Annotated in this window: 46 protein-coding genes, 3 tRNA genes and 2 pseudogenes (1 of these 51 running past the window's edge); 36 read left to right on the forward strand and 15 right to left on the reverse strand. The window is 65.9% G+C overall.

From position 1 onward, the window contains the following. Positions 1-268 precede the first annotated feature (268 nt). The 3 genes from ASF58_RS25690 (at position 269) to ASF58_RS08660 (ending at position 2963) form a co-directional block, all read left to right on the forward strand. Complete coding sequence (locus ASF58_RS25690; RefSeq protein ID WP_156375598.1) at positions 269-541, forward strand: hypothetical protein; 273 nt, start codon at positions 269-271, stop codon at positions 539-541. Between the two features lie 378 nt (positions 542-919). Further along, complete coding sequence (locus ASF58_RS24835; protein WP_082512939.1) at positions 920-1714, forward strand: sulfotransferase; 795 nt, start codon at positions 920-922, stop codon at positions 1712-1714. Between the two features lie 202 nt (positions 1715-1916). After that, positions 1917-2963 carry a hypothetical protein gene (locus ASF58_RS08660; RefSeq protein ID WP_156375599.1) on the forward strand — a complete coding sequence of 349 codons (1047 nt, stop codon included), beginning with the start codon at positions 1917-1919 and terminating at the stop codon, positions 2961-2963. 671 nt (positions 2964-3634) lie between these two features. Here the strand turns inward: ASF58_RS08660 and ASF58_RS24840 are convergent. Then, positions 3635-6811 carry a glycosyltransferase gene (locus ASF58_RS24840; RefSeq protein WP_082512947.1) on the reverse strand — a complete coding sequence of 1059 codons (3177 nt, stop codon included), beginning with the start codon at positions 6809-6811 and terminating at the stop codon, positions 3635-3637. A gap of 1598 nt (positions 6812-8409) precedes the next feature. Between ASF58_RS24840 and ASF58_RS08665 the strand changes: the two genes are divergently transcribed. Further along, positions 8410-9204, forward strand: a complete 795-nt coding sequence (locus ASF58_RS08665) for an ABC transporter permease (protein WP_055950446.1) — start codon at positions 8410-8412, stop codon at positions 9202-9204. 619 nt (positions 9205-9823) lie between these two features. Here ASF58_RS08665 and ASF58_RS08670 read toward each other — a convergent pair. After that, positions 9824-10600 carry a calcium-binding protein gene (locus tag ASF58_RS08670; protein ID WP_055950448.1) on the reverse strand — a complete coding sequence of 259 codons (777 nt, stop codon included), beginning with the start codon at positions 10598-10600 and terminating at the stop codon, positions 9824-9826. A gap of 906 nt (positions 10601-11506) precedes the next feature. After that, positions 11507-13132, reverse strand: a complete 1626-nt coding sequence (locus ASF58_RS08675) for a hybrid sensor histidine kinase/response regulator (protein WP_055950451.1) — start codon at positions 13130-13132, stop codon at positions 11507-11509. Between the two features lie 399 nt (positions 13133-13531). On the opposite strand from ASF58_RS08675, the gene ASF58_RS08680 reads away from it, so the two are divergent. The 5 genes and pseudogenes from ASF58_RS08680 (at position 13532) to ASF58_RS08695 (ending at position 16322) form a co-directional block, all read left to right on the forward strand. After that, positions 13532-13861 carry a CsbD family protein gene (locus ASF58_RS08680; RefSeq protein WP_055950453.1) on the forward strand — a complete coding sequence of 110 codons (330 nt, stop codon included), beginning with the start codon at positions 13532-13534 and terminating at the stop codon, positions 13859-13861. Between the two features lie 48 nt (positions 13862-13909). Then, positions 13910-14878: pseudogene (locus tag ASF58_RS27010) on the forward strand (hypothetical protein); the annotation flags it as partial. A gap of 220 nt (positions 14879-15098) precedes the next feature. Then, a partial coding sequence (locus ASF58_RS08690; protein ID WP_156375608.1) for a CsbD family protein occupies positions 15099-15493 on the forward strand: 395 nt, incomplete at its 3' end. 1 nt (position 15494) lies between these two features. Further along, positions 15495-15615: pseudogene (locus ASF58_RS27015) on the forward strand (CsbD family protein); the annotation flags it as partial. A gap of 218 nt (positions 15616-15833) precedes the next feature. Next, positions 15834-16322 carry a YidB family protein gene (locus tag ASF58_RS08695; protein ID WP_055950457.1) on the forward strand — a complete coding sequence of 163 codons (489 nt, stop codon included), beginning with the start codon at positions 15834-15836 and terminating at the stop codon, positions 16320-16322. 97 nt (positions 16323-16419) lie between these two features. Here ASF58_RS08695 and ASF58_RS08700 read toward each other — a convergent pair whose 3' ends face one another. From ASF58_RS08700 to ASF58_RS08705, 3 genes are all read right to left on the reverse strand, one after another. Then, the gene (locus tag ASF58_RS08700; protein WP_348271575.1) at positions 16420-19326 is read right to left on the reverse strand and encodes a PAS domain-containing protein; all 2907 of its coding nucleotides are present in this window, start codon (positions 19324-19326) and stop codon (positions 16420-16422) included. Then, a complete protein-coding gene (locus tag ASF58_RS25700; protein ID WP_156375600.1) occupies positions 19304-19597 on the reverse strand; it encodes a hypothetical protein in 294 nt (97 codons plus the stop codon). The genes ASF58_RS08700 and ASF58_RS25700 overlap by 23 nt, the downstream gene beginning before the upstream one ends. 71 nt (positions 19598-19668) lie before the next feature. Next, positions 19669-20577 (reverse strand): LysR family transcriptional regulator, encoded by a 909-nt coding sequence (locus ASF58_RS08705; protein ID WP_055950459.1) that lies wholly within the window; start codon positions 20575-20577, stop codon positions 19669-19671. An 89-nt stretch (positions 20578-20666) separates the two neighbouring features. Between ASF58_RS08705 and ASF58_RS08710 the strand changes: the two genes are divergently transcribed. Beyond that, positions 20667-21110 carry a PACE efflux transporter gene (locus ASF58_RS08710; RefSeq protein WP_055950462.1) on the forward strand — a complete coding sequence of 148 codons (444 nt, stop codon included), beginning with the start codon at positions 20667-20669 and terminating at the stop codon, positions 21108-21110. A gap of 190 nt (positions 21111-21300) precedes the next feature. Here ASF58_RS08710 and ASF58_RS08715 read toward each other — a convergent pair whose 3' ends face one another. After that, positions 21301-21702, reverse strand: a complete 402-nt coding sequence (locus tag ASF58_RS08715) for a PRC-barrel domain-containing protein (protein ID WP_055950465.1) — start codon at positions 21700-21702, stop codon at positions 21301-21303. A 729-nt stretch (positions 21703-22431) separates the two neighbouring features. Between ASF58_RS08715 and katG the strand changes: the two genes are divergently transcribed. Together katG and ASF58_RS08725 are read left to right on the forward strand one after the other, a co-directional pair. After that, on the forward strand, positions 22432-24735 hold the full coding sequence (katG, locus tag ASF58_RS08720; protein ID WP_200930189.1) for a catalase/peroxidase HPI: 2304 nt from the start codon (positions 22432-22434) through the stop codon (positions 24733-24735). A 572-nt stretch (positions 24736-25307) separates the two neighbouring features. Then, on the forward strand, positions 25308-25586 hold the full coding sequence (locus ASF58_RS08725; protein ID WP_055950468.1) for a hypothetical protein: 279 nt from the start codon (positions 25308-25310) through the stop codon (positions 25584-25586). A 355-nt stretch (positions 25587-25941) separates the two neighbouring features. Here ASF58_RS08725 and ASF58_RS08730 read toward each other — a convergent pair. Further along, a tRNA-Ile gene (locus ASF58_RS08730) sits at positions 25942-26017 on the reverse strand. 366 nt (positions 26018-26383) lie between these two features. On the opposite strand from ASF58_RS08730, the gene ASF58_RS08735 reads away from it, so the two are divergent. The 4 genes from ASF58_RS08735 to ASF58_RS08750 all read left to right on the forward strand — a co-directional run bounded on the left by ASF58_RS08735 (position 26384) and on the right by ASF58_RS08750 (position 30537). Next, the gene (locus ASF58_RS08735; protein ID WP_055950471.1) at positions 26384-27475 is read left to right on the forward strand and encodes an alkene reductase; all 1092 of its coding nucleotides are present in this window, start codon (positions 26384-26386) and stop codon (positions 27473-27475) included. Positions 27476-27653: 178 nt separating this feature from the next. Then, positions 27654-29552, forward strand: a complete 1899-nt coding sequence (locus tag ASF58_RS08740; protein WP_055950474.1) for a PAS domain S-box protein — start codon at positions 27654-27656, stop codon at positions 29550-29552. Next, positions 29549-30271 carry an HAD-IA family hydrolase gene (locus ASF58_RS08745; protein ID WP_244477237.1) on the forward strand — a complete coding sequence of 241 codons (723 nt, stop codon included), beginning with the start codon at positions 29549-29551 and terminating at the stop codon, positions 30269-30271. Before ASF58_RS08740 ends, ASF58_RS08745 begins: the two co-directional genes overlap by 4 nt. Positions 30272-30312: 41 nt before the next feature. Beyond that, positions 30313-30537, forward strand: coding sequence for a hypothetical protein (locus ASF58_RS08750; RefSeq protein WP_055950477.1), 225 nt, complete (start codon positions 30313-30315; stop codon positions 30535-30537). A gap of 5 nt (positions 30538-30542) precedes the next feature. Here the strand turns inward: ASF58_RS08750 and ASF58_RS08755 are convergent, their stop codons facing one another. Next, positions 30543-32996 carry a PAS domain-containing protein gene (locus ASF58_RS08755; protein WP_055950480.1) on the reverse strand — a complete coding sequence of 818 codons (2454 nt, stop codon included), beginning with the start codon at positions 32994-32996 and terminating at the stop codon, positions 30543-30545. 120 nt (positions 32997-33116) lie between these two features. Then, on the reverse strand, positions 33117-33614 hold the full coding sequence (locus tag ASF58_RS08760; RefSeq protein ID WP_055950483.1) for an outer membrane protein assembly factor BamE: 498 nt from the start codon (positions 33612-33614) through the stop codon (positions 33117-33119). 222 nt (positions 33615-33836) lie between these two features. Between ASF58_RS08760 and ASF58_RS08765 the strand changes: the two genes are divergently transcribed. The 10 genes from ASF58_RS08765 to ASF58_RS08810 all read left to right on the forward strand — a co-directional run bounded on the left by ASF58_RS08765 (position 33837) and on the right by ASF58_RS08810 (position 43988). Continuing rightward, entirely contained in the window at positions 33837-34436 is a 600-nt protein-coding gene (locus ASF58_RS08765; protein ID WP_156375609.1) for a ubiquinol-cytochrome C chaperone family protein, read from the forward strand. Next, complete coding sequence (locus ASF58_RS08770) at positions 34433-34957, forward strand: DUF177 domain-containing protein (RefSeq protein WP_055950489.1); 525 nt, start codon at positions 34433-34435, stop codon at positions 34955-34957. The genes ASF58_RS08765 and ASF58_RS08770 overlap by 4 nt, the downstream gene beginning before the upstream one ends. Before the next feature lie 189 nt (positions 34958-35146). Beyond that, positions 35147-36181, forward strand: a complete 1035-nt coding sequence (gene plsX, locus ASF58_RS08775) for a phosphate acyltransferase PlsX (protein ID WP_055950491.1) — start codon at positions 35147-35149, stop codon at positions 36179-36181. A 37-nt stretch (positions 36182-36218) separates the two neighbouring features. Beyond that, positions 36219-37232: a beta-ketoacyl-ACP synthase III gene (locus ASF58_RS08780; RefSeq protein WP_055950661.1), complete on the forward strand. Its 1014-nt coding sequence runs from the start codon at positions 36219-36221 to the stop codon at positions 37230-37232. Between the two features lie 116 nt (positions 37233-37348). Beyond that, positions 37349-37669: an integration host factor subunit alpha gene (locus tag ASF58_RS08785; protein ID WP_055950496.1), complete on the forward strand. Its 321-nt coding sequence runs from the start codon at positions 37349-37351 to the stop codon at positions 37667-37669. Positions 37670-37676: 7 nt separating this feature from the next. Further along, positions 37677-38207, forward strand: a complete 531-nt coding sequence (locus ASF58_RS08790) for a MerR family transcriptional regulator (RefSeq protein WP_082512940.1) — start codon at positions 37677-37679, stop codon at positions 38205-38207. 133 nt (positions 38208-38340) lie between these two features. Further along, positions 38341-38787, forward strand: coding sequence for a hypothetical protein (locus ASF58_RS08795; protein WP_055950499.1), 447 nt, complete (start codon positions 38341-38343; stop codon positions 38785-38787). Positions 38788-38984: 197 nt separating this feature from the next. Beyond that, entirely contained in the window at positions 38985-40931 is a 1947-nt protein-coding gene (locus ASF58_RS08800; RefSeq protein WP_055950502.1) for a PrkA family serine protein kinase, read from the forward strand. A 106-nt stretch (positions 40932-41037) separates the two neighbouring features. Further along, a complete protein-coding gene (locus ASF58_RS08805; RefSeq protein WP_055950505.1) occupies positions 41038-42339 on the forward strand; it encodes a YeaH/YhbH family protein in 1302 nt (433 codons plus the stop codon). Positions 42340-42416: 77 nt separating this feature from the next. Then, complete coding sequence (locus tag ASF58_RS08810) at positions 42417-43988, forward strand: SpoVR family protein (protein WP_055950508.1); 1572 nt, start codon at positions 42417-42419, stop codon at positions 43986-43988. 212 nt (positions 43989-44200) lie between these two features. Here the strand turns inward: ASF58_RS08810 and ASF58_RS08815 are convergent, their stop codons facing one another. Both ASF58_RS08815 and ASF58_RS08820 read right to left on the reverse strand, forming a co-directional pair. Further along, complete coding sequence (locus tag ASF58_RS08815) at positions 44201-44512, reverse strand: ETC complex I subunit (RefSeq protein ID WP_055950667.1); 312 nt, start codon at positions 44510-44512, stop codon at positions 44201-44203. Between the two features lie 37 nt (positions 44513-44549). Further along, a tRNA-Pro gene (locus ASF58_RS08820) sits at positions 44550-44626 on the reverse strand. A 307-nt stretch (positions 44627-44933) separates the two neighbouring features. Here ASF58_RS08820 and ASF58_RS25705 point away from each other — a divergent pair. Beyond that, on the forward strand, positions 44934-45083 hold the full coding sequence (locus ASF58_RS25705; RefSeq protein ID WP_156375601.1) for a hypothetical protein: 150 nt from the start codon (positions 44934-44936) through the stop codon (positions 45081-45083). A gap of 148 nt (positions 45084-45231) precedes the next feature. Continuing rightward, complete coding sequence (locus ASF58_RS08825) at positions 45232-45531, forward strand: hypothetical protein (protein ID WP_156375602.1); 300 nt, start codon at positions 45232-45234, stop codon at positions 45529-45531. A gap of 351 nt (positions 45532-45882) precedes the next feature. On the opposite strand, the gene ASF58_RS08830 is transcribed toward ASF58_RS08825, so the two are convergent. Further along, a complete protein-coding gene (locus ASF58_RS08830) occupies positions 45883-46074 on the reverse strand; it encodes a hypothetical protein (RefSeq protein WP_055950513.1) in 192 nt (63 codons plus the stop codon). Positions 46075-46114: 40 nt separating this feature from the next. Continuing rightward, positions 46115-46348 (reverse strand): hypothetical protein, encoded by a 234-nt coding sequence (locus tag ASF58_RS08835; RefSeq protein WP_055950516.1) that lies wholly within the window; start codon positions 46346-46348, stop codon positions 46115-46117. A 183-nt stretch (positions 46349-46531) separates the two neighbouring features. On the opposite strand from ASF58_RS08835, the gene ASF58_RS08840 reads away from it, so the two are divergent. Continuing rightward, positions 46532-47236 carry a glutathione binding-like protein gene (locus tag ASF58_RS08840; RefSeq protein WP_055950519.1) on the forward strand — a complete coding sequence of 235 codons (705 nt, stop codon included), beginning with the start codon at positions 46532-46534 and terminating at the stop codon, positions 47234-47236. Between the two features lie 94 nt (positions 47237-47330). Here ASF58_RS08840 and ASF58_RS08845 read toward each other — a convergent pair whose 3' ends face one another. Continuing rightward, complete coding sequence (locus ASF58_RS08845; protein WP_055950520.1) at positions 47331-48200, reverse strand: MBL fold metallo-hydrolase; 870 nt, start codon at positions 48198-48200, stop codon at positions 47331-47333. A gap of 118 nt (positions 48201-48318) precedes the next feature. Between ASF58_RS08845 and ASF58_RS08850 the strand changes: the two genes are divergently transcribed. From ASF58_RS08850 to ASF58_RS08880, 7 genes are all read left to right on the forward strand, one after another. Next, on the forward strand, positions 48319-49623 hold the full coding sequence (locus tag ASF58_RS08850; protein ID WP_055950523.1) for a glycosyltransferase family 1 protein: 1305 nt from the start codon (positions 48319-48321) through the stop codon (positions 49621-49623). Positions 49624-49684: 61 nt separating this feature from the next. Continuing rightward, positions 49685-50008 carry a rhodanese-like domain-containing protein gene (locus tag ASF58_RS08855; RefSeq protein ID WP_055950524.1) on the forward strand — a complete coding sequence of 108 codons (324 nt, stop codon included), beginning with the start codon at positions 49685-49687 and terminating at the stop codon, positions 50006-50008. Positions 50009-50094: 86 nt separating this feature from the next. After that, positions 50095-51246 carry an efflux RND transporter periplasmic adaptor subunit gene (locus ASF58_RS08860; RefSeq protein ID WP_156375603.1) on the forward strand — a complete coding sequence of 384 codons (1152 nt, stop codon included), beginning with the start codon at positions 50095-50097 and terminating at the stop codon, positions 51244-51246. 162 nt (positions 51247-51408) lie between these two features. Further along, positions 51409-54621 (forward strand): multidrug efflux RND transporter permease subunit, encoded by a 3213-nt coding sequence (locus ASF58_RS08865; RefSeq protein WP_055950531.1) that lies wholly within the window; start codon positions 51409-51411, stop codon positions 54619-54621. A gap of 102 nt (positions 54622-54723) precedes the next feature. After that, positions 54724-54801: transfer RNA gene (locus ASF58_RS08870), tRNA-Pro, on the forward strand. A gap of 598 nt (positions 54802-55399) precedes the next feature. Then, on the forward strand, positions 55400-56683 hold the full coding sequence (locus ASF58_RS08875; RefSeq protein WP_082512941.1) for an efflux RND transporter periplasmic adaptor subunit: 1284 nt from the start codon (positions 55400-55402) through the stop codon (positions 56681-56683). 57 nt (positions 56684-56740) lie between these two features. Next, positions 56741-57671, forward strand: partial view of a CusA/CzcA family heavy metal efflux RND transporter gene (locus tag ASF58_RS08880; RefSeq protein ID WP_055950533.1) — the 5' end (the start) only. The gene runs 2231 nt beyond the window's last position; only the first 931 of its 3162 coding nucleotides appear in the window; the start codon lies at positions 56741-56743; its stop codon lies beyond the right edge, outside the window.

The following is a 57671-nucleotide window of genomic DNA, read 5'->3' on the forward strand; positions in this document are numbered from 1 at the left end:
GCGACCCTCGCCTCGGCCCAAGCCTTCCTCTACGCCGCTGCCGTCATGATCCTCGTTCGACGGCTAGGACGCGCCTCATGACTTATCGGACGGACTCTCAGGGGACGAGGCCGACGCAGAGAAGCCACTCCACGGAACAAGGTGTTCGTTTGCAAGACTATGACTATATCGGCATTCGGCGTGATGTCATGTGGTTCGCGGTGATGTCAGACTGGAAGAGCAATAGCGATCAAGAACGCCCTCTGGCTCAGCCGGGAAAGAGGTGAGGATGAAACTGACCCAATTCGGCGCGGCAAGCGTCTTGGCTTCCCTGGCTCTGCTCCCTCTGCCGGCGAGCGCTTACTGCGCATGCGCTTGCGTCAACGGACTGGCACAGAACGTCTGCACGAATTCGTTCGACGTCGAGGTTTATTGCGTCAAGTTTTGCCCCACCAGTGCGCTCCCCCCAGGGGCGCCGCAGCGAAACCCTGACCTTGAAAGCTTCGCCTCGGAGGCGGGCAAAACGAACCCGCAGGACAAGCTGTCCATTGGTGGCAGGTGACCAATCGGCAGGTCCCGTTTCATAAGACCGCGACGGACGATGACCACCCGCGCATCGTCCCGATGACGAGCGGCAGTGCCCCGTGGATCGCGCCGAGTGACCGCGACTGAGACCGGCTGTAAGATCTGCCCCGGGGAGAGTCCCGCCCCCGGCCCGATCCCGCGCGAAGCGATCCACCTTGGTATCGGGACTATGACGTTGGACCGCCGACAAGGACATGCCTGTCCGAGACGTGTATCCGAACCAAGAATGGGCGCCGACGGCATGTCGACGTCCGTAGGTTCGCCCGCTGAAATGATGAAGCCGCGTGCCATGACGACGGACGATGAACGTGATAGCCTAAACCCTAGCGTTCGTTGAAAACAATGAAGTAAAATTATGGAAATCAAATCTCTAGATGATCTTATATTTGTTGGTGGCGCTCCGAGAACAGGCACAACGATCCTACAGGCGCTTATTTGCACAAGTCCGAGCACGAACGATTACATAGCAGAGTGCAGCTATCTGACCAGCATGCTTCTACCCTACATGCAGGGGCTCGATACGTGGGATATCCATACGAAACATTATTTTCGAAGTCGCGCTGATTTGTTGTCGTATCATTCCGGCATCATCTCAGGCGTTGTGGATCGGATCCACGATAGATTGGGTAGACCGCCGAGGTTAATTCTTAAAGATCCTATTATGACGAAGCATTTTCATTACGTCGCTCAGATGCTGCCTCGAGCGCGGTTCGTCGTGATATTCAGAGACCCCCGCGATGCCATTCTTTCGCGCCTCAACGTCGCTCGCCGGCTTCAGAATGGCTCAAAGCTATCTCAATCCGATATCGAGAGCGCCTGCCATGAGTACAACAGTAGTTATAGCAGCATTATCGAAAACATAGACATATTGTTTCATCGGATGATGGTTGTTGATTATGATGCCGTAGTGAGTGGAAAAAACCTGACCCAGCTTGAGGCATTTGTAGGTTCCGAAATCGACCCAGCGAAGGTTTGGCAAAGCAACCAAACGCAGATCGAGGACTACAGCTCAAACCCCTGGTCAACGGACTTATATGGCGCGGCTCTCAGCCCCCTTTCCATCAATCGACATGAAAGTGAACTTGATCCTGAGGCGGCGGCTTTCATAGTCGAGCAGTGCGGCTGGGTAAGAAAAGCGTTTGATTTCTAGCATGTGGAGCATTCAGAGAACCTATTCGGGACTAAGAGCAAAGGCCGCGCGTTTCGACGAACACGCGGCGAGCAACGTTTTTATACCGACTCCGGCAGTTAGGCTCTCTGAGATACTTTCCGGGCGCGGAACCGGGGTGGAAAATCTGACTCGCTGTATCGCTAGATCCGCTTCTCTACGGCACCAAATGGGGGACGGCCTGATGCGCGCCTTACGTTCATTGCTTGTGGCAGGAGTTGCTCTCGGCTCCCTTGCTGATGCTGAGCAGCTTTTGAGTCCAGGTCGGGTCGACGATACGGAACGCGTGATCGTGCCTGGCGGACCGACGCTTGGCCGCTACGAAGCCGGGAAGTACATCGCCACGCCCGACGCCATTCAGATCCGCGGGAGCGGATCGACCGGCGATGCATCCGGCCTGATGGCTTCCCCCAACGCAGCGGCGGCGCCTGGCAGCCTTGCGAAGACCCTGGCGGAGCCGACTTTCCCCGGCCCGGTCACTGTGCAGGATGCGCTGACCGCGCCCGGCGGTGGGTCCGGCGCCTTCTGGACCAAGGTCGATCTGGCCGCGATGGCCTCTTACGGAATTCCTTCGTCAGCGCGGGTCGGTGCCAAGGTGCATCGGCTCAGCGAGCGGCTTCTGGTGGGCGCCGCGACGGTCGATGCAGGCGACTACCCGGCCTCGAAGAAGGATTGGTACGAGCAGCTCGAGTCGAAGGCATCGCATCCAGGTGGATTCCGAACCAGCTGGGCGCAGACTGCTTCGATCTCGACCAACGGCGGCATCGGTGTTCTGGGAGCCGCCCGTACCTCGGACATCCAGCTTCCGACTTTCCAACTGGCCATGGGCGGCCTGTTCGCCGCTCACAACAACACAACGAGCCAGCAACTCGCGACGGCCCTCTATGCGGTAGCCTTCCGGGAGCCCGGGGCTGGCGTCGGGTCGAGCGCCGGCACGGTCGGAGGTGAAGTGGACATCGCCAACAAGGGCAACAGCCTCAAGCTCACGCCCTCCAGCGTCGACGACGCCCGGGGCCATACGACGGCCCTCAAGCTCAATTCGGGAGCGGCCATGCCGAATGCCACCGCGGCTTCCGCCGGCCTGACCATCGGGAACAATCGAGGCAAGTTCCTGACGGGCCTCATCGTAGCGCAAAACGCGATCGAGGGGGTAGCACTCGACAAGGCCGAAGGCGACAGAGGCGGAGGGGAGGCCATCGGGCTCGGAGCGTTTCGGACCCTCACCTGGTAAGTGACGAGGGGCAGCGCTCCGAGCGCCAAGATCATCTCCCGCACGATGTCGGCCGCCAATAGTCATGAGATCAGCTTCGAGGATACCGGAACGTTCTGTGGGGACTTGCCGGGAAGGGCCGAGCTTTCGGCACCCACCATCCTGGCGGGGCAAAAGGAGCGTTCGTTTCAGCGACGCCGGCCTTTGGAGCTAACGCTCCTTTCCTGAGTGTCCTCGGGGCGGCCAACAGCGATCTACACCTCCGCTCATCCTAGACGGGAGGTGTGGCTCTCGGAGACGAGGCCGGCACGTTCCTCACCGCGAGACCAACGGGCATCACCGTCGGCCGGACGGTGCAACTGACCGTCACGACGGTCGCCTCGCCACCGTCGCGGAACGCGAAATCCAACGGTTCGATGGCGGCGGTTTCGGACGCCGCGCGTGCGGCAACCTACAACGGCGCAGTGGTCGGAGGCGGAGCGAACAGCTTACCTGTCTACTGCAACGGAGCCTCGTGGACGATGCATTGATATACCAGCGCCGACCCCAGGGTGACGCCAGCGGCGACTGCCTTTGAAGGAGCCGTCGCCCCTGCGACATGCGTGACGAGTCCATACGGGACTTGGCGTGGCAGCAGGGTCAGAGACGAAGAGCCTGGCACGCGTTGGTCGCGGCCAGGCGAGAAAGATGGGTTACGCAGCCTGTACTTTTTGCTGAGCAGCCCATTCGATCACTCTTTCGGGCCAGATAAGCGTCACGGACCCCCGCCCTTTCGGAGCGCCAACACGGCCTGCTTGTTTAGGGTTGCTTATGGCCAGATATTCAAGCGCTCGCTCTTGGAAACTGAAACCTCGAGCAACCAGAGCGTTACATTGGTCTACCCGAGCGCGACGTTCATTCTCGTTCTTGAGGTAGTAGGCACATTTGGCCTGCAAATCATCTAGATCCGAGAAGGTGACGATAGGAGAATCCGATCCAAATAACTTTTCCATGTCGGATCCAGGAACATGCTTTGTAATTAACAAGCTCTGCGAAGCCAGAATATCGATAATGCGATACTGCATTCCGGTCCCGGCATGTACCTGAGGGAGATTGATCGATATTTTCGATTGGTCATAGATCGCACGCAGATCAGCATGGCTGCGCAGGTTGGCGCCAGACCGATAGGCTCTCGAAACACCTTGCGACAGCGTCAGGGCAGAGCGCCACCGAGCATTCCCGTATACCCTCAGCCCCAGCGGAGCCAATTTGTCCACCACAGCGAGACGCGCCGCATTCGTGACGACTTCCTGCAAGTGCATTTCTAAAAACGGATAATCCCAGTGGCTCCAGGCCATGAGAATTTTTGCCGCTTCCTGACTCTCCTCATCAAGGCTGATCTCACCGTTTTGCTCAATCCCCTGCAAGCATCTGGCGACTAACTCAAAACCATTTGGAAGCTCGTCTCCCACCCGAGACATGAACGCGTCTAGATTAGCATCACCCAGGAAATTTGCGATCCACGAGATTTCAATCGGCTTCTCAGTCTGAGCCGCAGCGCTGCCTCCAATTCGAGTAGCCGCCGGCAGAAAGCTCGAACCTGCCGTGAAACTTTCGGCGCCTGCGTAGTCATCGATGAACGACGTATAGATTGGCGCGACATGTATCGGCAGCTTGAAGGCCTGGAGGACGCCTTCCTGAGTATGATCAAACAGATGGTAGACACTATCGACGACCACCGAAACAACTTTACAACGAAGGGCTCTTACAATTTCAGAAAAAATTAGAGCATTGTTGAAAGAGATCGCAAAGTCATATGATTGTGACTTTACAAAATTGCCCATATCGGCCCTGGCTAAATCTAAGCGAAAACCCTTAGTTCGCTGATTTTCAGCGAACATTTCACCAATGTAGACGTCGACGTTAATTCCAAGATTGGCCAGTGCCGCAATCATCTCACGCATATAGGGATCAGGCTGACGTGCATAATTCCAGGCATAGGAAAAAAATGCGACCTTCAGATTGCCCGGATCGGATCTGGTCCGAGCCAGATGAAGCAGCATATTACTGACTTTGCCTGCATGCGAAGGATTCATTTCCGCATACCAATCAGGCGAGAAGAATAAGCTTGATTCACGTCCCTCGTGCTGCCCGTGCGCCACGAGGTGGTAAATGGGATCAAGGGACGCCTGTGCAACGTCAAGGTTCTGCTTTAAATAAACAGCAGCATCAAACCCAACGCTCGCTGGATTCTTGACGATGAATCGATAGAGTTCTTCCGCTTCCTGCGAAAGACTCGAAGGCAGCTTTTTCGGAAATCGACGAGAAGTCGTCAAGAAGGATGTCCAGAAACGCCGTCCGCGGGCTGCCAGATCCCTGGCAGATTTCGAAAGCAACGTAGCCTGCTCGTTGGGCGTCACTTTAGTTGCGGGCGTGGTTGGGGGAAGCGACTGCGGGATGCTCGCAAGTGCCTTCTGGACGGCATGGCCGGAGGTCATCGTATCCAGTTGACCAAAATGTAAAGCTTTATCTAAGTGATCTGGATTATAGGGGTACAACTCGTAAGGGGCAGGCGTGGGCATCGCGGAACAAATTGCATCGATTCCTTTCTTGATGTCATTCGTTGAGCTATTATACTGTGAGTCGTAATGCGCTCGTGAATAGATCGAATGCATTTCAAGTGTTTTGGCCGTCAGTTCTGCAATAATTTTTTTAAAATCTTTGGGATACTTCCATACAAAAGCCTCCCGGTACACAATGTCTCGGCTGCTAAAGAACCGTGATAAATAATTTTCAGGCATCAATATTGGTATACCAGCACCCATCGCTTCAATCGTGGACCTTGCTCCACCGATTGGAAAGGAGCCTATAAACAAATCGACATCTTTATCAATCAAAGTTTTCCACAATGAGGACGTCCATGGAATATGGATAAATCGGTTAGGATCTATGCCATTGTCGATCAGCTTTTGGCGAGTGCTTGCAATATCTTCATCTGGCAATCCACCGATATGGATATGTTTACCTGTCCTGATTTTGAAACGGCTCACAATCAAGTCGGTGTACTGATAAAGATAGAAGTTGTGGAATTTGTGAGAATGTCCCGATGAGCAAGTTGTCAATTCGTTCGACTGGATAAAATTCGTACCAACCCGACTTGATCCAATGTCATCGACGGTCATCGGAATATAAACGTTATTCTGAATGCACTCTTTGTTCCTACAATTGTAAAAACCGACATTGTGCGGATCGACGTGGATAGCGCCCTGCATGTGAACGCCCAAGCAGATGTTATAGTCCGCATGATGATAAAACAGCACCTTTGTCTTGTCTACAAATGGCCGGGCACCAGCTATGATTACCGAGTCTTGATGGTGATTGAGCAGGAATATGCGCGCCGGGGATATGTCGAGAATTTGTCGGATGAGCCACTTGAGCCGTTCGTCGGGCGTGGTTGTCGGGCAAATCGATACAACCGCCGCCGAGTCGCCAATACGCGACAATTTTAGGTCTTCGCCGGTCATGTTCTCAAGATAGTTCGTCGCAAGGACTGTACAATCATAGCCAGGGTGGGCCCTGACGAGATCTCTGATTACGAGCGAAGTGCCGCCATATTTATAGAGGCCGGTGCATACAATAACAATTTTGCTTGATTTGACGCTATAGGACTCAGCATCGGCGCCCGAGCCAAAGACTGTTTGGAAAAATTTGTCCCCGACAAGTTCACACAATTCATCGATTTTCCTAGAGCCGACTACTTCTCCTGGTGCCGATTGGACGTTCATCGCAGCGCTGACGAAGTTCTTCAAGCTATCAAGAGCGACTGAAAAATTTTTCTCCTGTATACTTGTTTTGACTACTGATTCTAGTTCGTAGAATTGCGAGGACATTGCGCTCTCCGGTTTGGGAGACACATAGAAAATCGACGAAAGTTAAGCAAGCTTTTGACGGCCGCGCGACGCTAGGGAGAAACGTGATAGCAGATCCGTAGGCCATACGTGGCCGAAGGTAGCTCGGCAATCGCCGCCGGCAGTGCGGACAATCAATTTGGGCTACTCAAGATCAATGCGTTGAACGCTGATCGCTACATGCCTCGGTGTGAATCCGCGCTGCTTCGACTTCTAAGATCGTCACGGACGAAAAACTCTGCCGCGGCTGAGACCATGCGGGCGAAGGCCGGGCAATCTGACTGCGAATTGGATAAACGATGAAGCGCCCCAGTGCCTACTGGAACAACGCCCCTCAATTTTGAACTAGGTCCTCGTCCCGTCGCATGACCGCGATTGCGGTGTTTGCCGAGGTCGCCGTTCTCAAACGACGAAGGCCCCAGAGCGAACGCTCCAGGGCGCTGCGGACATGGTCGATTGCGGGCATAAGCGGGGTTTTCAAGTACCCGTCCCTAGGACACTCGAGACGCATGGCCGCTGCGCCCTCTCAGCGGGCAGCATGCATCCATTCGCGCTCCTGCGCTCACTTGGGACGGTCGTCGATCTGCATCCGTACGACGTGCGAGGTGATGCCGGCGATCAAGGTCTCGATTCAAACTTTCCGCCTCGTTTTGGTTAGCTCGAACGCCTCCAGCATGGCGAAGAAGCCGGAGTTCAGGCGGGAGCGTGACGCGGACGCTCGGCTCCGCCCCGGCTGAGTGCTCGCAGGCGCCGAGTTGCGTCGCAGCGGAGCCGAACCTGCCGAGCGCCCCCCCGTTCATCCTTACCCAACTGGCCTGGATCGCAGCGCCGAGGCGCCTCTTGATGTCGCCGGTCGCCGCGATCGCGATGAGGTCGAACGCAGCGTCGGAGTAGCTCTTCTCGTGGCCGTCGCGATCGGTCTCACCGGCACGGCGCCATCGCGAGTTCGTGCACCGAGCGGCCGGCCGATCTGGTCTTCGGCTCGGGCTTCGCTTCGAAGGCGGCCTTCGGGCGACGGGATCGCGTCGTGGCCATCGGGCCCCATCCAACCGCCGGCGCGACGGGGGTTGGTCCAGATCACGGGCCGAGCGGCGTCGACCGCAGGCCTGGAGTAGGTCAGCGCGACTGTGGCCTCGAGCGTTACCCAGAACGAATCGCGCGTCTCAGGGGGTGACAGGTGATCATCGCGCACGGCTCGAGTGTGATGGACCGTGCCTTCGCCCTTTGAGGTCGGACAACGGAAAGCTGATCGGCGAGGCGGCTGGACGCGGCTCCATGCCACGCATTTGCCCTTAAAGCGTGGTTGGTTAAACGGATTGGGTTGCGCCCAAGTCGGGGCACTGGACATGGTCTTGGGTCTTGCCGGCTCCAACAGCCGATCCGTGCTGCGATCCCTCGCAAAAGCGGCGGACGGGTCGGATGGGCTAATCTGACACCGCCCCAAGGCACGGTAGGGCGCCGCAGATGAAGAACCCGCAGCGGCCAGGGCCGGACGGGTGCAGGCTGTATGATTGATGAGACCGAACACGACGCCTGTCGACACCGAGACCTGGGGTTCCGCCCCAACAGTGAGAGTGAACATGCTGCCTCCGACGGCCGAAGCCCCAGTCAGGCGAAGCGAATTCGAGGTTTACGCCAATGTCATCCGGGCCTTGATGCTCCGGGATATGCGCACGCGCTTCGGCGGCTCCTATTGGGGCTACTTGGTCGTGGTTCTGTGGCCCGTCGTCCACATCTTCGTGATGGTCGTAATTATGGTCTTCCGGGGTGTTCCCTCCCCAATGGGGAATGATCCAATCATATTCGTTGCAACGGGCGCGGTTCCTGCACTCGTATTTCAATATACCTCTCGTGAAGCGATGAAGGCCCTCCTGGTTAATCGTCCTTTGATGTACTACCCGCAAGTCAAAGCGTTCGATATCATGGTCGCCAGGTTTCTTGTCGAGACGATCAAGGGCTTCCAGGGACTGCTGATCATCATCGGCATACTGGTCGCAATGGGTGTCGACCCGATGCCGGTGGACCCCGCCATGGCTGTGAGCGGATACTTGATGGCCCTTATTCTAGGACTCGGAATGGGCGCCATCAACATGGGCATTATGTCTGTCTTCCCAGGATGGCTTTGGGGATATATCGTGCTGACAATCCTCGTTTATATGACCTCGGGTATATTCTTCTTGCCAAGTATGTTGCCCAGCGAGCTTTACGACGTCATGAAATGGAATCCCGTCGTTCAGATTATCGAGTGGGTGCGACTAGCCTACAATCCCCAGCTCGGCGTTGGCGTAGACTACACCTATGTTCTTGGTTGGTGCTTTGGCTCGGTTTCTCTCGGTCTCATCATGGAGAGGCTGGTTCTACGCCGCTTCGTCTAGTGCGTCGCATACTTGAAAATCCTGTTCGCGCAGTCGGCGTCCTGGATCCAGTGAGAGATGCTGACGGGGCCGATCCCGTCCCCGGTTGCCGCCGCGTTCGTCTCGCGATCACAGGTCGCAGGATGGACACTGTCCGCCAGGCCGGCCGATGCGGCGAAGAGGCCTCATGCCGGCCGTTGGCGGCTCGGCGGAGATCGCCTTCGTGAAGGTGCACGCTGAAGCGGTGGTCCAAGCCGGGCCCGCCCAATTCGATCGGACCGCTTCCGGACCACGAATGGGGGTGAGGCCGCATTGCGCGAGCCTGCTGAACCCGACCGGGCCCGTACGACGGTTCGCCCCGATGCTGGGGAGGGTCCTGGGAAGGGCCGGGGCGAGTCCGAGGCGCACGGTGCAGCCATGAAGAGCGCATCGTCCGAGCTTGAATCTTCAGTCCAGCCTCGCGCGTCGCGCTAGGGCGCGACCCGGCGGGTCCCCGAGACATGTCTGGTCAAATCTGATCGCGGGGGCCTCGCAACGAGAAACAGCCGCCGCCCCCCAGCGGGGACGACGGCCGTCGACGATCAACCGCCGACCAGTCCACGGACGGGTCTGGCGGCCATGTTACCCGGCGAGCGCCAGCTCAGGCATAGAGCGGGGCGGTGTAGACCAGGAAATCGTCCGCATGGAGTTCGACGGGCTTCGTGTCGAGATGCGCGAAGACAACCGCCTTGCCGGCCCCAGCGGTCCCATCCGCATCGAAGGAGATGTTTCCGCTCGTGCTGTCATAGATGATCGTCGGCGCGCCCTTCTGGGAGGCCTCGCTGCCGGGGCGCAGAACGAAGTGATTGTCCACTCCGGTCCCGTCCACCAGCTGAGCATAGCCGTTGTAGATCGGCGTGCTGTTGTTGAAGACGCCGAAGATCGAGCTGTCCAAGACGATCTTGTCGATGCCGACCTGGAAGTCGGTGATGTTGTCCGAGTTACCGGACGTCAGGGACGCATCGAAGATGAACTTGTCCGCACCCGCTCCACCGGTCAGGAAATCATGACCGGACCCACCGGAGATCACGTCGTCGCCAGCGCCACCGTCGATCGTGTCGCTGCCGGCACCGCCACGCAGGCTGTTCATGCCGCTGTTACCGACGAGGATATTGTCGCCGTCATTGCCGGCGCCGCCGATGTTGGCCGACCCTTCGAGGTAGAGGTTCTCGAGATTGACGCCGAGCGCCCAGGTCACGGTCGAGTGGACGTTGTCGATACCGCCGCCCTCGCCGTTGAACTCGACGATTTTATCCTCGCGGTGATACACATAGTAGGTGTCATCGCCAGCACCGCCTTCAAGACGACTGTTCTGGTTCTCCGAGGCGTACAGTGTATCGTTACCATCGGTGCCGCGGGCAGAGTATCCGAAAGCCATACCCAAATTTCCTTCCCAAAATCCTTATACGGCACGGACTACGGAATACTGCGTTCGAGAGAGAACGACTCTCCGCAGCAAGTGCGCCCCGCGCTGTAGCGGGAGCTTTAATAGAAGCTTAACCCAAAGCCAAGAGGCCGGAAGCGGCCGATCCGCATTTAAGCTGCGTAGGTCGGCTGGTTCAGCAGTCATTCCGCCCAAGGAAAACTACTTAGACGGCGGAGAACTGACTTGGGACGGTCGTTCCGGAAATCACCCCGCGAACGATGTTGAGGAACGGTCCTTGGATCGAACTGGATAGTTCCGAACAGCATTCCTCGGATAATGCGTCCACGAAAAAGAAGCACAGGACCCAGACAGAACGCTGAGCGAACGCTCGAACACGCAGATCGACTGGGATTTGCAAGCAAGACTGGCGAATGACACGGGCTGATCATGAGACATGAGCGGGTCATGTCATGGACGGACACGCCGGCGATTGAGGCGTTGCTGCGCCGATATGCAGGTCGGCCGGATCGCGGGGGCCAAGTCCGTTGGGATCACAACGTCGTGAGGGAGCTACCGAGGCGACCGCAGATGTGGGCTCACAGTCCCTTGCCCCGGCACGGCGATTCTCTTTGCCGCGGCACGGCGATTCGCTTGCCGCGGCCCCCGTCGCTGCAGGACCCTGCGTCCGGACCTTCATCTTCTCCGGGCGAAAGGATTCCAGGGCCAGTCTTGCGCGAGAAGGTACAGGCCGTCAGCGGCCCGGCCTTGAGGGCGGCTCGGCCGGCGCTGCGGCGCGGGAGAGAGGTCCAGCCACCATGCGCCGGATCTGGAGCCACCTTCGCCAAATCGCGCAATCCAGACAGCCGCCGGGCCAGGAGGCCGAGCCCGCGGTCGGCGAGCGCCGTCCCGACCTTTGCCTCAGCCGACCCCGGTGGGACCGTCGATGACGCGTCGCACGCGCCGCGCGAGTTCCAGGCGCTTGTAGGGCTTGTTGATGATTTCGAACTCGGTGCCGCCGGCATCGGTGCGCTCCAGGGACGCCTCCGCGTAGCCCGTGGTCAGCAGCACCTTGATCCGGGGCTGACGCTCGCGCGCGGCGCGGGCCAGCATGACGCCGTTCATGCCCCCCGGCATGATGAGGTCGGTGAACAGGAGGTCGATCCGTCGTTCGCCGTCGAGGATCTCGATGGCAGCCCGGGGGCCGTCGGCCACGATGACCTTGTAGCCGAAATCCTCCAGGATGATGCTGGCGGTCTCGGCCACGTCCACCCGGTCGTCCACGACCAGCACCGTCTCGGTTCCGTGCCGGTCCGCGGACCGCTGCGAGGCCTTGCGCTCCTCCTCGATCTTCTGGTCGCTCGCCGGGAACAGCAGGCGCACCGTCGTGCCGTGCCCGACCTCGGAATAGACCTTCACCGAGCCGCCCGATTGCTTGGCGAAGCCGTAGACCATCGCGAGTCCGAGACCGGTGCCCTTGCCCTCGCCCTTGGTGGTGAAGAACGGCTCCATCACGCGCTTCAGGATCTCGGGCGGCATGCCGCTCCCGGTGTCGGTGACGGAGACCACCACGTAGGCCCCCGGTCCGACCGTCTTGAACAGGGCGGCGTCCTCGTCCTCGACGAGGAGGTTCTCCGTCTTCACCGTGACGGTGCCCCCGCCCGGCATCGCGTCGCGCGCGTTCAGCATCACGTTGAGCAGGGCCACCTCGGCCTGGGTCGGGTCGATGCGGGTATTCCAGAGCTCGGGCAGGAGGTCCTGGCGCAGGGTGACGTGGTCTCCCAAGGTCCGCTCGGCCATCTCGCTCATGCTCTGGACGAGGCCGTTCAGGTTGAGCAGTCGCCCCTCGAGCCGCTGCTTGCGCGAGAAGGCGAGAAGCTGGTGTGTCAGCTTGGCCGCCCGCTCGGACGCGTCGCGGACCGCCTCACCGGCCCGGCGCAGGCGTCCGACGTCGATATCGGGATGGTCGACCAGCGCGAGCATGACCTCGTTATGTCCGGAGATCACCTGCAGCAGGTTGTTGAAGTCATGCGCGATACCGCCGGTGAGCTGGCCCAGGCTCTCCATCTTCTGCGCCTGATGCAGGGATTCTTCCGCGTCGCGTCGCCGGGAGACGTCGAGCTGCGAGCCGAAGAAGTAGACGAGTTCGCCGGACCGGTTGAACACCGGGGACACGAACAGGGCGTTCCAGAACGAGGAGCCGTCCTTGCGGTAGTTGATGATCTCGGTCGAGAACTCCCGCTGTTCCTGGATGGCCAGGCGCAGCTCGCTCACCACCTCGCGGTCCGTCTCCGCGCCCTGCAGGAAGCGGCAATTCGTGCCGATCAGCTCGTCCCGGGTGTAGCCGGTCATGCGCTCGAAGGCGCGATTGACGAAGATGATCGGATTGTCCGCCTGATGCGGATCCGTGACGATCATCGGCATGCGCGTCGTTTCGACGGCGGCGAAGAAGATATCGTGGTGCTGATCGATGACGCCCGACGGACCACGGCCGCTGACGGGGGTCTTGGGACCATAAGTCTTCGGCTTCTCGGGGGACGTCGTCAATGCGAAGCTCCAGTCTTCGAGGCACCGGGCGCGCCTTGAACCAGTCCAAATCGACAGATGCCATACGGTGTAAAACCGGTGAATGGCCATTGAACAAAACTTGAACCGCCTTCCGCGGGCGCGTCGTCGCAGGCCGTGTTGACCCGGTTCGATCCCGGCGAACCGAGGACGCCGTCGGCCCGGGAGGGCCGGGCGATCCAAACGTCGGCGGGCGTATCACCGCGGTCCTTCTGCCCGTCCCCGTAGTGCGTCCGTACCAGAAATCGCGAGCGTGGCCGGAACAGGATTGCGCACAACCCGTTTGTGCACGGTTGCTGACGCGCCCGAGCATTGTCGACCGGGCCGCAGCCGCGCTTTGACCGAACCAGCCATTTCGACGGACGACGACAGGAGAACATCATGGTCGATACCAACCGTGTGACCGGCACCGCCAAGGAACTCGCCGGCAAGGCCCAGGGCGCCATCGGCGACCTCGTGGGATCCCGGGACGATTCGGTGAAGGGCCGCCTGCGCGAGGTGCAGGGTTCAGCCGAGGACCTCTATGGCCAGGCCAAGGATGCCGTCCGAAACGTCGCCGACAACGTCTCGGACTATGCCGAGGACGCCTACGACCAGGGCAAGCGCCAGATGCACGAGGTCCACGAGCGGTCCGTCGCGTGGCCGCACGCCTCGCTTCTCGTGGCCGGCCTCGTGGGCTTCGGCCTCGGCCTCCTCGTCAGCAAGCTCTGACGCTTCAACGCCGCATTTCCTAGAACCACCGAACGTTCGGAGCATCCCGTGGCCGCCTCGCCCATTCTGTCCTCGTCCCCCGTCGCATCCACCGACACCCGCACGGTCCTGCTGAACCAGGTCTCCTGGGGGGCGATCTTCGCCGGCGCCGTCACCGCGCTGGTGACCCAGGTCATCCTCAACATGGTCGGGGTCGGCGTCGGCCTGTCYAGCGTCGGCCCGGTGGCTGCCGACAACCCGGCCGCCTCCACCCTGTCCCTGAGCGCCGGCCTCTGGTTCGTCGGCTCGGGCGTGCTCGCCTCCCTGGCCGGCGGCCTCATCGCCGGACGCCTCTCGGGCAAGCCCGTCACCGGYGCGGCCGGCCTGCACGGCCTGGTCTCCTGGGCGGTGACCACCCTGGTGGTGCTCTACCTCCTGACCTCGGCCGCCGGCGGCCTGATCGGSGGCGCCGTCTCGGGCGTGACCAGCACGCTGGGCGGGGCCGGCTCGCTGGTGGGCGGCACCGTGCAGACGGCCGCCCAGGCCGCGGCCCCCTCGCTCTCCAAGATCAGCAACCCCCTCGACGGCATCGAGCAGTCGGTGCGCAACCAGGCGGCCGGCCAGGACCCGCAGGCGGCCAAGGACGCGGCCGCCCTCGCTCTCCAAGATCAGCAACCCCCTCGACGGCATCGAGCAGTCGGTGCGCAACCAGGCGGCCGGCCAGGACCCGCAGGCGGCCAAGGACGCGGCCGTGGCCGCCATCCGGGCGCTGTTCACCGGGGATCCGGCCCAGAAGGCCCAGGCCGAGACCCGCGCGGCCGACGCGCTGGCCAAGGCCCAGGGCATCCCGGTCGAGCAGGCCAAGGCGCAGATCCARGACTACCGCAAGCAGTACGACGAGACCGTGGCCGCCGCSAAGGTGAAGGCCGAGGCCGCCGCCGTGGCCGCCAAGTCCGCCGCCACCCAGGGCGCCTTCTACGGCGCGCTCGCCCTGATCCTGGGCGCGCTCGCCGGCTTCCTCGGCGGCCGCCTCGGCGCNGTGGCCGCCAAGTCCGCCGCCACCCAGGGCGCCTTCTACGGCGCGCTCGCCCTGATCCTGGGCGCGCTCGCCGGCTTCCTCGGCGGCCGCCTCGGCGCYCCCAAGCGCCTYACCCTCGCCGACGGCACCGACGCCCGCCGCRTCTGAGCCCAGCCCCGGCCGGTCCCCGCGACCGGCCGGATCCTCACACAGCCGGAGACCTGCCATGAAAGACCTGTCATGAACGGCGATCAATTCCGCGGCGCCTCGCGCCATCTCAAGGGCCGTGCCCAGACCGCCGTCGGCGGCCTCACCGGTGACCCGGCGCGCCAGGTGCGCGGCGCCGTGAACCAGGTGGCCGGCGGCGCTCAGTACGCCTACGGCCGTGCCCGCGACCGGGCCGAGGACCTCGTCGATGACGGCCGCGACCTCGCCCACGCGGTGCGCGACCGCGCCGGCCACTGGATCGAGGACGGCCGCGCGCGCGCCGACCACTTCCTCGACGAGGGCCGCGCCTTCGCCCAGACCACCCGCCGGCGCGGCTCGACCTACGGCCGACAGGCCGTGCGCTACGCCGACGACAACCGCACCTCCGCCCTCCTCGGCCTCGCCGCCGTCGCCTTCGCGGTGGGCTGNGCGCGGCTCGACCTACGGCCGACAGGCCGTGCGCTACGCCGACGACAACCGCACCTCCGCCCTCCTCGGCCTCGCCGCCGTCGCCTTCGCGGTGGGCTGGTTCGCCCGGCCCCGGCGCTGATCCGCGGGACGGGTCCCGGACTGGGTTTCCCAGGCCATAAACCAAGCCGTGGAAGCCTTCGGGCCGTCACTGCGGAACGGACGGCGGGATCCGTCGGTGCCCCAACCCCGTTCTCGTCCTCACGCGCGTCACCTCGGACGGCGGAGCTCCTGCCAAAAGGCCAGCGATCTCCCGCGGACGAAACCGTTTTCCTCAGACCTCAGACCACAGGATAGACAATGAGCAAGGGCTACCCCTCGATGACCGCGCTGCTGGGCCTGCTGGCCGTGGCCGGCTACCAGAACCGCGACAAGCTCGCCGAGCTGCTGAAGGGCCACGAGGCCACCGTGCCGCAACGCACCGTCCCGCCGATCCCCAGCACCGCGTCCACGGGCGCCTCCACCGGCAGCGGCGGCCTCGGCAACCTGGCCGGCCTGCTGGGCGGCGTCGGCACCGCCGGGGTCGGCGGCCTGATCGCCAGCGGCCTGAGCGAGCTCGTCGATCACTTCACCAAGGGGGGCCACGGCGAGACGGCGAACTCCTGGGTCAACCACGGTCCCAACCGCGACATGCCCGAGACGGATCTGGAGCGCGCCATCGGATCGGACACCCTCGACCACCTGACCCAGCAGACCGGCCTGAGCCGCAGCGCGCTCCTCTCCCGGCTCGCGCGCGAGCTGCCCTCGGCCATCGACCGCTACGCCGCCGACGGCCGCCGCCCGGCCTGAGGTCGAGCAGAGACACGACCGGCGTCGCTTCGAGGGCGCCGGTCACCATGCCGGCTTGCGGCGGGGGCGGGATCGACCTCCCGCATCCTCTGCCGAGTCAGCGGTTTGGGAGCCCGTCCGTGAGCCCCCTGTCCCAGCTCGGCGCCGTCGATTGCCCGCTCCCCGTCCGGCCCGGCCGGCGCCTGATGACCTGGCGAAGAATGGCGGAGACCTGGTCGGCCGAATAGGGCTTCTGCAGCAGTTCGAAGCCGTGCGCGCCTTCCTCGGCCAGCACATGGCTGTAGCCGGAGGCCAGCACCACGGGCAGGTCCGGCAGACGAAGCCGCAGAAGCTTGGCGAGCTCGATACCGCCCATGCCCGGCATGACCACGTCGGAGAACACGACGTCGAAGCCGCCACCGTCCGAGCCGATGCGGTCCAGCGCCTCCTCCGCGTTGGCCGCCCAGGTCGTCGCGTAGCCCAGGTCCTGCAGGATCTGGGTCGCGAACCGACCGACCTCGATGTTGTCCTCGACCACCAGGACGCGCTGGCCAGCCCCGCCCGGCTCCAGGCCCGCCGCTTCCGATCCGTCCTCCGCCCCGACGAAATCCATCTCCGCCTCCGGCAGGTAGAGCCTGAAGGTCGTGCCCCGACCCGGCTCGCTCGCGACGGCCACGTCGCCACCCGATTGCTTGGCGAAACCGAACACCTGGGACAGGCCGAGCCCCGTGCCCTTGCCAACCTCCTTGGTGGTAAAAAACGGCTCGAAGATGCGGGTCAGGACGTCCGGGGAAATGCCCGCGCCCGTATCGGAGAGGGAGACCGCCGCGAAGGGCCCGGGGGCCCCGGCATGGCCGCGAATGGACGGAAGCGGCATGCCGCAATCCAGCCGCAGGGTCAGGGTCCCTTCGCCCTCCATCGCGTCCCGTGCGTTGACCGCCATGTTCACCAGGGCGGTCTCGAACTGGCTGACATCCACCCGCACGCAGCAGGGATGGTCGGGTAGCTCCGTCCGCACCGCGATGCGTGCGCCCGTCACGGTATCGAGCAGTTCGGCGACGCTGCGCAGCCGGCTGCCGACGTCCACCGTCTCCGGCTTCAGGGTCTGACGTCGGGCGAAGGCGAGGAGCTGTCCCGTCAGCTTGGCGGCCCGGTCCACCGTGTCGGACACGGCATTGAGGTAACGGGCCTTGCGTTCCTCCGCGAGATCCGGCCGACGCAGGAAGTCGACCGAGGAGCGGATGATCGTCAGCAGGTTGTTGAAGTCGTGCGCGACGCCCCCGGTCAATTGTCCGACGGCCTCGAGCTTCTGCGACTGGCGCAGGGCTTCCTCGGCCTGCTGCAGCGCCTGCTCCTGGGTCTTCTCCGCGGTGACGTCCCGCCCATAGGCGTAGACGAGGTCTCCCTCCACGGAGGTCCGCCAGGAGATCCAGCGCGGGGTGCCGTCCGCGTGGCGGTAGCGATTTTCGAAGTTGGTCAGGTCGTTGGCCGAGGCCGCCCGGGCCAACCCCTCACGGGAGAGGGCCGCATCGTCCGGCCAGACGAATTCCAGCAAGCTGCGACCGACCACGTCCGACGGATGCTGGCCCAGGATCGCCTCCCAGGCGGGGTTCACCGCTCGGAAGACACCGTCGGCCCCGACGACGACGAGGAGGTCGCGCGAATTACGCCAGACCCGGTCGCGCTCGGCGGTGCGTTCGGCGACCCGCTGCTCCAGGGTCTCGTTGAAGCGCACGAGCTCGGCCATCACCCGCTTCTGGTCGTCGACGTCGGTACTGGTGCCGACCCAGCGCAGGACGGTACCGTCGCCGGCCAGCACCGGCTGCGCCCGCGCCAGGAACCAGCGATAGGCGCCATCTCCGCGCCGGAGACGATACTCGCACTCGTATTCCGACAACGACGAAACCGTCGCGCGCCATCGATCGGCCACGCGGGTCCGATCGTCGGGATGGATGATGGAGAGCCATCCCGCCGCGTCGAGGTCGCCGGAACGCAGGCCGGTGTAGGCGTAGACCCGCTCGTTGAACCAGTCGGCGGCGCCGGTCGCATCGGTGGTCCAGACCAGATTGGGCAGCACCTGCGACAGGACGCGGAACTGCTCCTCGCTGGCACGCAGGGCGTCCTCGGACTGCTTGCGAGCGGTGATCTCGATGGCGCTCCCGAGCACGCGCACGCAACGCTCGCCCTCGAAGAGGCCGCGCCCCTTGGCAGCAACCCAGCGGACGATCCCATCCGCCTGTCCCACCGTTCGATACTCGACGTCGTAGACGGCGCGTCGCGCCGGATCGAGCGCGGCGGCAAAGGCCGCCATCGTCGCCTCGCGGTCGTCGGGATGCAGGCCGGCGAGAAACTCCGCTCCCGAGACCGGGGTGTCCGACGACATGCCGAACATCGCCTTCACCCGCTGCGGCCAGTAGGCCGTGTCGTTCACGACATCGACGTCCCAGAAGCCGATGTCGGAAGCCTCGGTCGCGAGGCGCAGGCGGGCTTCCGTCTCGCTGAGTTCCGCCTGCGCCGCGATCTGCCCCGTCGTCTCCGCGCAGGCGCAGAACATGCCGACGATCCGGTCCGCGTCATCGCGCAAGGGCGAGTACGAGAAGGTGAAGGACGCCTTCTCCGCGTAGCCACGCCGGTCGATCTCAAACGGCATGTTCTCGGACCAGGTCGCTTCACCGGCGAGCGCGCGTTCGACCATGGGCTCGACATGGGTCCAGACGTCGGAGAACACGTCCCGGAACGGCCGGCCGAGGGCCGCCGGGTGCCTGAGCCCGAGAATCTCGGCATAGGCGTCGTTGTAGAGGACGGCGAGTTCGCTCCCGACCGCCGCGAACATCGGGAAGCGCGACCCCAGCATCAGGCTCACGGTCGCGCGCAGGCCGGCCGGCCAGGTCTCCGGCTGTCCGAGGGCGGAGCCGGACCAGTCGTGCGCGCGCAGGCGCGCGGCCATCTCGCCGCCACCCACGAGAAAGGTCGGCGCCGCCCCAGGCCCTGCGGCGAGCCCATCATCCACCGATCCGCGCTGCACGGCCTACACCCCTCCGCTCCGCCTCTGCCCGTCCGCTTCCGGACAACCGACCGCGCGCCGCGCCGCCGGCGCCGCTGGACGACGAGGCTCCGCGCGTCGAACGCGTGCATGCCCGCGCTGTGACGAAAACGGCGCGCAACGGCTTCGGCGACGCTTCATGCCAGTTTTCGTCGGGCGTATCCGGCACGTCGTCGTCGCACCACGCCGCGCGCACCGGCTGGTCGGCGAGGCAGCGCATGCCCTCGCGCGCGGTGAAGACTTCGGACGGCATTCGGACGCTCCACAAGGCGACTTGCCCCGCGGGAGGGCCGGTCAGACACCGGTCTGCCCAGGATCCCGTCCTCAGGCCGTCCGGCCGGCGCCCGACGGGTTGCCGACCCGCTCCGCCGCGAAGCGCTCGCGCAGCCAAGCCGCGGCCGGGCCGCAGGGGCGCTGCTTGTGCCAGACCAGTTCCAGGGCGATCGGCCAGTCGCCCTGATCGAACTGCAGGTCCGGGGTGACCAGATCGGGCGCCGTCTGTGAGGCGGCGATGACGTGGTCCGTGACGAAGGCCCAGCCGATCCCGTGCTTCACCATCTCGAGGATCACCCAGTGGCTCTCCACCCACCACACCTCGGCGGCCACCCGCAGGCGGCGCTTCTCGGGCCCGTCGCTGCGTGCGGCCACCAGGATCTGCCGATGCCGCTTCAACTCCTCCCACTCCACCCGCGCCTTCGCCAGAGGGTGGTCGCGCCCGCAGACGAGCTTGAGGGGCACCCAGCCAATGGTCTGGAAGCCGAGTTCGGTGGGTAGGACCTCCTGGCGCCACATCACGCCGAGGTCGGCCGCCCCCGACTGCACCATGCGGCTGACGTCCTCCATCAGCGGGAAGAGCAGTTCGAGCTCGACGAAGGGGAAGTGCCGCGCGAAGTCCGCGAACAGCGCACCGAGCGCATGCTCGGGATAGAGCTCGTCGATTGCGACGACCAAGCGGTTCTCGACCCGCTGCTCCAAGCTGCGGGCCACGCCGACAAGATGCTCACGGCGCTCGAGCACCACGCGGGCTTCCAGCAGCAGACGTTCGCCGGCCGGGGTCAAGACGGGATTGCGGCCCGCCCGGTTGAACAGAGTGACGCCCAGATCGGCCTCGAGATTCGACACCTGGGTGCTGACCGCCGACTGGGCTTTCCGCAGCGCCCGGGCCGCGCCCGAGAACGATCCGGCTTCGGCTGCCGCCACGAACGCCTGGAGCTGATCGAGCGAGACCGCCATCTATCCGATATTCCGATACGTCCTAACTTGCTGCACCGTGTATGGCAGATAGAAGCCGGCGGACCAAACGGACCCCTTCAGGAAACACCATGCGTACGACCCGTGACCGTATCCGCCACGCGATCCTGTTCGAGGTGGTGGGGCTCGCCCTGATCATCCCGCTCGGGACGTTGCTCTTCGGGCTGCAGGGCTCGGCCATGGGCGTGATCGGCGTCGGCAGCGCCCTGGCCGCCATGGTGTGGAATTACCTCTACAATCTTGTCTTCGACCGCACGATGCAGCGCACCGTCGGGCATACCCGCAAGGGTCTTCTGCTGCGCGTGGGACACGCGGTCCTGTTCGAAGCGGGGCTGCTGGTGATCCTGCTGCCACCGATCGCCTGGTATCTCGGCATCGGCTTCACCGAAGCCTTTTTCATGGACCTCGCGATCGCGGCCTTCTACGTGGCCTACGCCTTCGTCTTCAACCTGACGTACGACGTGACCTTCCCGGTGAAGACCTGGGGCGACCCCGCGCCGAAGCCGTCTCACTAAGGGCGCCGCCGCCGTTGATCCTCGACGGTTCGGCGGACAGGGACAACCTGTCCGCCGTATGGAGCCGAGGTCGGTCCCGGGATGAAAGGCGATAGCCCGTCTGACCTTGGCCGAGGGCAGGTGCGCGGGTTGCACCACCCTCAGCCGGGGTCAGGTCCGCTTCGGGAGCGAACGCTCCCCCGTCGCGTGTTCAGCGCTTGAACTTGCCGTCGTACTTGAACTCGGGAGCAGCCTTGAGGGCGTCCTTGCTGGCATTCACCGAGGCCTTCCACTTCTTCGCGCCGGCGTCGTAGGTCAGCGCAACCGAGGACGGATCCACCACCACGTAGCGCTCACCCATGCCGAGGAAGCCGCCGACCGACATGATGTAGCCGGTGAGCTTGCCCTTCTCGATGACGAGATCCTTGATCTCGCCGACATTGCTGTTGGTGCCGTCGACGACGTTGAGTCCGATGAGGTTGTAGCTCAGCACGGCGTCCTGCGGGACGGGTGCGAACTTCACGGCGGCCGGGGGCATCGGAGCCTCGTCCTTGGCGAGAACGGGACCAGTCAGCGCCGTGACGGCGGCGAGGGCAAGAACGAGGCGACGCATGGGAAACTCCTGTGTCCCGGAACGGGGACCAGGAATGGACGACCGCGACAAAGCGTTCCGAACCGCGGCCGGAATTTTGTCCTGGAACGGAATCGGATCGGCGGCTCGCCTCACCCTGGCCCCATCGCGGGACGGAACGGCCTCCCGCGCGCCGATCAGCCCTGTCCGATCCGGGGCGACGCCGGTAAAGTCCTGCCATTAGCGGTCCAGCCGCAAGGTCACGCCCGATGGGCGGCAAGATCTCCAAACACCGTCCGGGCCGCCGCTCGCGGAACGACCATCTTTGAAGAAGCGGCATCAGGCTGGTTCCTCCACCGGGGAGACCGGGACGCTCCTCGATTGTGGGGTCCGCGCATGAGCGCGTTCACCGAACCTGCAAGCGTCAGCAGAGACGCTCCTGGCAAAGCACAGTCTCCGGCTTGATGTCAGGCCAACATTGGGTCGAATTCAACGTCCGACGCGGATCATCGCCCCGTCTCTACAAACTATCATCAGAGAACCACACAATGATCGATCGAATTCTGTCAGTACGGTACATTATCATCAGCATATCACCCTGAATACAATACTGATCAAATCACCGTGATGGCCTGCCAGACTTCCAGTACTGCGCTATAACTCCGCAGATTATCGCCCCTCAACAAGCCCCGGACGCTGCAGAGGCAGTTCCAGGCGAGAGCTCTTCAAACAAACGCTCTCGATGACGAGGAAGAGGACGCCGCGTTGAACATCGCCGACTCCAGGAAACTGAACACCAAGACCTTCGAGATGCAGGGGAAATGCCCGTTCGGTGGCGACCGCATCGGCGGCGCCGTCGGCAGCCCACCGGCATTGTCGGATTGGTATCCGAACCGCCTGAAGGTCGAGCTCCTTCATCAAAATGGTCCGCTGGCCAATCCCCTGGGTCAGGACTTCGACTACAAGGCCGCGTTCGAGACCCTGGATCTCGAGGCGGTCAAGCAGGACATCAAGGCCTTTCTCACGACATCCGTCGCGTGGTGGCCGTCCGATTATGGCAATTACGGACCGCAGATGATACGTATGGCCTGGCATTCGGCCGGAACCTACCGGATCGCGGACGGTCGCGGCGGAGCCGGCGAGGGGCTCCAGCGCTTCGCGCCGATCAACAGCTGGTGGGACAACGGCAACACCGACAAGTCCCGGCGCCTGATCTGGCCGATCAAGCAGAAGTACGGGAGCGCCCTGTCGTGGGCCGACCTGATGGTCCTCACCGGCAATTGCGCCCTGGAGATCATGGGTTTCCCCACTTACGGCTTCGCTGGCGGACGCCAGGACGCGTGGGAAGCCGACAACGCGACCTATTGGGGCCCCGAGATCTGGGACCCGAACGACGTCACGTCGTTCGACAGCATGGTGACCCGCGACAAGCGCTGGCGTGGCCAGAACGGCGATGCGGATTACGATCTCGAAAACCCGCTGGCCGCCTCGCACCAGGCGCTGATCTACGTCAATCCCGAAGGCCCCTACGGGAATGGTGACCCGATCAGGTCCGCCCGCGACATCCGCACGACCTTCACCCGGATGGCGATGAATGACGAGGAGACCGTGGCGCTGATCGCCGGCGGCCATGCCTTCGGGAAGAGCCACGGAATGGTATCGGCCGATCAGGTCGGACCGCCGCCGGAGATCGCCCCGATGGAAGCGATGGGGCTCGGCTGGCACAACCCCAAGGGCACGGGTTTCGCCCAGTACACGATGACCAATGGGATCGAGGGAAGTTGGACGCCGAACCCGACCCAGTGGGACAACGCCTACCTGGAAAATCTCTTCAGGTTCGAATGGGTGCAGACCAAGAGCCCGGCCGGCGCCTCGCAATGGACCCCGGCCGATCCGGATGCGCCCAAGACCCCGGACGCCCATGTGCCGGGCCAGATGCATGGTCTGATGATGATGACCAGCGACATCGCCCTGAAGGTCGACCCGGACTACCGCAAGGTCTGCGAGAAGTTTCTCAACGACTTCGATGCCTTCACCCTGGCCTTCTCGAAGGCCTGGTACAAGCTGACGCACCGCGACATGGGGCCGAAGGAGCGCTACCTCGGACCTGAGGTCAAGATCGAGGACGATCTGCTTTGGCAGGATCCGATCCCGCGCCGCGACCATGCTCTGATCGATGACGCCAACGTCACCGTGCTGAAGCGGGACATCCTGGCGGCCGGCCTCTCGGTCTCCGATCTCGCCTTCACGGCCTTCTCGGCGGCCTCGACCTATCGCGACAGCGACAAGCGCGGCGGGGCCAATGGTGGTCGGCTGGCGCTCGCTCCGCAGAAGGATTGGTCGATCAACCGTCGAACCGTGCCGGTGGTAACGGTCCTGCGGCAGATCGCGGACGCCTTCAACGGCCGCCAAGCCGGCAAGCGGGTGTCGCTGGCCGATCTCATCGTGCTCGGTGGATGTGCCGCCGTGGAGAAGGCGCTCGCCGATGGTGGCCACCCTGGGACGGTGCCGTTTACGCCGGGTCGTGTCGACACCCGGCAGGAACTGACCGACATCGAGATGTTCGAGTGGTTGAAGCCCGTGGTCGACGGTTTCCGCAACTATGTGGCGGAGGATTTCGCCGCGGTCGCTCCGCGCGTCTCTCCCGAAGAGCTCTTCCTCGACAAGGCGTATCTCTTGTCCCTCACGGCCCCCGAATGGGTGGCCCTGGTGGGCGGTCTCCGGGCCCTGGGAGCGAACCACGACGACTCACGGCACGGAGTCTTCACCGATCGGGTCGGCGTTCTGTCGAACGACTTCTTCGCGAACCTGACGAGCGTAGATCTCGAATGGCGCAAGGCTGACCCGAAGGGCATGACTTTCGCGCTGGTCGACCGGGAGAGCGGCGCGACGAAGTTCACCGCGACGCGCTGCGATCTGGTGTTCGGGTCGAATGCGCAGCTCCGCTCCGTCGCCGAAGTCTATGCAAGCAGCGACGGAGCAGCCCGGTTCGCGAAGGATTTCGTGAAAGTCTGGGACAAGGTGATGATGCTCGACCGCTACGACGTCCGGGCGCGGTCGCACGCCCCCCTCTGACGCCAAGAACCCCTCTGACGCCAAGAACCCCTCTGACGCCAGGTAAAGGAGGGGAGACCGGGACATCCCTGTGCGGATGTCCCGGCCACGGCCAGCCTTATGACGTCTGCGTCGAATCCCCCATCCTCTCGGCCCGCGAACCCGTGGCACGGGCCTCGATCCTGTTGCACCAATGACCTCGCCGATCCCGGCCCTACCCGCCGAAGGTCGGTATCGGGTATCTCGCCGGCAAAGCCGCCCGACCGCCTACCGGTTCGCGCGAGCCTCCGACCCCGCGGTGGAAAAATCGACCGCAGGGCATTCGCTGCCCGACTCGGTTTCGATATCGAACGAGCGGATTCGCTTCGGCGGCTTCCCCTCAATCGAGTTCGCAGCGCACACGGATCATCGCGGCGGCCCAGCGGGGCGGAGGGAACGATGGCGCTGGTGTTCGTTGAGAAAAATTAGTCCCTCACGAGGTGGATGCGGAGAATACCGGACCGCGCGGAACGGTATTCGAAGCTGAGCCGTTCCCTGAGCCCGGCCGACATCAGCCCCGATGTCGCGTCGGCAACACGCCTGTGAGGACGCCCATGAGGAAGTCTCTGTTCGCCGCCGCCATCCTGGCCACCCTGGGCGCCATCTCGGCCGCTCCGGCCTCTGCCGCCCCCGGCATGATCGGCGCAGTCGACGCGCCGACCGCCGTCACCGAGGTTCGGATGGACGGCATGCACGGCCATCGCGGCCATGGTCGCATGATGGGTCACCGTCACATGCGCGGCCACATGATGCGTCACCATCGTCATCATATGATGGGCCACCGTCACCATCGCGGCCACATGATGGGACATCACCGCGGCCACCGGATGTAAGCGAGCCCCTGCGGGTTCAGATTGATCCGAATACGAACTCGGACGAGAGGGTCGAGACACGCGGCGGCGTGTGCGACGCTCTCGTCTTTTCCGGCCCCAACGAAGCGCCTCGAATTTCCGAAGATTTCGCCCTGCTATCGGGTCTCGTCCGGGAGCTGAAGCTGTTCAGAGGCTGATAAGTCCCCATGCCGGGGCGTCATTCGATCCGCCGGCATCTGAGGGAGCCTCGCCACGCAGGCTCGAGATCCGAGCCTCGAGCGAAACGATCGTCGGCCGGTCCCGACTGGAACCTTGTCGCCAGTGCAGCGGCAGGCCCGACGCGAAGGGTTTTTCGGCAGAAGCAGTGCAGAAGCAATGGTGGGCCCGGCAGGACTCGAACCTGCAACCAGACCGTTATGAGCGGTCGGCTCTAACCATTGAGCTACAGGCCCTCTCGCTTCCTCAGCGATGGGACGAGCGATACCCGAGTGGGAGACGCGCGTCACCTCGGATTCCATGATGCAGACGCGGATCAGCGCGGGTTTTCAGGCGACGATGCGGCGCTGCGCGGTGTGGCCGGACCTCCAGGATCGCGCTGTCGGCAAAACGGCTGAATGAGAGTAGGCCGCAGGTTTGCTGGTGGGGCGCCGCCCGGACGGGCTCGTGCTGTGCGGCGCGTGCGCGCCCGCACAGCCTTGGCCCTCGGCCGGATCCCCGCGTCTGGCCGTGTCCGGCGTGACCACCACATGAGGACGACAGCGGTCGTGGCGGAAGCCACGCGCCGTCCGTTTGTCCTCGAAACACCGTGAGCGTCCTGCATGCCTTCCCTGTCCGACCCGATCCGCATCGGCGCGATCGACGCCCAGAACCGCGTCTTCATGGCACCGCTGACCCGCGGCCGCGCCTCGCGCGAGCACGTGCCGACACCGATGATGGTCGAGTATTACCGCCAACGGGCCAGCGCCGGCCTGATCCTCACCGAGGCAACCGGCATCTCCCAGGAAGGCTTGGGCTGGCCCTTCGCGCCCGGCATCTGGTCCGATGAGCAGGTCGAGGCCTGGAAGCCGGTGGTGAAGGCCGTGCACGAGGCCGGCGGCAAGATCGTCTGCCAGCTCTGGCACATGGGCCGCATCGTGCATCCGGACTTCCTCGGCGGCCAGAAGCCGATCTCGGCTTCCGCGACCACGGCCCCGGATGCGGCGCACACCTATGCGGGTAAGAAGCCCTACGCCGAGGCGCGGGCGCTGCCCGTCGACGAGATCCCCCGCCTGCTGGCCGACTACGACCGCGCCGCGCGCAACGCCCTCAAGGCCGGGTTCGACGGCGTCCAGATCCATGCGGCGAACGGCTACCTGATCGACCAGTTCCTGCGCGACGGCACGAACCTCCGCACCGATGCCTATGGCGGCTCCATCGAGAACCGTCTGCGCCTGCTCACGGAGGTCACGCGCACGGTGGCCGAGGCCGTCGGCCGGGACCGTACCGGCGTGCGCCTGTCACCCAACGGCGCGATCCAGGGCGTCGATGATTCCGACCCCGAGGCCCTGTTCGGTGCCGCGGCGGCGGCCCTCTCACAGATCGGGATCGCCTTCCTCGAGCTCCGGGAGCCGGGCCCGAACGGCACCTTCGGGACGTCCAACCATCCGCCGATCGCCCCGACGATGCGGGCGGCCTTCGACGGTCCGCTGATCCTGAACTCGGATTACGACGGCCCGCGGGCGCAGGCGGCTCTCAACGAGGGCCACGCCGACGCCATCGCCTTCGGACGCCCCTTCATCGCCAACCCGGACCTGCCGGAGCGGCTGTTCGCGGGAGCCCCGTTGAACAAGGATGAGGCGAAGACGTGGTACAGCCAAGGCCCGGAAGGCTACATCGACTATCCGACTCAGAGTGCCGCCAAGGCAGCCTGACGTCGCCGAGGCGAGATCATCCGAGCCGTCTATTGTATCATTCTCGACACTAGACGGCGCCTCGACCGAGGTGAGACCCGGGCGAAAGCGGTTTCACCTCGATCACTTCGAAGAACGTTGTCGCTATCGCTCGGACGGAAGACATCCTATGTGTTGCGACCGACGAGGATAGCCGCTTTTGCCTTCGACCGATGCCTGCTCAGTCGCGCCGACCGGATGGACCGAGTCCGATCGGCTCGCGGAGCTCGCCAGCCTGGACCTCGCCGCCACCGGCCGGGAAGCCGTCTACGATGATCTGACCCGCATCGCGGCCTTGCTCTGCAACGCGCCGATCGCCCTGGTCAGCTTCGTCGAAGCGGACCGGCAATGGTTCAAGGGACGCGTCGGGTTCGAGCTGCCCGAGACACCACGGCGGATGTCGATCTGCGCGCATGCCATCGAGGCCGAAACGCTTCTCGTCATCCCGGACCTCACCCGCGATCCGCGCACCCGCGACAACCCGCTCGTGACGGAGGAGCGCCAGCTGCGCTTCTATGCGGGTGCGGTGATCCGCTCGCGCTCGGGCTATCCCCTCGGCACCCTCTGCGTCCTCGACCGCGTGGCGCGCCCCGAGGGCATCACGCCGATGCAGGCGGAGATGCTGGAAGCGCTGGCCCGCCAGGCCGCGACGCTGATCGAGCTGACGCGGACTCGCAGCGAGGTCGACGCCCGTGAAGCGGACCTCCAGGCGAGCGAGCGCCGCTTCCAGGTGATGACCGGCGCGATGCCGCAGATGGTCTGGACCACCCAGCCCGACGGCTATCACGATTTCTACAACGACCGCTGGTACGAATTCACCGGCGTCCCGCCGGGCTCGACGGACGGCGAAGCCTGGAACGGCATGTTCCATCCGGACGACCAGGAGCGGGCCTGGTCGCGCTGGCGCCATAGCTTGGCCACCGGCGAACCTTATGAGGTCGAGTACCGCCTGCGGCACCATTCCGGGGCCTATCGCTGGACCCTGGGCCGGGCGATGCCGCTCCACGATGCCGAGGGCCGGATCGAGCGCTGGTTCGGCACCTGCACCGATATCGAGGACCTGAAGCGGGCGGAGGCCGAGTCGCGCAAGCTCGCCGCCATCGTCGAGCAGTCGCAGGACTTCATCGGCATGGCCGACCGGGAGGGGTTCGTCCAGCACATCAACGAGGCTGGACGCCGCCTGGTCGGGCTCCCCGACGTCTCGGCCGTGACCGGCACCCAGATCCTCGATTATTTCATGCCCGAGAGCCAGGCGCTCGTCACCGGAACGGTCCTGCCCGCCGTCGAGCGGCACGGCTGGTGGGAGGGCGAGCTCGCCTTCCGACACTTCGGCACGGGGGAGGGGATCGCGGTCCTCTACAACATCTTTCCGGTGCGGGACGACGCGGGCCGTTTCGTCGGCTACGCCACCGTCACGCGCGACCTGCGCGAGCGCAAGCGGGCCGAGGAGGCCCAGGACCTCCTGATCAAGGAGCTGTCGCACCGGATCAAGAACATCTTCGCCGTGGTCGGCGGCATCGCCGGCCTGTCGGCCCGGACCGATCCGTCCGCACGTCCCTTCGTCTCGGCCTTCCGTGAGCGCCTCGGTGCCCTGGCACAGGCGCACGAATACGTCCGTCCGCATTCCCCCGCCAGCGCCCCCGCGGTGAAGGGCCAGACGCTGTTCGGCCTGATGCGCCTGATCATGGCGGCCTACGTGCAGGACGGGCGCGCGCGGATCGTCATCGACGGGGACGACGTGGCCGTGGGCGAGCGCGCCGCCACGGCCCTCGCGCTGATCATGCACGAGCAGGCAACCAACGCGATGAAGTATGGCGGCCTCTCGACCGAAGCCGGCAGCGTCCGCCTGACCGGACGACGCGACGGTCCGTCCTACATTCTGACCTGGGCGGAGAGCGGCGGTCCCACGGTGACCGGTCCGCCGACCCGGCAGGGCTTCGGCACGGTCCTGGCGCAGCGCAGCGTGGTCGGGCAGCTGGACGGCACGCTGGAGCAGGACTGGGCCCCGAGCGGTCTCGTGATGCGCCTCGTCGTCCCGGTGGATCACCTCCGATCGTGAGCCTCCAGCGATATCGCCTCGTCGTTTTCGACTTCGACGGGACCCTGGCCGACAGCTTTCCCTGGTTCGCCGGTGTCATCAACGGCGTCGCCGACCGCTACGGCTTCGCCCGCATCGCCGAGCACGAGACCGAGACGCTGCGGGGCATGGACGCGCGGGGCATCGTCCGGCATCTCGGCATTCCGGCCTGGAAGCTGCCGCTGATCACGCGACACATGCATCGGCTCGCGGCTCGGGATATCGGCGGGATCCGGCTGTTCCCCGGCGTACCGGATCTCCTCGCCGACCTCGACGGGGCGGGCTTGCGCCTCGGCATCGCAAGCTCGAATCGCGAGGCGACGATCCGGCGGGCGCTTGGACCCGCGGCCCGGCACTTCACCCACTACGCCTGCGGTGCGTCGCTGTTCGGCAAGGCCCGGCGCCTGCGGGCCCTGATCCGTGACGCCGGCGTTGCCCCGTCCCAGGCGCTCTATATCGGCGACGAGATCCGCGACCATCAGGCCGCGACCGAGGCGGGCTGTGCCTTCGGGGCTGTGACCTGGGGTTATACCCGTGCCGACGCGCTCGCAGCGCGGACACCGGAGCACCTGTTCGCCGACCCCGCGGCGATCGGCGGCTCCATCGTGTCGGCCCTGCCACAGGAGATTGGAAACTGCCCAGCGCCCCGGCCAGTCGGATTGCCACTTGCTCGCTCGGCGCGCCAGGTTAACGTACGTTAGGTCAGGCGTCCGGATCGACGCGGCGCTCGGAAAGCTTGTGCATGGACAAGACGCAGCGATCGCAACCGAACGGCCCGGCTGTCCCGGTGCAGAGGGAGCCGGTGGTCCGCCGCTTCAGGGCCCGCGGTTCGCGGTCGCATTTCCTGGTGGCCTGCCTCGCCGGCGGCCTGCAGGCGGCTTATGCCCCACAGCCCGAGTCCGAAGTCTCGGATCTGTTCGCGGGCCTGATCGCGCAACTCGATTTCAGCGAACCGGGAACGCGCTGACGCGGTCAGGGTCGATCGCGCCGTCCGCGACGGCTGCTGGCCACCGCCTTTCGTAGGACCCGTGAAAGCTGCTCCACCGAGTAGGGCTTGTGCAACAGCTCGAACCCGTGGGCACCTTCCTCGGCCAGGACATGACTGTACCCGCTGGCCAGGACCACCGGCAGGTCGGGCCGGCGCCGAACGATCTCCTTGGCGAGCTCGATCCCGTTCATGCCCGGCATGACGATGTCGGAGAACACCACCTCGAAGCGGAAGGGAATCTTCTCGAGCTGACGCAGGGCATCGGCGGCGGAGGTCGCCCAGACCGTGTGGTAGCCGAGTTCGGCCAGGGTTTGGGTGGCGAAGCGGCCCACCTCCGGGTTGTCCTCCACCACGAGGACGCAGGTGCCGTGCCCCTCCGTCAGCGGCTCGGCCTCCTCGGGCGGCCCGGCGGTTACGGATACGGCGGAGACGCGCGGCAGGTAGAGGGTGAAGGTCGAGCCGCGCCCCGGCGCACTCTCGACGACGACCTCGCCCCCCGACTGCTTGGCGAAACCGAAGACCTGGCTCAGGCCGAGGCCGGTCCCCTGACCGACGCCCTTGGTGGTGTAGAAGGGTTCGAAGATCCGGTGCAGGTCCCCCGCCGCGATGCCGGAGCCGGTATCGGTCAGCGACACGGCCACGAAGGCCCCCCCGCGGATGTCGAGGGGTGGGATGCCCGAGACCGTACCGACGCGGATCGTCAGCCGACCCTCGCCTTCCATGGCGTCGCGCGCATTCACCGCCATGTTCACCAGCGCGGTGTCGAACTGGCTCGGATCGGCATGCACGTAGCAGGGCATCTCCGGCACCTCGACGACGATCGCGATGCGGGCACCGGTCAGGGTGCCGACCATCTCGCTGATCGCGGCGACGCCCGAGCCCACGTTGAAGGTCTCGGGTTTGAGGGCCTGGCGCCGGGCGAAGGCGAGGAGCTGGCCCGTGAGCTTGGCGGCCCGTGCCACGGTGTCGGAGATCGCATCGACGTAGCGGCGGCGGCGATCCTCGGCGAGACCCGGCCGCTTCAGCAGGTCGGTGGAGGATTTGATGACCGTCAGGAGGTTGTTGAAATCGTGGGCGACGCCGCCCGTGAGCTGACCCACGGCCTCCATCTTCTGGGCCTGACGCAGGGCCTCCTGGGCCTGCGCCAGGGCTGCTTCCCGCGCCTTGTCCTCGGTGATGTCGCGGCCGCTGCAATAGGAGCGCCCGCCCTCCGGCACCGCCGTCCAGGACAGCCAACGGTAGCCACCGTCGCGGGTGCGATACCGGTTCTCGAAACGGAAGACGGGCGTACCGCCCGCCAGGGCCCCGACGGCCTCGGCGGTGCGCTCCACATCGTCCGGATGGATCAGGTCGAGTACGGACCGGCCGGCGATCTCGGATTCGGACCAACCGAGCACGACCTCCCAGGCGGGGTTCAGGCGCTCGAAGTAGCCGTCCGGGTGCAGCACGCCGAGGAGGTCGGGGCTGACCAGCCAGGTCAGACCGCGCTCGTTGGACCGCAGGATGACTTGACGCTCCAGATCCGCGTTGAGGAAGCGCAGTTCCGCCTCGTTCCGGCGCAGCGCGATCTCGGCGAGCGCCCGGTCGGTGACGTCGACGCCCTCGACGAAGATGCCGGTGACGGCGCCGTCATCGTCGAAGATCGGCTGGTAGACGAAATCGAGATAGAGCTCGACGTCCGCCCCGTCCACCGGGCTTTGGAGGGTGAGCTTCGAGGCCGTCGCCGTGAAGGCCTCGCCGGTGCGGTAGACGGTGTCGAGAAGCTCGAGATATCCCTGGCCCACGGCGTCCGGCAGAGCCTCGGCGACGGTCCGGCCCAGGACCGGTCGGTCGCCGACGAGGCGCCGGTAGGCCGGGTTGGCCAGTTCGAAGCGGTGTTCGTGCCCGCGCAGCACGGCCATGAAGCTCGGGGCCTGGGCGAAGAGCTGCTCGAGGCGCTCGCGCTCGGCGCTCGCCCGGCGCTCGGCCTGCACCCGGCCCGTCGTTTCGGCGCACGCGCAGAACATGCCGACGACCTGCCCGGCCTCGTCGCGCACCGGTGTGTAGCCGAACGAGAAGTAAGTCTCCTCCGGATAGCCGTTGCGATGCATGATGAAGGCGATGCCGTCCATATGCGTCGCCTCGCCCGCATAGGCGCGGGCGAGGATCGGCTCCACCTGGTCCCAGATGTCGTGCCAGAGGTCGCGGAACGAGCCGCCGAGGGCGGCTGGATGGCGGGCGCCGCACATGGCGGCGTAGCCGTCGTTGTAAAGGGTGATGTAGTCCGGCCCCCACACGATCAGCATCGGCTGCTGGGACCCGAGCATCACGCCGACGAGCGTCTTCAGCGCCTGCGGCCAGCCGATCGGCGCGCCGAGCGAAGTCGCGGACCATTCGTGGTGGCGCAGAAGCGCGCCGGTCTCGCCACCCTCGACGAGAAAGGCTTCGCGAAACGGCATCCTCGGGTCCTTTGCCCGCCTGGGGTCGAGCCCGGGCGAGCCATCCACGATGCGCGCCCCTGGCCGACCGGTCGCCCGGCCCCTCCAGCCCCAAGGGTCCCGAGGGGTGAGCCGCGAAGCTTACAGGCCGCGATTGGCCCCGGGCACCACGCTGGTGCCGGAGCCGCTGCCGAATGGCTCGTACTTGGTCAGGCCGCGGAAGAGCTGGCTGAGGAAGGCCCGGTCGGCGCCGCTGGTCGGCGTGGACCGCTCGATGAAATCGAACACCTTGCCATCCTGCAGGCCGTAGAGTGCCACGCGCTCAACCTTGAAGGCGCCGTTGAAATAGACGGCGGTGACCTTCTGGTCCTCGACCCGTTCGCCGAGGAACAGGACGGTGCGGCGCGTGTTCTGGCTGATGTAGTACCACGACTTGTTGCCGACGGTGGAGACGGTGGACGGCGTGCCGAGGATCTGCAGAACCTGCTCGGCGCTCATCCCCGGCTTCACGGTGGCGAGGGCCGCCTGGTCGATCTGGTAGCCATGGCGGATGTCCTCGCCGATGCAGCCGGACACTCCGGCTCCGATTGCGCCGAGGACGGCGAGGCGAGCGAGCGACGAGACGAGACGGCGCGACATCGGCCACCCTTACTGACAGTGAGAAACTGAAGGCGACTTCCGTGAAAGCGTCTTGCGGCCCCGATCCCGACCCGGCACCGAGGCAGAAGAATCCCGATGGAGGTTGCACCTTGACCGTTCGCTGCCGTAACGCGGGGTTATGGTTTTGACAAGGCAAGCCCGGCCACACCCCCCGGCCGTCCGCGCCGGCTTCACGCCCGCCGATCCGAGGAGGTGCCCATGATGACGGGTCTCCTCGACAGGCTGCGCGCCTGGGGCGGGTCGAGCCCGCGCGAGCGGGTGATCGAGACGCTGCATGGGCGCATCAACCAGGCGGCCCGGGATCCGGATCTCTACCTTCACCTCGGCGTGCCCGACACGTTGGAGGGGCGGTTCGAGTGCCTGATCCTGCACGTCATCCTGGTGCTGCGGCGCTTGAACCGCCTGCCCGAACCGGCCGCCGACGTGGCTCAGGACCTCGTGAATTCGGTGTTCTTGCAACTCGACTCGTCCCTGCGTGAATCCGGCATCGGCGATTTCGGCGTCCCGAAGCGCATGAAGAAGCTCGGATCCGCCTTCTACGGGCGGGCCGAGGGCTACGATGTCGCGCTCGACACCGGGGACACGGCGGCGCTGACGGCCGCGCTCGCACGCAATGTCCTGGGGGTCGACGCGCCGGAGGTGGCGGCCGGCCTCGCCCGCTACGTCCTCGCCAGCGACGCCGCCCTTTCCCAAGCCGACCTCGACGGGCTGATCGGCACCGGCCCCGCTTTCCCGCCGCCGCAATCCTTCGCCGCTCCCCAGGCCGAACCGGACGGCGCCACGACACGGATCGTCCCATGACCCGCCAAAATACGACCCGCCACGAAGGGTCCGGACCGCTCTCGCGGATCGTCAGCGTCGATCGCCTGCGCCGCAGCGATGGGCGGCTCGTCGTCACGGCGAGCCCGGAGGAATGCGCGGCCCTGGCCGCCGACTTCAAGATTCCGACCATCCGGGACCTCCTCGGCACGTTCGAGACGAGCGGTCCGCCCTCGGCCTTCCGGGTACGCGGAACGGTGACGGCGCAGGTGACGCAGGTCTGCACGGTGTCCCTGGAGGCCTTCGAAGGGCCGGTCTCCGAGCCGGTGGATCTGCTGTTCACCGACACCGACCGGCTCGCCGGGACCGACGCGGAGGATGCCGACGTCCCCGACCCGATCGTGGGAGGCAAGATCGATTTCGGCACCGTCACGGCCGAGTTCCTCGCGCTCGGGCTCGACCCCTATCCGCGCAAGCCCGGGGTGGCCTTCGAGCCCCATATCGAGGATCTGGAGGAGCCGCCGCTGGCGGCCCTGCGCGGGCTCAAGCCGGCCAACGACTGAGACCCGCGACCGCCAGATCGGAACGGCTTTCGGCAAACCGCTCAGATTTCGTTTGCCCGGCGGGCTTCAATCGCTATTTTCCGCCCCGCCGAGCAGGGGGCTGGTCGTTCGCCACCATCCCCGCTCACCGTGATGCCTCCCGCCGGGGGGCCGTTCTTTTCCGCGATCAGAGGCCACCGGCCACCCACCATGTCCCAGAGAGTGTGCATCTCGCTCGACGCCATGGGCGGCGACCACGGACCCACGACCGTGGTGCCCGGCGCCGCCATCGCCCGCGAGCGCCATCCCGAGATGACGTTCCTGATGTTCGGGGACGAGGCAATCCTCACGCCACTGGTGGCCGCCGAGCCGCGCCTGAAGGGCGCCGTCGAGATCCGTCACACCACGATGGCGATCTCCATGGACGAAAAGCCGAGTCAGGCCGTTCGCTCGGGGCGCGGCAAATCCTCGATGTGGCGCGCGATCCAGGCGGTGAAGGACGGTGAGGCCGATGCCGCCGTCTCGGCCGGCAACACCGGCGCCCTGATGGCGATGTCGAAGATCTGCCTGAAGACCCTTGCGGGCATCGAGCGCCCGGCCATCGCCTGCCTCTGGCCGACGGTGCGCGGCGAGAGCGTGGTCCTCGACGTCGGTGCCACCATCGGAACCGATGCCGAACACCTCGTCGAGATGGCGGTGATGGGCTCGGCCATGGCCCGGATCGTGTTCGACCTCGACCGGCCGACCGTCGGCCTTCTCAACGTCGGCACCGAAGAGATGAAGGGCAACGAGGCCGTCAAGGAAGCGGCCCGCTACCTGCGCGAGACCGACCTGCCGAACCTCGCCTATCACGGCTTCGTCGAGGGTAACGATCTCGGCAAGGGCACGGTCGACGTCGTCGTCACCGAGGGCTTCACCGGCAATATCGCCCTGAAGACCGCCGAGGGAACGGCGAAGCAGATCGGCAGCTACCTGCGGGCCGCCATGAGCCGGACCCTCTCGGCCAAGATCGGCTACTTCTTCGCCCGCCAAGCTTTCAAGGCCCTGCGGGACAAGATGAACCCGAGCCGGGCCAATGGCGGCGTGTTCCTCGGTCTCGAGGGCATCGTCATCAAGAGTCACGGCTCCGAGGACGCGCACGGCTTCGCGGCGGCGGTCGACCTGGCCCATGACATGGCCCGGCACGACCTCATGCGCACCATCCGCGACATGCTCGACCTGACGCCGGCCCCGGCCGCGCCATGAGCCGGCCCGTGAACAGAAGGACGGCCCCATGACGGTCATGAGCGGGCAGGCCATCGCCGAAAAGGTGGCCCCCGGACGCATCCTGCGCTCCGTCGTGGTCGGCTGCGGATCCGCCCTGCCGGCCCGATGCGTCACCAACGACGAGCTCAGCCGCACCGTCGACACCTCCGACGACTGGATCGTGCAGCGCACCGGCATCCGCCAGCGCTACCTGGCGGACGCCACCGAAACCACCTCGGTCCTGGGGGCGCGCGCCGCCCGGGCGGCGCTCGACGAGGCCGGCCTCGCCGCGGACGACATAGACCTCATCATCTGCGCCACCTCGACGCCCGACCACACCTTCCCGTCCACCGCCACCGAGATCCAGGCGGCGCTCGGCCTGCGGGGCGGCTTCGCCTTCGACGTCCAGGCCGTCTGCGCCGGCTTCGTCTACGCCGTAACCACTGCGGACAAGTTCCTGAGCACCGGGAGCGCCAAGCGCGCCCTGGTCATCGGGGCCGAGACCTTCTCGCGGATCCTCGACTGGGAGGATCGCACGACCTGCGTGCTGTTCGGCGACGGCGCCGGCGCCGTCGTGCTGGAGGCCCAGGACGGGGAGGGCTCCAGCGCCGATCGCGGCGTGCTCACGGCGAGCCTGCGCTCGGACGGACGGCACCGCGAAAAACTCTACGTCGATGGTGGCCCGGGCTCCACCGGCACCACCGGCCACCTGCGGATGACCGGCAAGGAGGTCTTCCGCTTCGCCGTCGGCTCCGTGACCGACGTCATCGACGACGCCTTCCGGGCGTCCGGGACCACGGCCGAGGATCTGGACTGGTTCGTCCCGCATCAGGCCAACCGACGGATCATCGAAGCATCGGCCGACAAACTGGGCATCGCCCGCGAGAAGGTGGTCCTCACCGTCGACCGGCACGGCAACACCTCGGCGGCCTCGATCCCGCTGGCCCTCGACGTCGCCCGCAAGGACGGCCGGATCAAGCCCGGGGACCTCGTGATGATCGAAGCGATCGGCGGCGGATTCACCTGGGGCGCGGCCCTCATTCGCTGGTAGGCAGGACCCGTTTCCGAAACGGAGCCTCGCGCGCTGTTGACCCCGGGGTGAACGCCGATTAGCGTGCGCAATCATAGAGATACTAAGAAAACTCGAATCGCCTTGGGGAATATCGCATGACAGGAAAGACGGTCACACGCGCCGATTTGAGCGAGGCCGTCTACCAGCAGGTCGGGCTCTCGCGGACCGAGTCCTCCGCCCTGGTCGAAACGGTTCTGTCCGAGATCTGCACCTGCCTCGCCAGCGGAGAGACGGTGAAGCTGTCCTCGTTCGGATCCTTCGTCGTGCGCAGCAAGGGTCGCCGGGTCGGGCGTAATCCGAAGACCGGGGTCGAGGTAGCGATCGAGCCACGTCAAGTGATGGTGTTCAAGCCCTCGAACGTGCTGAAGGCCCGGATCAACGGCCTGAACGGCGCGGCCGAGCACGACGACGAGTAGGTCTTCCATGTCCCTCGCCGCGCGGATCGAAGAACCGAAAGCCGACCCTCGCGACGGGGAGGAGCCCGTGCGCGAGGCCCCCGAGAAGAGCGCGGGCGCCTTCCGCACCATCAAGGAAGCCGCTGACGAACTCGACGTGCCTCAGCACGTCCTGCGCTTCTGGGAAACGCGCTTCGCGCAGATCCGCCCGGTGAAGCGGGCCGGCGGCCGGCGCTACTACCGGCCCGACGACCTCGACCTCCTGAAAGGCATCAAGCGCCTGCTGCATGGGCAGGGCTACACCATCAAGGGCGCCCAGCGGGTGCTGCGGGAGCGCGGCCTGCGCTTCGTCCAGTCGGTGGGCCGCGGTGAGGCCGTGGCGGCCGCGCCCTCGCTTCAGGATGCCGAGCACGAGGCTCTGCCGGCCGACCTCGCCTCCGGCGACGGCCTCACCGCTGAGCAGCGGACGGTTCTGGTGGACGCCCTCGCAGACCTGAGGGCCTGCCGCACCGCCCTGGCAGGCCTGCGCCTGCCGCCCGAACCCATCGGCGACGCCTGAGGGCAGGGCGGTGACCGAGAGGCGGGCAGTTGCCCACTCGACGGCCGCGCCAGCGATCCCCACATCCGCAGCACCCGGACCGAATCCACCGCGTCCCGCGCGGATCGCCCGGCGTGATCGGAGTTCGTCCCGCATGCTGCTCGCCCGTTCCCTCACCTTCCTGGTCGCCGGCACCCTCCTGGCCGGGCCGGCCCTGGCGCAGACCACGGTCACCCGCAGCGAGACCGCCGCCAGCGGCAAGAGCGTGCGCCTCGCCATCGTGCCGAACCTGAAGAAGGACTGCTCCACCGGCCCGATGCCTGAGATCCGGGTCAGCGGTGCGCCGAAGAACGGCTCGCTCATCACCAAGGTCGGCAAGATCAAGACCCCGGCGAAGTACCGCTGCCCGAGCAAGGAGGCCGCCGTGCAGGCGGTGTTCTACCAGAGCAAGGACGGCTTCACCGGCAGCGACGAGGTGACGGTGGACGTCAAGGATTCCGACGGGAACGTGCAGACTCAGAACATCAAGATCACCGTGAATGCCGCCAAATCCGACGCGGCCAAGCCGGACGCGGCGAAGAAGGAGTCCACCGACTTGTGAGCCTTCCCGGGGCCGCAGCGGAAGACCGTCCGCGGCCCCGGCACCGAACCCGAGTGACAGGCCCGCCCATCGCACTGTGGCACGCATCACACGCCCAAATTTCGTGGTGACCGCGCTGCGACAAAACTGGGCCTGTCAGTTGCATCCAAGGCGAGACAGGATGAAGCTGTCGCTGTCGTGAGGGGATCGGAAAGCCTATGCCGTCGACGAACGACCTGTTCCAGAGCTTCGCCCGTGGCTACGAGGCGCGTCGCGATACGGAGATGAGCCTCTCCGAGTATCTCGAAGCGTGCCGCGACGAGCCGTTGATGTACGCCTCCGCCGCCGAGCGCATCCTCGAGGCGATCGGAAAGCCGGAATTCGTGGATACGGCGAAGGATCCGCGTCTCGGGCGCGTGTTCATGAACCGGACGATCCGGGTCTACCCCGCCTTCGCCGAATTCTACGGAATGGAAGAGACGATCGAGCGCATCGTCTCGTTCTTCCGCCACGCGGCGCAGGGGTTGGAAGAGCGCAAGCAGATCCTCTACCTGCTCGGGCCGGTCGGGGGCGGCAAGTCCTCCCTGGCCGAGCGTCTCAAGGCGCTGATGGAGACCCATCCCATCTACGTGCTGAAGGCCGGCAACGAGGTCTCCCCGGTCTTCGAGAGTCCCCTCGGCCTGTTCGACCCCGAGACGATGGGGGCCGAGATCCAGGAGCGCTACGGCATCCCGAGGCGCCGCCTCACCGGTCTCATGAGCCCCTGGGCCCTGAAGCGCCTCGACGAGTTCAACGGCGACATCTCGAAGTTCAAGGTCATCAAGGTCAGGCCCTCGCGCCTGCGCCAGATCGCGATCGCCAAGACCGAGCCCGGCGACGAGAACAACCAGGACATTTCCAGCCTCGTCGGCAAGGTCGATATCCGGCGCTTGGAGACGCTCTCGCAGGCCGATCCCGACGCCTACTCCTACTCCGGTGGCCTCAACCGGGCGAACCAGGGCGTCCTCGAGTTCGTCGAGATGTTCAAGGCGCCGATCAAGATGCTGCACCCCCTGCTCACCGCGACGCAGGAGGGCAACTATGTCGGCACCGAGAACATCGGTGCGATCCCGTTCACCGGCGTGATCCTGGCCCACTCGAACGAGTCCGAGTGGCAGACCTTCAAGACCAACAAGAACAACGAAGCCTTCATCGACCGCATCTACGTCATCAAGGTGCCCTACTGCCTGCGAGTGACCGAAGAGCAGCGCATCTACGAGAAGCTGGTCTCGGGCTCCGAACTCTCCGCCGCCGCCTGCGCGCCGGGGACCCTGGAGATGCTGGCCCGCTTCTCGGTGCTCTCGCGTCTGCGCGAGCACGCCAATTCGAACGCCTTCTCGAAGATGCGGGTCTACGACGGCGAGTCCCTGCGCGAGGTCGATCCCCGCGCCCGCTCCATGCAGGAATACAAGGACGCCGCCGGTGTCGACGAGGGCATGGACGGCATCTCGACCCGCTTCGCCTTCAAGGTGATGGCGGCGACCTTCAACCACGACACGACCGAAGTCTCGGCCGATCCGGTCCACCTCATGTATGTGCTGGAGCAGGCCCTGCGGCGCGAGCAGCTGCCGCCCGAAACCGAGAAGCGCTACCTGGAGTTCATCAAGACGGAGTTGGCGCCGCGCTACGCGGAGTTCATCGGTCACGAGATCCAGAAGGCCTACCTCGAATCCTACCACGACTACGGCCAGAACCTGTTCGACCGTTACATCGACTACGCCGATGCGTGGATCGAGGACCAGGACTTCAAGGATTCCGAGACCGGGCAGCTTCTCAACCGCGAGCTCCTGAACCAGGAGCTGACCAAGATCGAGAAGCCGGCGGGCATCGCCAATCCGAAGGACTTCCGCAACGAGGTGGTGAAATTCGCCCTGCGCTCGCGGGCGCAGCATGGCGGGCGCAATCCGTCCTGGACGAGCTACGAGAAGCTGCGCGAGGTCATCGAGCGGCGCATGTTCAGCCAGGTGGAGGAGCTGTTGCCGGTGATCTCCTTCGGCTCGAAGAAGGACGGCGAGACGGAGAAGAAGCACGGCGAGTTCGTCGACCGGATGGTGGCTCGCGGCTACACGGAGCGGCAGGTCCGCCGCCTGGTCGAGTGGTACATGCGGGTGAAGCAGGCGGGCTAAGGCATCGACCAAGCCTTGTCCGCACGGTGATGGGGCGGCCGCCATGGGTGGTCGCCCCGCTCCGCCGATCCCACATTGGTCTTGAGGGCGAAGGCACACACATCGGATGCACATCGTCGACCGCCGTCTGAATCCCGGGGGCAAGAGCCTCGCCAACCGCCAACGCTTCCTGCGCCGCGTGAAGGATGTGGCCCAGCGGGCCGTGCGGGAATCCGCGCGGGAAAAGGACATCAAGGACCTGGGCAAGGACGGCCGCGTCTCGGTGCCGGCCGATGGGGTTCGCGAGCCGCGCTTCGCCCGCCAGCCGGGCACCGGCCTGCACGACCACATCCTGCCCGGCAACAAGACCTACGTGGAGGGCGACCGGATCGAGCGCCCGCCGTCGGGCGGCGGGGGCAAGGGCTCGGGGGAGGGCGGCGACGGCTCGGAGAGCAGCGAGGACGCCTTCCGCTTCGTGCTCACCCGCGAGGAGTTCCTCGAACTGTTCCTCGAGGACCTCGAACTGCCCGATCTCGCCAAGCGCCGGCTCTCGGTGGTGGAGACCGAAGGGCTTCGCCGGGCCGGCTACACGATATCGGGCTCGCCGGCGAACCTCGCCCTGACCCGCACCCTGCGCAACTCCATGTCGCGGCGCATCGCCCTCAAGCGCCCGAAGCCCGACGAGATCGCCGCCCTCGAAGCGCGCATCGCCGCAACGCCGTCGAGCGACCCCGACCTGCCGGACCTGCTGCTGGCACTCTCGGGCTTGCGCGAGCGCACCAAGCGCATCCCCTACGTCGACCCCCTCGACCTGCGCTACCGCCGGTTCGAGACCTACCCGCGACCGGTGGCACAGGCGGTGATGTTCTGCCTCATGGATGTCTCGGGCTCGATGACCGAGCACATGAAGGATCTCGCCAAGCGCTTCTACATCCTGCTGCACATCTTCCTGACGCGGCGCTACCGGCACGTGGAAATCGTCTTCATCCGTCACACCGACAAGGCGACGGAGGTGGACGAGGAGACGTTCTTCGGCTCGCGCGAGACCGGCGGCACCCTGGTCTCCTCGGCTCTCGTCGAGATGAAGCGCGTGATCGCCGAGCGCTACGACCCCAACGACTGGAACATCTACGCCGCGCAGGCCTCCGACGGCGACAACGTCTCCAGCGATGGGCCGACCTCGACGGAGTTGCTGCGCGCCCACATCCTGCCGGCCTGCCAGCACTTCGCCTATCTGGAGGTCGGCGACGAGAACGGCCCCCGGGCCGGCTTCGTCGAGCACCGCACCACCCTGTGGCGGACCTACGAGGGCTTGGCCAAGACCGGCGCGCCCATCGCCATGCGCAAGGTCAACCATCGCCGCGACATCTATCCGGTCTTCCGCGAGTTGTTCGGGCGCAAGGACGCCCGGGCGGAAGCCGAGGCCTGAAGCCGGCGCGTCGGGTCACCGGCCGCGCGGGACACGGACCCTTCGAAGTTGGACCTTTCGAGGAAGGCGTAAACCGTATGGTCGGCAGCATCATCCGCCCCACGCCCCAGCCGATCTCCGGCGGTCAGGAGCCGCTCTTCACCGGGAACGATTGGGACTTCGACACGATCCGGCGCATCCACGACGCCTGCGAGGTCGAGGCGCGGGCGCTCGGCCTGTCGTGGTACCCCAATCAGATCGAGATCATCACCGCCGAGCAGATGCTCGACGCCTACGCGTCGATCGGCATGCCGCTGTTCTACAAGCACTGGTCCTTCGGCAAGCACTTCGCCCAGCACGAGGCCGGCTACCGGCGCGGCATGATGGGGCTCGCCTACGAGATCGTCATCAACTCGGACCCGTGCATCTCCTACATCATGGAGGAGAACACGGCGACGATGCAGACGCTGGTCATCGCCCACGCGGCCTTCGGCCATAACCACTTCTTCAAGAACAACTACCTCTTCAAGCAGTGGACCGATGCCGAGGGCATCCTCGACTACCTCGATTTCGCCAAGGGATTCATCTCACGCTGCGAGGAGCGCCACGGCCACGCCGCCGTCGAGGCGGTGCTCGATGCCGCCCACGCCCTGATGAGCCAGGGCGTGCACCGCTATCCACGCAAGAAACGGCCGGATCTGGCCTCCGAGCAGCGCCGTGAGCGCGAGCGGGCCGAGCACGGCGAGCAGATCTACAACGACCTCTGGCGCACGCTGCCGCAGAAAGTGGCCGGCGCCCGCCCCGATCTCGCTGCGGAGCGTCGCAAGGCGCTCCTCGAACTGCCGCAGGAAAACATCCTGTATTTCCTGGAGAAGGCGGCCCCCCGCCTGCGGCCCTGGCAGCGCGAGATCCTGCGCATCGTCCGCCTCGTGGCGCAGTACTTCTACCCGCAGCGCCAGACGAAGGTGATGAACGAGGGCTGCGCCACCTACTGCCACTACCGGATCATGAACGCCCTGTCCGAGAAGGGCCAGATCGGCGAGGCGGCCTATCTCGAGTTCCTGCAATCGCACACCAACGTCGTGCGCCAGCCGAACTACAACGAGCGCGGCTATAACGGCCACAATCCCTACGCCATCGGCTTTGCCATGATGCAGGACATCGCCCGCATCGTGGAGCAGCCCACGGAGGAGGACCGCGCGTGGTTTCCCGAGATCGCCGGCACCGGCGACGCCATGGCGACCCTGCGCGACGTCTGGGCGAACTATCGCGATGAGAGCTTCATCGCGCAGTTCCTGTCGCCCAAGCTCATGCGCGACATGCGCCTGTTCCACGTCGTCGACGACCCCGACGAGTCGGAGCTCTACGTCGAGGCGATCCACGACGAGCGCGGCTATCGCAAGATGCGGCGCTCCTTCGCGCGGCAATACGATGTGGCCTGGCTCGACCCAGACATCGAGGTGGTGGACGTCGATCTCGAAGGGGATCGGCGCCTCATCGTGCATCACCGTGCGCTCAATCGCATCACCCTACAGAAGGACGATACCAAGCGGGTGCTTCAGCACCTCGCCGATCTCTGGGGCTACGATGCGGTTCTCCGGGAGATCGACCCCGCCAACGACGCGGTCCTGGCCGAGCACCACGCCAGCGCGCGGCCGATCTTCTTCTGAGAGGGTGGGCGCGGCATATCGGTCCGCGCCGCGGCGCAACGCCCGTGAGGATTGGCGGCCGTCCCGGACCGCGCTAGCCTGCGACGATGATGAACGACGACCTGCGCGAATCGCGCGCTGCCCTGATCCTGCTCGCCGCAGCGGTCGGCTCCGTCCTGATCTTCGGAGCCATCACGATCCTGATCCAGCTCTGAGGCGCCGGGGGTCGCGTCTCAGTGGGTCCAGGGCGCGGTGCGGTTGAACTTGAAATTGTCCGAGTAGGACAGGCCTTTGCGCAGAATCGGCTTCTGCGGCTCCTCGACCCGGTAGGACAGCCCGGCGCGCGTCGCGTAGGCCACGGCCTCCTCGCGGGTCTCGAACTCGAGATGGACCTGCTGCAACATGTCGGACGAGCCGGTCCAGCCCATCAGCGGATCCGTCTCGCGCGGCGCGGTCTGGTCGAATTCCAACACCCACGCCTTGGCACGCGCCGTACCGGACTGCGTCGGATCCTTCGCGGGCTGGTAGATGCGGGCGCTCGACATCGGGTCGTCCAACTCCAGGGAGCCTCGGCGGAAATGATGGTCGGGGCGATAGGATTCGAACCTACGACCCTCTGGTCCCAAACCAGATGCGCTACCAGACTGCGCTACACCCCGACACGCTTGCGCGTAGAGGGGACGTACGGTTTCGGCAGCGAAATGGCAACCGGCGCGAGGCGAGGATCGGGACAGGAAATGCCGCGGGACGCCACCATGGCGGTCGCAGGGACGGGAATCGTCCCCCACCGCGCTTGTCGGTCATGCGCCGTTGCCCTCTGCGGCTCCCAGCCGACCGGATTCCCGGCGCCAAACACGCACCGCCTCGCCACATACCGCCGCGCGACTCGCCGGCTCCCGCGTCGCTGGACAGCGCCGATCGCGCCCCGCCAGATCGGGCTTCCAAACCGAATCAACGGAGCCGGGCATGAGCGATCCAAGATACCGCGCCCTGGAGGCGCGCCTCGACGCTCTGGAAGGCGAGGTCAAACGTGCGCGGAACGACATCCAGTGGGCGATCGCCCTGATGTTCGTCGTACCGGTCGGATTGCTGATCATCCTGCGCGTCTGGTCCTGACAAGAATCGTTCGCAGAGCGGCCGACCTAGACATCGCGAACACGTCTCGAATGCGAAGCTGATTGTTAACGCGGCACTCATGATGACGGCAACCAAGGCAATCACCGCGGTCGAACCATGCTATTGAAGCTCGAACGAGGGTCGTTCAATGTTCTTGATTTTATTGGCCGCCCTGGGCGGAGGCATGATCTCGACGGCGCTGCTGCTGCCGTACGGCGTCCTGACCGCGGTCATGGGTGCGCCCCTCACCGCGAGCCTCTGCGCCGCCGCGGCGGGCGCCGTGATCATGCTGCGGCGGGGCAACGATTGGGGTGCGGACGCGGCCTTCGACGAAGCCACGGACGATCAGACGGACGCCATGGTCAAGATGCTGCGCGACATCGCCGCCAAGGGGCGTGAGATCGATGCCGATGCGAAGCGCCCGGCGCGCGATTCCAAGGCGGCCTGAGGCAGGCGCGCCGCGCGCGCAACCCTCGCTCTGGGAAGGCTCCGAGAAAATCTGCGACATCCTTCGGCGGAACGGTCGCGCTGACCCCGTGTTCCCACCGCCGAAGCACGCGTGTTTCCGGGAGGGCCAGAATGGCGGCCACGACGTCTGGGCGCCAGGACCGACGCGGCCTCGATCTCTGCTCGTTGGGATCGTGAAACGAGCGGGCTCAGAGCCTGCATCGCGCCACGATCCGGATTGGGCAACACGGGCTTGCGTGCTCATGCGTCAGGCAGGGTGGGCGTACGCCCCACGTGGCCAAGCGCAGTTCCAAGTCCAAGTCCGGGTGCCCGCTGCGCTGGGGGCGACGATCTAGACCCGCACGTCGACGATGCGGCGTTGACGACCGATCACGTCCCCCTCGGCATCCCGTGCCCGATCGACCTCGACGGAGACGGTCCGCGGCTCGGTCTCATGGCGTCGCGCCGCGTCGTTTCGGGCGCCATGCACGATCTCGGTGGCGCGGATGATGCCGACCTGCGTCAGGGGAACGGTGATCGTCATGGGCGTCGATCCTCCGAAAACGTACGAGGGGATCCGCGCCTCAGGCGAGGATGTCGAGGACCCGGCGCTCGGAATCGAGCGTGGATTTCAGGATGGCGGTGTTCATCCCGATATTGGTCTTTTCCTGCATGAGCTGGACGGCGGTGGTCGAGAGATCGACCTGGGTCGCGCTCGGCAGGCTGGTGCCGATGGTCGCGATCCCCTCAGCCGCCGTGGCGTAGCGCTGCGTCGCCGCCAGAAGCCCACCGCTGCTTGCCGATATTGCGCTGACCATCCCGTCGCTCCCTTGCTCCCGACGAGGCAACCACGGTCCCCTGAATTCCCCGTTGTGAAACTGTGCCGCATTTGAACGACCGCCCGCGGCCGTCATCCGTCCAGCTTGACCCCCGTTCCTCCGAGTCCCACCTCGGGCCCGACGCGACCGGACCGAGCCCCGGCGCGCAGCACGGAGACCGCGATGATCGATCTGCACTATTGGCCGACCCCGAACGGCCACAAGGTCACGATGTTCCTCGAAGAGGCGGGGCTCGACTACACCCTGACGCCGGTGAACATCGGCAAGGGCGACCAGTTCAAGCCAAACTTCCTGGCGATCGCCCCGAACAACCGCATGCCGGCGATCGTCGATCACGCGCCGGCCGGTGGAGGTGCCCCGGTCTCGCTGTTCGAGTCCGGCGCGATCCTGCTCTACCTCGCCGAGAAGACCGGGCGCTTCATCGCCCGGGACGTGGCCGGCCGCGCCGAGGTGCTGCAATGGCTGTTCTGGCAGATGGGTGGCCTCGGGCCCATGCTCGGCCAGAACCACCACTTCACCCAGTACGCGCCCGAGAAGGTGCCCTACGCCATCGACCGCTACGTCAAGGAGACCAACCGGCTCTACGGCGTCCTCGACCGGCGTCTCGCCGACCGGCCCTTCGTCGCCGGCGCCGACTACACGATCGCCGACATGGCCAGCTATCCCTGGATCGTGCCCTACGAGAAGCAGGGTCAGCGCCTGGAAGACTTCCCGAATCTCCAGCGCTGGTTCCATGCGATCGCCGAGCGCCCGGCGACGAAGGCCGCCTATGCGCGCGCACCGGAGATCAACCCGGATTTCGGGAAGACCCTGAGTGAAGAGGCCAAGAAAGTCATGTTCGGTCAGACCGCCGCGACGCGCGCCTGACCCGGCCCGGGCGGCGCCACGGCGAGCCCGGTTCCGCTCTTCCGGCTGGGCCGGTCGGATCGGTTGGATCGGTTGAATCAGTCCTGCCGTGCCTTCAGCGGCGCAGGGTGTCGAGGGGCACCGGGGCGGCATGCGGGCGGGTCGCCAGCATGCCGTCGATCAGCGCCAGCACCTCGGCCCGGCCGCAATTGGCGGCCGGCTCGAAGGGTGTCCAGGTCTGAGTGAAGTCGAGCTGGGCGAAGACGTCGCGGTATCGCCGCAGCTCGTTCGTGGTCAGCGGCACGCCGCGCACGAAGGCCTTGTGGGCCGAGATGGTCAGCGCGCGCCGGAAATCCTGCGGGTCGAGCTCGAACTTCAGGGCGTCACCGCAGAACAGGATCTTCCGTTCCCGATCGAACAGGACCGCGTGGCCGTCGAAGTGGCCGGCCGTACGGTGGAGTTCGAGGCCGGGGAGGGGCTCGAGGAAATCGTCGTAGGGCCAGGACACCTGCAGCGCCGCGCTCCAGATGAAGTCGGCGGCCGGCAGGCAGAGCTCCGGGTCGAAGCGGTCCTGAAGCTGCACGAGGGCGCCGTAGGCATGGGGGTGCGAAGAGGACAGCACCTGCATGCCTCCGAGGCTCGCGATGTGCTGGAGGGCCGCCTCGCTGAAGACCGGGCAGGCCTCGAAGCCCATATTCCCGGCCGGTGTCTGGACCAGGTAGGCACTGGGCCCGATGCCCGAGACGGGATCGTTCCAGAACCGCCACACGCCGGGCTCCAACTCCTCCCAATGGCAGGGAAACCGCTCCTGCGCCTCCCGCTCGGTCCAGAACTGCCATCCCTTCTGCGGCACCACGTGGCGGGCGTCGAGGCACATCGGGCAGGCCGGCGGCCGCTCGAAATGGCGCTGCCAGAACCCACAATTGTCACAGGTGTAGGCGGGCAGGTCGAGGGCGCCGGCGAAGGGCAGGTATCCGGGAGACACGAAACGTTGCTCTCGTTGGCGGCATCGGCCGCGGGTAGCCTCGGGCTGAGGCGTGCGCATATAGGCGCGAAGCGGATACCGGCCATACGGCACCGCAGCTGAACGCCACCGGAGGATCATGCCCGTCCCGAGCCTCGCCTTCGACCTGACCCGCCTCATCACCCGCCTGCGGCATCCGAGCCCGAGCGGCATCGACCGGGTCGACCTCGCCTATGCCCGACATGTCCTGGCCCAGGCAGGAGACCGCTTCGGCCTGGTCTCGACGGCGTTCGGCCCACGCATACTGGCGCGGGCGGAGGCGCTCGGCATCGTCGAGGCCGTGGCGGCCGGCTGGGTCGAGGACCGCGACGCGACGCAGGACCCGGTCTACCGTCGGCTGGCGGCGGCCCTGGGATCGACCGGCGACGGTGGTCCGCCGGCCGCCGCGCCCGGGCGCGGCGGCGCCGGGGACCGGCGGCGGATCCAGGTTCGGACGGCGGCCACGACCCTGCGCGCCCGCGGCCCCGAGATCCTGCCCCAGGGGACCGTCTACCTGCACACCTCGCACCTGCGCCTCGACAAGCCGGGCCGATTCGACTGGCTCTACGACCGCCGCGACATCCGGCCCGTCTTCTTCGTCCACGACCTCATCCCGATCGACTATCCGGAATACGGCCGGCCCGGCGAGGCGGAGCGGCACCGGGTCCGGATGGAGACCATCGCCCGCCACGCCGCACACGTGCTGGTCAATTCCCGCGACGTCGGCGAGCGCTTCGCCGGCTACTGCGTCGCGCTGGGGCGGCCGACGCCGCCCGTCACGGTGGCGCTCCTCGGGGTCGAGCCGGTGTTCCGGCGGGCGGGGGAGGGGCCGTCCTTCACGCCCGCGCGCCCGACCTTCGTCGCTTGCGGCACCATCGAGCCGCGCAAGAACCACCTGGCGCTGCTGCATCTCTGGCGCGACCTCGCCGAGCGGCACGGGCCCGACACCCCCCGACTCGTCCTGGTCGGCCGGCGCGGCTGGGAAGCGGAGAACATCATCGACATGCTCGAGCGCTGTCCCGCCATCCGCGCGCACGTCACCGAAGTCAGCGGCCTGTCGAGCCACGGCCTCGCGGCGCTGCTGCGCTCGGCCACCGCCCTGCTGATGCCCTCCTTCGCGGAGGGATACGGCCTGCCGGTGGTCGAGGCCGCGGCCTCGGGCCTGCCGGTCGTGGCCTCGGACCTCGCGGTCCACAGGGAGATCGGCGCGGAATTCGCCGCGTTCCTCGATCCCCTCGACGGCCCAGGCTGGCGCCGGGCGGTGCAGGATCTCTCGGCGCCGGGCTCCGCCCTGCGCGAGGCCCTCGCGCGCCGGACAACGGACACAGACCTGCCGAGCTGGACCGCGCATTTCGAGACCGTCGAGGACGCCCTGGCGCGCACCATTTGCCGTCCTGACGACTGACGCCTAAGAACATCCGTCATTGTCCGACCGTGCACGGGACGGTCCGAGAGAGGATAGACGGATGAAGGTTGTCGACCTGGACCGGGATGCGATCAAGGCCGGCCTCGCCGACCAGTCCATGCTGGTGATCGATGTGCGCGAGCCGCACGAATTCGAGCAAGGGCACATCCCCGGCGCGGTCACCCATCCGCTCTCGAGCTTCGACCCCGGGGCGCTCGCAACGCTGCTCGCCGAGGACGGCCGGAAACCGGTCTTCTCGTGCATGTCGGGGGTGCGCTCGGTCCACGCGCTGGCGGCCGCCCAGAACGCCGGGTTGGCGATCGAGGCGCATTACCGGGGTGGATTCAAGGATTGGGCCGGCTCCGGCGAACCCGTCGAGGTATAAGGCATGCGCAGAGCATGTGTGGCAGCGCACGACATAGGTCGCGGCGGACCTCTAGCTGGCGCATCGTAGGGAACAACCATATGCGCATGCGCTCGATCTTCAGTCTTCTTCCGGTCGTCGGACTGGTCGCTTCGGCGCTCGTCGCGCCGGTCCTCGTCTCCTCCGCCCAGGCCCAGGCCCCGGGCGGACCGCCGCCGAAGGTCACAACCGCCAAGCCGGTGGTCCGCGAGATCGTCGAGACCGACACCTATACCGGCCGCTTCGACCCCGTCGACATCGTCGACGTCCGGGCCCGCGTCACCGGATACCTGGAGAAGGTCAACTTCACGGACGGTGCCACGGTGAAGAAGGGCGACCTGCTCTTCGTCATCGACCGTCGGCCCTACAAGGCAGCCCTCGACCAGGCGCAGGCGGCCCTGGTCTCGGCGAAGGCCCGGCTCAACTTCTCGCAGACCGACCTCGACCGCGCTCAGACGCTGAGCAAGTCCGGCAACATCTCAGAGCAGGTCACCGACCAGCGTCGTCAGGCCTCGCAGACCGCGCAGGCCGATGTCGACAGCGCCGACGCGCAGCTGCGCCAGGCGCAGCTGAACTACGACTTCACCGAGGTGAAGGCCCCGATCTCGGGTCGCATCAGCCGGCGCCTGGTCACCGAGGGCAACATCGTCATCACCGACCAGACCCTGCTCACCACGATCGTGTCCCTGGATCCGATCTATTTCGGCTTCACCGTCGATGAGCGCTCGTTCCTGAAGTACCAGGGCAGCCTCGGCATCGGCATGGGCGAGACCCAGAAGGGCAAGGGCGTCCCGATCCTGATCGCGCTCACCGGCGAGGCCAAGCCGACCCGCAAGGGTACCCTCGACTTCGTGGACAACCGCGTCGACAACGCCACCGGCACGGTGCTGCTGCGCGCCACCGTCGAGAACCCCGACGGGTTCATCAAGCCCGGCCTGTTCGGAGTCGTCTCGCTGCCCGCGACCAAGCCTTATCAGGGCATTCTGCTGCCCGACGAGGCGGTCTCGGCCAACCAGGACAAGCGCATCGTCTACATCGTCGCCGACGACGGCACGGTGTCCCTGCGCGAGGTCAAGCTCGGTCCGAAGGTCGATGGCTACCGGGTCATCCGCGAAGGCCTGAAGGGCGACGAGAGCGTCGTGGTCAACGGCGTCACCCGTGTCCGTCCGGGCGCCAAGGTGGCGGCCGAAGCCTCCACCCTGCCGCCCAGCAAGACCTGACGCCCCGCGAGACCTGACGGGCGGGCCCCGAGGCGGGCGCCGCTCCCGAGACGATCATCCCCGACCGGCCACGGCCGGGGAGCGGACACCAGACCGCGGACGAAGAAACGGTGCCGCCTCGGACCCGCGCAAGCGGGCCGCATGCGGCGAGAGGTTCAAGCGATGCGTTTTGCCCACTTCTTCGTCGATCGGCCGATCTTCGCGTCGGTCACGTCGATCGTCTTCCTGATCCTCGGCTACGTCGCCTACCTGTCGCTGCCGGTGGCCCAGTACCCCGAGATCGTGCCGCCGACCGTGACCGTGCGCGCGAGCTTCCCGGGCGCCAACGCCGAGACGGTGGCGGCCACGATCGCCACACCGATCGAGCAGGAGGTCAACGGCGTCGACAACATGCTCTACATGACATCGTTGTCGACCAACGACGGCAACATGCTGCTGACGGTGACCTTCAAGGTCGGCACCAACCTCGATATCGCGAACGTTCTGGTCCAGAACCGTCTCTCGGTCGCCCAGCCGCGCCTGCCGCCGGACGTGCGCAACCTCGGCGTCACCGTCCGCAAGGCCTCGCCGGACCTGATGCTGGTGGTGCACCTGCTGTCGCCGAAGAAGACCTACGACCAGAACTATCTCGCCAACTACATCTACCTGAACATCCGCGACGAGCTCCTGCGCCTCGACGGCGTCGGCGACATCACCATCTTCGGCGGCAACGAGTACGCCGAGCGCGTCTGGCTCGATCCGAACAAGCTCGCGGCCTATGGCCTGACCACCTCCGACGTCATCACGGCCCTGTCCGAGCAGAACGTGCAGGTGGCGGCAGGCGCCCTGAACTCGCCACCGGCCGCCACGGGCCAGGCCTTCCAGCTCATCGTCCAGTCGCAGGGTCGCTTCCAGAGCCCCGAGGAATTCGCCGACGTCATCGTCAAGGCCGCGGACGGCCGCCTCGTGCGGGTGAAGGACATCGCCCGCGTCGAGATGGGCCAGAAGGACTACACCACCAACTCGTTCCTCAACGACACGCCCGCCATCGGCATCGGCGCCTTCCAGCGCCCCGGCACCAACGCCCTCGACGCCGCCGCGTCGGTGCGCAAGGTGATGGACAACCTCAAGAAGAACTTCCCGCCGGATATCGAGTACCGCATCGCCTACAACCCGACGGAGTTCATCGAGGAGTCGATCCACGAGGTCTACAAGACGCTCTTCGAAGCCGTCGGCCTCGTCGTCATCGTGGTGCTGGTCTTCCTCCAGAGCTGGCGCACCGCGCTCATCCCGGTGATCGCGATCCCGGTCTCGCTGGTCGGCACCTTCGCGGCCATGTCGGCCTTCGGGTTCTCGCTGAACAACCTCACCCTGTTCGGGCTCGTGCTCGCCATCGGCATCGTGGTCGACGACGCCATCGTGGTCGTGGAGAACGTCGAGCGCAACATGGCCGAGGGCCTGTCGCCGGGCGACGCCGCGCACAAGACCATGGACGAGGTCGGCGGCGCCGTCGTCGCCATCGCCCTGGTGCTCTCGGCGGTGTTCATCCCCACCGCCTTTATCCCGGGCATCACCGGCCAGTTCTACAAGCAGTTCGCGCTGACCATCGCGGCCTCGACCATCATCTCGATGTTCAACTCGCTGACGCTCTCGCCGGCGCTCTGCAAGCTGCTCCTGAGACCCCACCACGAGCATGCCAAGCCGAAGTTCTTCCTCTTCCGCTTCGTCGCCTGGCTGGCGGATATGTTCAACAAGGGCTTCGACTGGCTCTCGAACACCTATGGGCGGATCATCTACGGCCTGACGAACTACGCGATCGGGCTGATCGCGATGATGATCGTCTACGCGGCCGTCATCGCCGCCACCCTTCACCTGGTCCAGACGACGCCCACCGGCTTCATCCCGGACCAGGACCAGGGCTACCTCATCGGCGTGGTGCAGCTGCCCTCGGGCGCCTCCCTCGACCGCACGACCGAGGTGGTGAACCGGGCGGCGGCCGCGGCCCGCAAGATCGAAGGCGTCACCAACACCGTCATCATCGCGGGCTTCGACGGTGCGACCTTCACCAACACCACCAATTCGGGCGTGATGTTCATCACGCTGGCGGGCGCCAAGGAGCGTGCCGGCCAGGGGCGGAGCGCGGCGGTGATTACCAACGAGGTGATCAAGGCCACGGCCGACATCCAGGAGGCCCGCGTCATCGTCATCCCGCCGCCGCCGGTGCGCGGTCTCGGCCAGGGCGGTGGCTTCAAGATGCAGATCGAGAGCCGGCAGAGCTCGTCCATCGGCCCGCTCCTCGGCGCGGTCGGCGAGGTCCTCGGCAAGGCCAACCAGAGCAACGACGTGCAGCGGGTGTTCACCACCTTCGGCAACGACACGCCGCAGCTCTACCTCGACATCGACCGCACGGTGGCGCGCATGCTCAACGTGCCGCTCGGCAACGTGTTCTCGACGGTGCAGACGGCCCTCGGCGGCGCCTACGTCAACGACTTCAACACCCTGGGCCGCATCTATCAGGTCCGCGTGCAGGGCGACGCCCCGTTCCGCGTCTCGAAGCAGGACATCGAGCAGCTGAAGGTCCGCTCCTCCACGGGCGCCCTGGTGCCGATGGGCACGCTGGCCACGATCCGCGAGATCACCGGCCCGCAGATCGTCCAGCGCTTTAACCTATACTACTCGGTGCCGGTCCAGGGCACGGCCAAGCCCGGCATCTCCACCGGCCAGGCCCTCGACGCCATGGAGGCCATCGCCAAGGACAACCTGCCGGACGGCTACGCCTACGACTGGACCGAGATCGCCTACCAGCAGAAGGCAGCGGGCAACACGGCGATCTACGTGTTCGCGCTGGGCGTGCTCCTCGTCTTCCTCGTGCTCGCCGCGCAGTACGAATCCTGGGCATTGCCACTGGCGATCCTGCTCGTGGTGCCCACCGGCGTGCTCGCGGCCCTGTTCGGGGTGCAGTTGCGAGGCCAGGACAACAACATCCTGACCCAGATCGGCCTGATCGTGCTGATCGGCCTGGCAGCCAAGAACGCCATCCTGATCGTGGAGTTCGCGCACCAGCTGGAGGAGACCGAGCGGAAGGGCCCCGTGGCCGCCGCCGTCGAGGCCTGCCGCCTGCGCCTACGCCCGATCCTGATGACGGCCTTCGCCTTCATCCTCGGCACGGTGCCGCTGGTGATCGCCACCGGGCCCGGCGCCGAGATGCGTCAGGCACTCGGCACCGCGGTGTGCTTCGGCATGATCGGTGCCACGGTGTTCGGCCTCTTCCTGACCCCGGTCTTCTACGTGGTGATCCGGAACTTCCTGATCTGGCTCGCCAAGAAGCGCGGCAAGGACCCGCACAACACCACGCCGGACAAGCACGACCCGCACGCGGCGCCCTCCCACGCCTGAGACTGACCCGAGCCCGGATGCGGACCCCGTATCCGGGCTTCATGTTTGGGGTTGCGCCCCGCAAACCGGAAAGCTAAAGACCCCTCACCCCGCGAGGGGCGTCGGAGCGTAGCGCAGCCCGGTTAGCGCACTAGTCTGGGGGACTAGGGGTCGGAGGTTCGAATCCTCTCGCTCCGACCATTCGAACTCATTGCCCCCCACAATGAGACCGCCCCCTACAATCAGATATCTGCCATCCTGACCGATGATGACGGGCCGGGCATGCGCCCGGATGCCGGCCTCTGCCCGGTGATCGCCTGACGCGCCCGCGCCTCGGCACACCCCACGAACACGAAATCGTCAGTCGCCCTGCGCCCCACGAGGGTAGGGTCGTCGTCACCCGTGGCGTTGCGTCCTCGGCGGATTGACTCGTGCTCAAGCTTGGCCCCCTCACTCCCCCCGGTGCCGGGCGCCCGCAGGCGTGACCGCCCACCTGTGGCAGGCCCGCCAGCGAGAGGGACATCGAGACGATCGTCGACGCGGGCGCGCGACTCCAATCTGAAATTTGCCACGAATGGCGTCACACAAACAGGACGCGACTTGGCTAAGACAGTCGCGGCCGGAGCCCTCGACCTGTCCGATCTTCGGACGGGACGGACTTTGATTTGGCGAGACCCGTATTCCTGAACACAGCCTACCGCAATCCTCAGCATCCGGATCGCCCGATCAGGTCGTCCGGGCCACCTGCACGCCTCCACCCTGACTACCAGCGGCCAACTCGAAAGCACTTCTGCGGCACATGACCGGGACAAAGCGCACGATCGCGACCATTCTCGCGCCCCTCGGATTGCTGATCTGCATGGTGGTCGCCGTTAGTCTCTGGCCCGCACCGGTCATCAGCGTCGTTACGGGGCTGAGCGCGGCGATTCGTGAGCGCCTCGGGACGAGCGAGGCCGAGACCGCCGCGGGCGGCGATCCCCGCGCGGGCGGGCCGGCCCGGCTCTTCCGGCCGAGCCCGGCCCAGCGCGCAGCCCTGAACATCGTTCCGATCACCGCGGTCAGCTTCCGGCCGGAAGGGACGGCCGAGGGCCGCATCGCCCTTAACGAGGACGACAACGTGCCGGTGACCTCGCCCTATGCCGGCCGGGTGACCAAGGTGCTGGTCCGTGCCGGCGACGAGGTGAAGGCCGGCGACGTGCTCCTCACCCTCGAGGCCACGGACATGGTCCAGGCCCAGAACGACTACCAGACCGCCCTCAACACCCTCGCCAAGGCGACCGCGCTGCTGAAGCTCGACCAGACCATCGCGACGCGCCAGCAGGAGCTGTTCCAGGCCAAGGCCGTGGCGCTCAAGGACTACCAGTCGGCCCAGAACGACGTCATCGGGGCGCAGAGCGACCTGAAGACCGCCGAGGCGGGCCTGGAGGCGGTCAAGAACCGCCTGCGCCTTCTCGGAAAGACCGACGCGGAAATCGCGGCCTTCGAGAAGAAGGGCACCCTCAGCCCCGAGACCCAGATCCGGGCACCCATCGCCGGCACCATCGTCCAGCGCAAGGTCGGCCTGGGTCAGTACCTCTCCACCGCCAGCGACCCGGTCTTCGTCATCGGCGACCTCTCCACGGTCTGGCTGGTCGCCAACGTGCGCGAGAGCGAGATCCCGCGCATTCGGATCGGCCAGGAGGTCGAGGCGACGGTGGCGGGCTTCGGGGATCGCATCTTCAAGGCGCGGGTCGACTACCTGTCCGCGAGCCTCGACCCGGCGACGCGGCGCCTGGCGGTGCGCAGCGAGGTGGAGAACCCGGACCAGGTCCTGAAGCCCGAGATGTTCGCCACCTTCACGATCTTCACCGGGCCGGGGCAGACGGCGCCCGCCGTGCCCGCCGCCGCCATCGTGTACGAGGGCGCGCGGGCGCATGTCTGGATCGCGCGGCCCGATGGGGCCATCGAGGCCCGCGACGTCACCCTGGGCCTGGCCGCCCGTGGGATGGTGCAGGTCACCGCCGGGATCGCGGCGGGGGAAGCGATCGTCACGCGCGGCGCGGTGTTCATGGATCGGGCGACGAGCGGTGACAAGGCGTCCTGACCCGTCGGGCCTGGGGCCCCTTTCTCGTCCTCGGGCCTCGGCCGGAAGCACTCTGCCATGAACAGCCTGATCGTCTTCGCCCTGCGCCAGCGCGTGCTGGTCTGCCTGCTGTTCCTGGTGATGCTGGCGCTCGGCTATGCCAGCTACACCCAGCTCAACATCGAGGCCTATCCCGATCCGGTGCCGCCGCTGGTCGACGTCATCACGCAGAATCCCGGGCAATCGGCCGACGAAATCGAGCGCTACATCACGATTCCCCTGGAGGTGCAGCTCGCCGGCATCCCCAACGCGACCGTGGTGCGCACCATCTCGCTGTTCGGCCTCTCCGACGTGAAGGTGCAGTTCAGCTACGCCTTCACCTACCAGGAGGCCCTGCAGCGGGTGCTCAACCGCCTGTCGCAGCTGCCGCCCCTGCCCAACGGCGCCCAGCCGCAGATCTCGCCCACCAGCCCGGTCGGCGAGATCATGCGCTACAAGGTGACGGGGCCGCCGGGCTACTCCTCCACCGACCTGAAGACCCTGCAGGACTGGGTGCTGCAGCGCCGGTTCAAGGCGATTCCCGGTGTGGTCGACGTGACCGCCTTCGGCGGCCGGACCAAGGAATACGAGATCGCCGTCGACCTGAACCGCCTCCAGGCCCAGGGCATGACCCTGGTCCAGCTCGTCACCGCGCTCAACAATTCGAGCATCAACGTCGGCGGCCAGACCCTGAACGTGGGCGAGCAATCGGCGGTGGTGCGCGGCATCGGCCTCATCCGCGACATGGACGACATCCGCGACACGATGCTGACCCAGGTCAACGGCGTGCCGGTGCTGGTGCGCGATATCGCCGAGGTGCGCGTCTCGCACGCGCCCCGCCTCGGCATCGTCGGCCATGACGGCGACAACGACATCGTCGAGGGCATCGTGCTGATGAGCCGCGACGGCGAGAGCCTGCCGACCCTGCGCCTCGTCAATGCCGAGATCGACAAGATCAACACCAGCGGCA

This window comes from Methylobacterium sp. Leaf125 (assembly GCF_001423085.1).
GTDB lineage: Bacteria > Pseudomonadota > Alphaproteobacteria > Rhizobiales > Beijerinckiaceae > Methylobacterium.

Coding starts and splice junctions, on each gene's coding strand:
- plsX (WP_055950491.1), top strand. CDS start 35,147: ATGTCCCAGAGAGTGTGCATCTCGCTCGACGCCATGGGCGGCGACCAC.
- ASF58_RS08765 (WP_156375609.1), top strand. CDS start 33,837: ATGACGGGTCTCCTCGACAGGCTGCGCGCCTGGGGCGGGTCGAGCCCG.
- ASF58_RS08695 (WP_055950457.1), top strand. CDS start 15,834: ATGAGCAAGGGCTACCCCTCGATGACCGCGCTGCTGGGCCTGCTGGCC.
- ASF58_RS08795 (WP_055950499.1), top strand. CDS start 38,341: ATGCTGCTCGCCCGTTCCCTCACCTTCCTGGTCGCCGGCACCCTCCTG.
- ASF58_RS08860 (WP_156375603.1), top strand. CDS start 50,095: ATGCGCTCGATCTTCAGTCTTCTTCCGGTCGTCGGACTGGTCGCTTCG.
- ASF58_RS24835 (WP_082512939.1), top strand. CDS start 920: ATGGAAATCAAATCTCTAGATGATCTTATATTTGTTGGTGGCGCTCCG.
- ASF58_RS08830 (WP_055950513.1), bottom strand. CDS start 46,074: ATGACGATCACCGTTCCCCTGACGCAGGTCGGCATCATCCGCGCCACC.
- ASF58_RS25705 (WP_156375601.1), top strand. CDS start 44,934: ATGAGCGATCCAAGATACCGCGCCCTGGAGGCGCGCCTCGACGCTCTG.
- ASF58_RS08790 (WP_082512940.1), top strand. CDS start 37,677: ATGTCCCTCGCCGCGCGGATCGAAGAACCGAAAGCCGACCCTCGCGAC.
- ASF58_RS08805 (WP_055950505.1), top strand. CDS start 41,038: ATGCACATCGTCGACCGCCGTCTGAATCCCGGGGGCAAGAGCCTCGCC.
- ASF58_RS08670 (WP_055950448.1), bottom strand. CDS start 10,600: ATGGCTTTCGGATACTCTGCCCGCGGCACCGATGGTAACGATACACTG.
- ASF58_RS08710 (WP_055950462.1), top strand. CDS start 20,667: ATGCGTACGACCCGTGACCGTATCCGCCACGCGATCCTGTTCGAGGTG.
- ASF58_RS25690 (WP_156375598.1), top strand. CDS start 269: ATGAAACTGACCCAATTCGGCGCGGCAAGCGTCTTGGCTTCCCTGGCT.
- ASF58_RS08770 (WP_055950489.1), top strand. CDS start 34,433: ATGACCCGCCAAAATACGACCCGCCACGAAGGGTCCGGACCGCTCTCG.
- ASF58_RS08660 (WP_156375599.1), top strand. CDS start 1,917: ATGCGCGCCTTACGTTCATTGCTTGTGGCAGGAGTTGCTCTCGGCTCC.
- ASF58_RS08850 (WP_055950523.1), top strand. CDS start 48,319: ATGCCCGTCCCGAGCCTCGCCTTCGACCTGACCCGCCTCATCACCCGC.
- ASF58_RS08840 (WP_055950519.1), top strand. CDS start 46,532: ATGATCGATCTGCACTATTGGCCGACCCCGAACGGCCACAAGGTCACG.
- ASF58_RS08755 (WP_055950480.1), bottom strand. CDS start 32,996: ATGCCGTTTCGCGAAGCCTTTCTCGTCGAGGGTGGCGAGACCGGCGCG.
- ASF58_RS08750 (WP_055950477.1), top strand. CDS start 30,313: ATGGACAAGACGCAGCGATCGCAACCGAACGGCCCGGCTGTCCCGGTG.
- ASF58_RS08760 (WP_055950483.1), bottom strand. CDS start 33,614: ATGTCGCGCCGTCTCGTCTCGTCGCTCGCTCGCCTCGCCGTCCTCGGC.
- ASF58_RS08785 (WP_055950496.1), top strand. CDS start 37,349: ATGACAGGAAAGACGGTCACACGCGCCGATTTGAGCGAGGCCGTCTAC.
- ASF58_RS08865 (WP_055950531.1), top strand. CDS start 51,409: ATGCGTTTTGCCCACTTCTTCGTCGATCGGCCGATCTTCGCGTCGGTC.
- ASF58_RS08875 (WP_082512941.1), top strand. CDS start 55,400: ATGACCGGGACAAAGCGCACGATCGCGACCATTCTCGCGCCCCTCGGA.
- ASF58_RS08725 (WP_055950468.1), top strand. CDS start 25,308: ATGAGGAAGTCTCTGTTCGCCGCCGCCATCCTGGCCACCCTGGGCGCC.
- ASF58_RS08780 (WP_055950661.1), top strand. CDS start 36,219: ATGAGCGGGCAGGCCATCGCCGAAAAGGTGGCCCCCGGACGCATCCTG.
- ASF58_RS08800 (WP_055950502.1), top strand. CDS start 38,985: ATGCCGTCGACGAACGACCTGTTCCAGAGCTTCGCCCGTGGCTACGAG.
- ASF58_RS08705 (WP_055950459.1), bottom strand. CDS start 20,577: ATGGCGGTCTCGCTCGATCAGCTCCAGGCGTTCGTGGCGGCAGCCGAA.
- ASF58_RS24840 (WP_082512947.1), bottom strand. CDS start 6,811: ATGTCCTCGCAATTCTACGAACTAGAATCAGTAGTCAAAACAAGTATA.
- ASF58_RS08680 (WP_055950453.1), top strand. CDS start 13,532: ATGGTCGATACCAACCGTGTGACCGGCACCGCCAAGGAACTCGCCGGC.
- ASF58_RS08665 (WP_055950446.1), top strand. CDS start 8,410: ATGCTGCCTCCGACGGCCGAAGCCCCAGTCAGGCGAAGCGAATTCGAG.
- ASF58_RS08810 (WP_055950508.1), top strand. CDS start 42,417: ATGGTCGGCAGCATCATCCGCCCCACGCCCCAGCCGATCTCCGGCGGT.
- ASF58_RS25700 (WP_156375600.1), bottom strand. CDS start 19,597: ATGCCGTCCGAAGTCTTCACCGCGCGCGAGGGCATGCGCTGCCTCGCC.
- ASF58_RS08825 (WP_156375602.1), top strand. CDS start 45,232: ATGTTCTTGATTTTATTGGCCGCCCTGGGCGGAGGCATGATCTCGACG.
- ASF58_RS08815 (WP_055950667.1), bottom strand. CDS start 44,512: ATGTCGAGCGCCCGCATCTACCAGCCCGCGAAGGATCCGACGCAGTCC.
- ASF58_RS08835 (WP_055950516.1), bottom strand. CDS start 46,348: ATGGTCAGCGCAATATCGGCAAGCAGCGGTGGGCTTCTGGCGGCGACG.
- ASF58_RS08735 (WP_055950471.1), top strand. CDS start 26,384: ATGCCTTCCCTGTCCGACCCGATCCGCATCGGCGCGATCGACGCCCAG.
- ASF58_RS08715 (WP_055950465.1), bottom strand. CDS start 21,702: ATGCGTCGCCTCGTTCTTGCCCTCGCCGCCGTCACGGCGCTGACTGGT.
- ASF58_RS08855 (WP_055950524.1), top strand. CDS start 49,685: ATGAAGGTTGTCGACCTGGACCGGGATGCGATCAAGGCCGGCCTCGCC.